Origin of the sequence: Moorella mulderi DSM 14980, from assembly GCF_001594015.1 — a bacterium.
GTDB lineage: Bacteria > Bacillota > DSM-521 > Neomoorellales > Neomoorellaceae > Neomoorella > Neomoorella mulderi.
This window is the reverse complement of the sequence record NZ_LTBC01000005.1, coordinates 1-57671: the sequence shown is the minus strand read 5'-3', so window position 1 is coordinate 57671 and position 57671 is coordinate 1. Positions and strand designations below refer to the sequence as shown.

Below are 57671 nucleotides of genomic sequence, written 5' to 3'. Positions count from 1 at the left end.
GGGATACCGGCAATAACGTCGGCATCCATGAGACCCATTTTCCGGGCCACGACACCAATCCGGTACATAATGCGGTTATCGGCATTGAGCATCCCCGCCATTTTGGCGGCCGATCCCAGGGCTATCCCCAGGTCCATTAACCGCCAGGCGCAGATTGGCCCGGCAAACTCTGGACCATCATGCACCTGTTCCAGGTCGGCACAGCGGGGAACACCGCAGGCACCACAGTCCAGGCCACCTTTAGCAGCATTTTTCAGCCCTACCAGGAGAACGGCATCAGAGCGGCGGACATTATCACCATCGCGATCAAAATTTTTCTTCCCGCTTTCCTGGCCATAGCGGGCCATTGCCGCGGCCAGCTGCTCCAGGGTTTCCCCCTGGAGGATCTTTAACTCAATAAAGTCTTTCCCGCCTACCTTGGGCGCCGTCCGGGCAGCAATGGCCATTAGTTCGGCAATTAAACCCATGGCTTGAAATTCAGGCATGCAGGTTCGCCTCCTTTTATGGTTGGGCAGGCATATCCTGGCCTTACACCAGCTAACATGCCCTGCCTTAAATAAATTTATAACTAACCAACCTGTTCTGGCTGCTAAATAACAGCCAGCCGCTTTTTTGTATAAGTCCGGTAGCCAACTCTTATTTACTATATTACCGTATTGCCTGTTTCTCCTCCCCCCAGTCCAGGCTGCGGTACTGGATAGCCTCGGCCAGGTGGGCGGCAGTTATTAACTCCGACCCCTCCAGGTCGGCAATGGTCCGGGCCACCTTCAGCAAGCGGTCATGGGCGCGCATGGAGAGGCCCAGTTTGTTAAAGGCATCGCACAAAAGGCTGCGCGCCTGGGGGACCAGGCGGCAAAACTGGTGTACCTGGCGGGAAGACATGGCTGCATTGCAGGTAACCCCTGTCCCCTTAAACCTCTCCAGCTGCCTCTGGCGGGCGGCCCTGACCCGCTCCCTCACAGTGGCCGAATTTTCCAGCGTGGCCCCGGCCTCGACTTCGTTATAGGTCAGGCGAGGAACTTCCAGGTGCAGGTCTATCCGGTCCAGTAAAGGCCCGGATAACCTTTTCCGGTACTGGGCGACCTGGTGGGGGGTACACAGGCATTCCTTGACCGGATCGCCATAGTAGCCGCAGGGACAGGGATTCATGCTGCCTATTAAAAGGAAATCCGCGGGATAGGTAATGGCTGCCGCCACCCGGGAAACGGTGACGACCCGGTCTTCCAAAGGCTGGCGCAGGGCCTCCAGGACGTCACGGCGGTATTCGGCCATCTCATCCAGGAAAAGAACGCCGTGGGTGGCCAGGCTTACCTCTCCGGGTTTGGGGATGCGGCCGCCCCCGATAATACTGGCCGTCGAGGCCGTATGGTGGGGTGTCCGGAAAGGGCGTTCCGTTACCAGTCCCTGGCCAGGAGCCAGCAACCCGGCGGCGCTGTAAATCTTGGTTACGGTAAGGGCTTCTTCATAGGTTAGGGGTGGCAAGATTGATGGTAGGCTCCGGGCCAGCATGGTTTTCCCCGCCCCGGGACTGCCAATGAGCAGGATATTATGGCCGCCGGCGGCTGCTATTTCCAGCCCCCTCTTAGCGGCCGCCTGGCCCTTGATGTCGGCCAGGTCCACCCCATTAAAAACCGGGGTTGGGCTGTCCCCTGTTGCCGGTTTAACTTCCGGCAACTCGCCTTCCCCGCGCCAGTAAGCTACCACCTGGGCCAGGCTTTCTGCCGCCAGCACCTTTAACCTGGAGGCCAGGGCGGCTTCATTGGCATTGGCCGCCGGGACAATAAAAGTTGCTCCGGGCTGGAACTCCTGCAAGGCCAGGGCCATTGGCAAAACCCCGGGTATAGGCCGCAGGCTACCCTCCAGGGAAAGCTCGCCCACAGCATAGATGACCGCCTCTGGCCCGCTACCAAGTTCTTCCGCAGCCATCAGGATACCCAGGGCAATAGGTAGGTCATAGATGGGACCTTCTTTTTTGATATCACCAGGGGCCAGGTTAACGATTATCCGGCGTAAAGGAAAGTCAAAGCCCGAGTTTTTAATTGCCGCCCGCACCCGTTCCCGGGCCTCTTTCACGGAGGGGTCCGGGAGACCCACTATATCACAAACAGGCAAACCATTGCTAATATCCACCTCTACCCGTACACTCTGGCCCTCCAGGCCCACGAGGACGACGGAATTGACAATGGCCAGCATTTTGAACCCCCAGGTGGTTTTATGTCCAATATTTGCTATTCGCCACCAGAACGAGAGTTCCTGCTAAGGTGGTTAAAAAAGAAAAGACCCCGTTTGGAGGTCTTCCGTTATCCCCTTTCTGGCTACGGCTATAGAGACAGCTCCGTTTAAAAGAAAAACGCCGGGCGTGGATATAAGCACCTTATTAAAAAACAAAAACTAAACTGAAAGCAAACGCGCGCTCGCCTCTTCCCTTCCCCTTAAGGAGAAGGGGAGAGATAACCGCATTATTAAAAGTAAAAATTTTACCACCGTCCAGACCCGATTATTGCTAAAATTGCACAATGTGGCATCTATATTCAAAGAGTTATTATTTCCGTTATCCCAGGTATCTTTTCATAATGCCTTTTGTTATTAGTCAATATCGTAAGGTTGTAATATATTGCTGTACAACCTATTAATAAGTCAAAATCGCTGATTGTTAACCCCTGTTTATGCAATTCCGCTCTTCGTTGACCGAAGAGGCGTGCTATAGGCGGGGAAACATTTATTATGGAAATGCCCTTCAGAAAATCGCGCAATGAACTTTCTTTTTCCTCTGGCTTCGCACTTCTAAAAACCCCTTCATACAATTCAGCGATGGTAATTACACTTATGGCCAGTCCTTTTTGCCTGTACTCTTTTAAAGTCGTTACGAAGGGTTCCTTGCCCCAGAGATAAAAAACCGCCCAATCTGTATCGACCAGGTATTTTGCCATCACCATTCCGAACCTGTCCTGCCAGCGCTATTACGGCGATGGTAAATTTCTTCTATGAATCCGTCAGCATCGAAGTCGGTCCAGGAACCAGCTGCTCTTTCAAATGCTTTCGTGTTTTCATTGTTAGAATCCTCGTTATCTAGTAGATGGCGTAATTTTTCCCTTTCCGCGGGAGGGAGCCTTTTAATGGCGTTATAAATTTTTTCTATAGCCATAACTTACCACCCTATTCTTCATACTTTTATCATCTCTATTATAACCTAAATTTCTATTTATAATGGTGATCATCAATGAGATTTCCGTTATTACTTTCTTTAAAAGCCCTGCAGTTCTTTTCCGCTTCTATATTAAATCATTAATACTGGGCGGTACTTATATGGCCATGAACCCGGTGGATCTCCTTCTCTGACTCGCCGAAGGGTGCATACTAATCAGACAACAAAATGTTCGCTATCAACTTCAATAAGTTTTGGTTCCTCGTTAAAACAAATTAACATAAATCTGGAAAGCAATGGGAACCTTTTAGTAATTACCGCCGTCTAAATAAATAAAGCCCGTAAAGTTAGAGCAAACGGGTTAACAGGGAGGCGCGGCCAATGACTTCTTTCCGGCGAAAACTATGGTTTTTTCCAATGCTGCTGGCACTATTCTTAATCCTGATCCCGGTGGTGGTGGCCACGGCGGCCATACCGGACCCCGCCTTCAAGGCTGCCGACGGTACTGCCGTTGACATCCAGTTTCTCCTGGATCACGGCCTGACCATGGCCCAGATAAAAGCCCTGGACTACTACGCGCCTGTCGTGGAGATGCTCCTGAAGACAGGCCAGATCAATAAAGACCAGGTCCGTACTCTGGTCGAGGGACTCCTGGCCCACCGCCCGGCCGAAGCAGAACCTCTAAAGGAAGGCCCTGCGCCCTTCCCGCCGCCTTCTCCCCGGTCCGCTGCTGGCGAACCCTCTACCGGCCCGCTAAAATTTGTCATCAACAACTCGCTGCTTGAGCCCGACGTAACACCCCGGATCATCGACGGCCGGGTCATGGTGCCGGCCCGCTGGCTGGCCGAAGCCCTGGGAGCCAGGGTGGAGTGGGAGGAAGCCACTCGGACCATTAAAATCGACGACCCGGAAAGTGACTCCCTGCGCCGCCAGCTAACCCTCCTGGAAAAGGCTCTGACTCCCAAGAGCCCCGGGGAAGCTGTGCAGAGTTGGGCCGCAGGGGTCAAGAACCGCAACGGCGCCTGGCAATACGCCCTTTTAGCACCGGCCTTGAAAGAAAAGTGCCGTCCCAATTATGAAAGGATGGGGTGGGTGACGGGTGTATCCAGCCCCTGGGTAGAAAAATATACCATTCTTGAGCAGAAAGAAGAACCGGAAGGAAGCTGGCGCTTTACCGTCCAGTTCGACCTGATGACCTCCACCGGGCCGGCTGGATCTTATATAAACCATGTTACGGTGCAGCACCAGGATGGAAGCTGGTATATTACCGGCATTGACAGCACCTGGGACCAGTGGCAGCTCAAAGTCCAGCTCCAGAAACAGGTGGAAGATCTGATAGCCAGGCAGTACCAGCATTACCGCGTGCTGGACACAAAGATTGACCTGCAATCCTTTTACCAGTCCGGCTTCCAGGCGGAAGCCGTATACCTGGTCCGGGTCAGCCACCTGCTGGGCGTAGACACCCCGGCGGAATGGCCGCCGCAGAAGGGCCGTCTCCACTACCTGGAAGAAAACCGCGCCCGCCTCACCCCGGAAGCGCTGCGAAAGATAGAAAGGCAAATTGCTTTCTGGCAGCAAGAATTGCAGGAGTATATTACTGAGCCCCAGGAAGCCAATGAATTCTTAAAGGTGACGGCCCGGTTCGACAGCCGGGGCCGGCTGCAAAAGGATTCCGTGCAATTTTTTATTGAAGACGCCGTTGGGCAGTATATCCCCCTGGATATGAACCTGCCTTACTTTAAGTCAGAAGCGGAGTTGATCAAGCAGGGGTATGAGGAGATGCGGCAGCTGGCAGCAGGCGCCGGGTAGTCCTGGCCTTCAGGGACAAAGTGAGCTATAGTTAAGCTCGCTTAGTTTTAAAGGGGGAAACAAGATGCTTCCTGCTCGCCTGAAGGGTATCCTGGCGCCCATGGTGATGCTCCTGCTCATCGCCCTTAGTGGGTGTGGGGGCGGGTTAGCAAGTGATGTAAAAGTCCTCGAAGAAGCTGTTGCCAGCCAGGACTGGGATACTGTTTCCGGTTTAAGTAAAAAAATGGTGCAGGAACACCCTGAACGACCGGAAGGCTATTACTTCCAGGGCGTCTACTATTACCACCAGAAGGCGTGGCAACAGGCCATCGATAACCTGAAAAAAGCCACCGAACTCGCTCCTGCTTACGCCGGCAAAGGTGGAGACATGCTTGCCGACAGCTACATACAGCTGGGAATAAAGTTATTTGATCAAGATTACCAACAAAGCCTGGAGCTTTTTAAGAATGCCTCGGAAGCCTCCAGGGATAAAAGCACAGGCCGGAGAATAGCCGGGATCATCATGGACCAGGTAAATAAAAAAACAGCGGGGAAAAACTTTTATGACCTCAAGGATTACCTGCCCCTGCTGCAAGCCGCCCTGCAATATGACGCCGCCAACGAAAGGGTCTTATTTTATACCGGCGTGGCCTACAGGTTAAGAAATGAAAACGAAGAAGCCATTAAATACTTCGATCAACTGGCACCCAGGCCGACACCCGGCAGCCTTCCGGACAGGCTCTTTCATTTTCCCAGCGACGCTTATTTTGTTGCCGGCAGAAATATGGAGTATCAGTTCTTACAGGCGGGGCGAAATGATTTCCAACCTGTTATCGATCTCTACCGGAAATCCCTGGCATGGAATGACAAAAATGACTTTACCCTACAGCGGATGACCTGGTTGATGGTAACCCTGGACCGGAAGGATGAAGCCCGGGAGTATTTCCGCCGCTGGCAGGCAGTTACCCAAATGCCTTTAAGTACCGCCGAATTCGAGCAGGTACTTGCTTCCAGGGAAAGTCTCCCGGCGAAACAACTGAAAATTAAACCTGGTAAAGAACTGGTGAGAAAAAATGAGAGGCCGCAATATGACTACGAGCTCGTGTGGACCGGTGATGGCCGTAACCTGTTGCTGGTGGAGTGGGACGAAAAAAATATTAAAATCTCCCGGTTAAACCCGGAAAAGGAAGGGCATGAAACTATCTACACCGGGGAATGGACGGGAGAACGCCCCGCCATGCAATCTATTGACGGTAAAATAGTTTTGCGCAACGGTAAAGAACTGGTCTTTTTCGATGCCAATGACTTCAAGGTGTTACGGACAATGAAATTACCGGTATTTGACCGCTGGCTGGAGGTTTCCCCCGATGGTAGCCGTATGGTTTATGTGCAACAAGGCCTCTGGTTAGCCGACCTCAACAATTCCCGCCGCCTTCTCCTGGCCGAGGCTGATAAAGAAAGGCTGCTGCCTTCCCAGCCCCAGTGGTCCCCCGCAGGAGATAAGGTTTTATACATAGATATGTATTACGAAGGCTCGGGTGGTATCTGGGTAATTGACCTCAATTCGGGCGAAAAAAAGAAAATAGTCGACCTGGATGGTTGCTTTGGCGCCCGGTGGACCAATGACGGCCAGGCCATCACTTTTGGCACCTGTGGTTACGGGCAGGAAGAGCCCCCCGCCATGTACATTTATAACCTTGGGACGGGCAATACCAGGAGAATACCCTCCGGGCAAAATTACGCTGCTATTTCTTTCAGTCCCGATGGCCAGCGCCTGTTGCTCCAGTGGATGGAGGAAACCCTGTGGGTTAAAGATATCACGGAGGACACGCCCCGCTTGATTACTAAAAAGCCGGGGTTTTTCCGGGCCTGCTGGTCACCTGACGGCCGGTATCTCGTTTATGGCCACCAGTTCCGGCGCGACCTGCCCCCATCATTCTGGCTGGTGGACCTGGCCCGGGATAATAACTGACCGTGGCTTTATTCACCGACAATCTCCCTGGCAAGCCTTCCCGACCTTCCGGCCAGCTGCTGCAGGTAGCCACGCCGTTCGCGCAGGTAGTGTTCCAATTGTTCCAGTGCCCTGGTAAAGCTTGCCCGGTAGACGGCCCGCAGGCGCCGGACGGCCGCCGGGTATACGGGTTCAGGAGTCGCAGTGGTTCTCCTTTGCTCCCGCTTTTTTCAGGGTGGCGACCAGTTCTTCCAGGGCTTCCGGGTCATTTCAAGGTAACTAAGGCGGCAAAAATTATTACTTAGGTTTCCATCTCGTTTACCATATTTCCCGCCCAACCTGAGGCCCGGTGTCTATTTCACTATGAATATTTTCAGGTTTAACACGGGCTAACATTTGTTCCAGGCTGTAATGTTTGCGGCGGATAATTATCGCGTGCTCATCTACCTGTAAATCAACCGGTGTGCCTTCTCTAAGGCCGATTTTTTGGGCCAGCGACAAAGGGATACGTATCCCTAAACTATTGCCCCACTTTTGCACATGAGGTTGCATAACGATTTTCACTCCTTCTTTGTTTATACATAGTATATACTTTTAATGCTTTGGATACAAGTAAAAAATAAGGGGGACGTAAATACTAGCGTCACGTCTCCTACCTATTTTTTAGACTTTTCTCTGTACAATTTTACCAACACTTTCACAAACCGGCAGGCCGTTGCTAATATCGAGGATACATTTGCAAGTTATACCCGATCGCTTTAACCAGGTTAGCGATTACCTCTCGTAGTACCAGCGGCGGCCTAAACATGGCTGTTTCATGGACACCGGCGCCGGAAACCTCTATACCTAGCCGGCGAGCTTCGGTTATGGCCCGTAAAAGGTGAAAATCATGGGTGACGATAACGGCACTTTTCCAACCGTGTTTGCGCATAATGTTGAGGGCCCCAACCAGGTTTTCCCTGGTGTTGCTCGAAGTGACTTCCTCATAAATTACATTGGCAGGTATACCATGGGAAATAAGAACCTGCCGGGCGGCGCTTCCTTCCGGGGTAGGATTAAATCTCCCAATGCCGCCTGTCGTAATTAGCGCCGCCGCATATCCCTGTTGATAAAGAGTTTCGGCCAGTGTAATACGTTCCATTAAAGCCGGGCTTGGACCATTCGCCCAAACAGCAGCACCTAACACTATAATAACATCAGCTCGCTTGGGAGCCGTATTCCACCCAAACCATTCGATATACCAGTACGTACTACCTAATATCAAGGTAACTAAGGCGGCAAAAATTATTGCTACGGATATGTTTTTTTTCATGGCAAGTCTAGAGTATCTCCCCCACCTTCAAAAAAACTTTACTTATTCCTTTTTCTCAGTCCTGATAAGGCAATCTTATTTCAACTATTCCCAATTCGGGGATTACTTGAGGAAGCTTTATCCAAATTTTCCTGGGAGCCCATGGGGTTTAGCGCAACCTGTGGGCCTACAATCTATCCAGATAAGATAAGCAAATCTTCCAGGGCCCCTGCTAACTCGGGATAGCGAAACTGGTAACCCTCCTGCAAACCCAACTTCACCTCTTTCATTGGTAATGCTATTGTACCAGATCTTTTCCAGGTGAACGGCGGTATTGGCTTCGGGCACTGGTATTTCTATGTTAAGGGGTGTGACCAGCCCCAACTCCTGAGCCCTCGTTAAACCCGGGGTCATCGCTGCCAGGTATTGGTCAACCTCTGCCTGCGAGCGGGCTTGCTTAACCACGGTATTATTCACCCCGCAACCGGTTGTCATTAGCACCAGCAAAAACAACAGCACTACCCGATAGGTTTTACCTACCATTTTATTAATCCCCCTTAAGTATGACGCTTCTATATGCTAAAAGGTTCCTGGTCACGGGCGGGTATAATTTGTCGCAGCCCCGATGTCCAAGATAGCCTACACCAGGGGCACCCTCAGGCTCCCCCGGTTATCATAACGGCAACCCCAGGCATCCCGATAGCTTCCGAACCCCGGCTTCTCCACCGGCGCCGCCGGAGTAACGGCCAGGAGGTACATCCCCAGGATTTCCTGGCCGGCACCTCCACCGTTATTTGATTTCAACTTGCCAGGATCTACTATTTTCGTTAATATGGTACGCGCATAACGCTTTTTGATGGTCACGCCACGAAAATAAAAAAATCCCGCGTAAACCGGGATTAACTTATGGCTACGTCTGCCCAGATTATTATTTCTTATACACCTCACCTCTCGGTAAAATAGCGCCTATTTAGGTTATGCTTCCATTTTACCCCAGCATTACCATTTAATCAATATTGCCCGTCATCCCTCCCTGATTTTTACCTTCCTTCTGCTATTATAAATCCCCTTCACTATGGCTGCCTTCATCGCCCGGTCTTTAGAAAACTGGGGGCAGCGCGAGGGGGCTGTAATCCCGTCCAATTCATTAATTATCATCTAGTTTTTTGGCTATTTCTTTTAAAGCTCGGTCTATAGAGGCGACCTTTATGAGTATAAAAATAAAACCTCCGATAAATAAAGCCATTATAGCAAAATTAAATAACATAATTATGCTTGAAAAACTTAACCACCATGGTGGTTGCATATAAATTTCCTCCTTTTTGGTATATGCGGGTCTGTGAAGCACTTTGAAAGAGTGCAAGTGGCCTGGTCAGAGGCCGACCCGACCGGGTGCCCCGAGGAGAATTTGAGCTGGAACTGGGATTTGTGGCGGCCCCCCTGGGTCCGAAGGGACCCAGGGGGTTTGCTAGAAAATACTTTCTACCCGGACTTCCAATCCAGCTATCACCTGTGACTTGACTGTCCCCTGTTGCTCCACTTCCTGGTCCAGGGTAAATTTACCTTCCTGCAAGCAAAAAACCTGTACCGATTTTTGCTGGGGATCGACTATCCAGTATTCCCTAACACCACTCTTTTCGTAAACCTTATACTTGCTGCGCAGGTCGTAATAACCGGTAGCGGGGGAGAGAATCTCCACCACCAGGTCCGGGGCGCCTTTAATGCGCTTCTCTTCGATAATTGCCAGCCTTGCGTTGGAAATAAAAATGATGTCCGGCTGGTAGGTTTCTTCTTCATCCAGATAGACATCAACCGGGGCGTATAAAACAATACCCAGCCCTTTCTCCAGGACAAAGCCCGCCATCTGTAATTCCAATTTCATGGATACCATCTGGTGATAGGGTGTAGGCGACGGTGTCATTACCAGTTTCCCCCCGATCAGCTGATAGGGCGACCCTTCCGGCAGGCGGCAATAATCCTCATAAGTGTACCGTTCCCGTCCTGCCGCCAGTTCTGCCGGGTCAATACTCATTTCCCTGCACCTCCATTCCTCTGGTATCGATTTTATTTCTGGTAGCTTTTTCTTAATTTTAACCTGAGGGTTGCCGGTTGAGCAAGGGAGTAATACCTGGAGCCGCCAGAATGAAGTTACCGCTAAAAAAGAGGATATCATTCCAGTCCTATAACCATCAAAGCCCCTGCCTTGCCCACCGCTGGCGGGGCGACTAATCCGGGTAATTTAAGTCCATAGCCTTACTTAGTCGCCGCTACTGCGTCGCATTTATTAACTGGCTTCACGGGCAAGCTCAACTATTCGCCGGCGCAGTTCGGCGATCATAGACGGAACATCGATGCTTACCGGACAGCGCTCCACGCACCGGCCGCAGCGGAGACAGGTGTAAATTAGCGGTGCGGCATTATCCATGCCACCGGCCACGAAAGCCGTCCAGATGGCTCCTATGCCCCCCAGATAACGATAACCGAAATACCCGGCGGTCAGTTGAAAGACTGGGCATTCGTACATGCAGCCCCCGCATCTTAAGCAATACAAACCCTGTCTGAAGAGAGGATCGGCAGCCATTTCGCTACGGCCGTTATCCACAAAGATAACGTGTAGTTCCCTAGGGCCGTGAGCGCCATAGGCGGTTACCTTTTCGATGTCTCCCGTCTTGCTGGGCCCGCTGATAATATTTACATAGCCGGGGACGGGATAGTTGGCATAGCGCCAGGTAACTTCGGCCACTTTCATGGCCTCCTGGAAAGTGGGCACCACTTTTTCGATCCCCACCAGAGCGATATGCACCGGCGGGACGGCGGTACATATACGGGCGTTGCCTTCATTTTCAATAATAACCATTGCTCCGCAGTCCGCCGCCACTACGTTGGCACCGCTCATGCCGAAATGGGCGCTGAAATACTTTTCCCTCATGAATTCCCTAACGGCCCCGACTTCGGCGGCAATATCCGGAGGAATTTCCCGGCCGAAAAACTCGGTAAACAATTCCGCCACCTGCTCCCGGGGTACATGAATGGAAGGTGAAACGATGTGCATGGGCCTTTCATGCCGCAGTTGTAACAAAAACTCCCCCAGGTCTGTTTCCCAGACTTCGTTGCCTTTTTCGATGAGGTAGTCCCTTATTTCCAGCTCTTCGCCCAAAATGCTCTTGCCTTTAACCACTATCTTCCCTGTGCCAATAATGTCCGCCGCCAATTTCAAGGCGTCTTCACGCGATTCAGCCAAGTAGGTCTTGCCGTGGTTGGCTTCGATGGCTTGCCTGGCTTGAGTCACCAACTCATCCATGCGTTCGATGGCAGTTTCCTTTATAGCGCGCACTTCCTCGGCCAACTTGGTCGTATGGGGGAATCGTTTGAGGGCAGCTTCGGTATTATCTCGATAAGATTTAACGGCCCGGGAAAGAGCTAACTGAATATTGGGGTCATCGGAGGCTTTATTAAGCTCCGCCGTATACTTTTGAAACAAGCGTTCCAGCACCGAACTCATTTGGCAATCCCCCTGTAAAGAAACTCAATAAAGTCCTCAAGTTGGATATTCTTTTGCCCCTCACGCCGACCCTTATCGAGAGCCGCTAGGCAATAAGGGCAAAAGGTGATAACTAGATCGGCATTGGTGGCCACGAGTTCGCCAACCCGGCGGGCAGCGATCTTCCCGGACAATTCAGGGAAAAGGACCTTGCCGGGCCCGCCGCAGCAGGTCGTCCAGCGCCGGTTGAGCTCCGGTTCTATTAAAGTAACTCCCTCCATTTTGCTCAGGATATCCCTGATCTCTTCCGTAATACCCAGTTCCCTGGCCATGCGACAGGAATCGTGGACCGTTACGTTTCCCGAAAAACCGGTAGGCAGACGCCCGGGGGCATCCTTAACCAGATCGTAGACCGCTTCCAGGAAAGTTTTAACTTCGTAATTAAAATTTTCCACCAGCTGAGGATAAATCAGCTTAAAAATTTCCGCCGAATGGGGCGATAGGCAGATGATGGTTCTGGCGCCGGTAGAATTAATTAACTCGGCAACCTTGCGGGCGTGCTGACGCAAGTCGCCCACGAAACCGTATTCATAAAGAAGAGCCCCGCTGTAGATCTCTTCTTCGCCCAGATAACAGATTTTCAGGCCCATCTCCTGCAGGACCAGGGCGGCCTTGCGGCTGACATCCCGGTAGCGCTCCCGATCCCTGGAGCGCACGCCGGCAACAATCTTTTCGGGGTTGATCCCCACCCTGTCGATCAGGTTGCGGACGCCCATCATCAAGGAAAATCCTACGCTGCCCTGGTTCATCCTGGTGAGCATATCTACCAGGCTATCAATGTAGGGGACCAGTTGATACTCGCCGCCGGTATATAAAAGCACATCCCCCTGCCGCGGCAGGTTGAGATCTCTGGCCCACCCAGCAACCTCATTTCCCTTAAGGCCCAGGGGATTGCCGTATTTGACAATATTCCCCCGGATCACTTCGAGAGTTTGCGGCAAACGATAATCCCTTGATTCCGCTTTCAGCTCCAGAGCCATTTCCGTCACCTCAACAGAATATCATATAAATGCCGTTTACCGTTCATACTAGATTAAATTAATCATAAATAAAGCGTATCTTCAAGGTTTTTTAAGCATGTATTCAGAATACCTGTTAAAGAAGCCATCCCCACTTCCCTGGGTAGCAACCCCTCTTTTACATAGGCGCGGCTAACTTCACTTATAACCGCCGCATGTTTCCCCCTTGAAAGCCCATTCGGCTTCATCCCAGGCTTCCCACGCCTTTTCCATCTTGGTCCGGGCAAACAATTAAATCAAACATGCTTCAACAGGGTACATACCATGAAGCTCAGCATGGGATAATAGACTTAGAAAGGAGGAATAGCATGTTCAAGCACGATAAGAACCTGCTAGAAATGGTGCGTGTGGAACGGCCGAACCCGAACTACGCGGCGCTTTTGCAGGAGCAAATCGGGGGCCCGCACGGTGAGCTGAAAGCCGGGTTGCAATACCTGGCCCAAAGTTTTCGCATTCAAGACCCGGCCATCAAGGATATTTTCCTTGACATCGCCGCGGAGGAACTCAGTCACCTGGAAATGGTATGTACGGCAGTCAACCTCTTGAACGGCCATGAACCTCAGGCCATGAATGCCACCATCGGCAATGTTCAGGCGCATGTAACGACCGGACTCAATCCCTTTTACAGCAACGTCTCCGGCCAGGTGTGGACCGCGTCTTACATTGAAGCCACCGGTGACCTGCCCGCGGACCTGCTTTCCAACATCGCTGCCGAACAACGTGCCAAGGTTGTTTATGAATATCTGCACCGGCAAATCGCCGACCGGTATGTGCGGCAGATGATCGATTTCCTGTTGAACAGGGAAGAGGCGCACAACACCATGTTCCGGGAATGCTTCCAGAAGGTCCAGGGCACCGGCTCCACCCAGGACTGGGGTGTGGACAAGGATGCCCGGCTCTTTTTCAACCTGTCCACACCCGGCAACTATGTGGGTTCCTCCCTGCATGACCCGCAACCACCGTCCTTTTCCGAGCCGCAAATCCCGCCCCAGTAAAATAGAACAGGGAAGCAGCATCGCCTCCCTGTTCTATTTCATATCTATAGGACTGCCTGTCCGCCTCCGGGCTCTTACACCAGCCATACGATCAGCACCACTATCCCTACCACAATTATAACTCTATCTCTACCCTCAGTAACCAATTTAAATAATAAGAATAAGATAATCCAGAGTTTTAACTGGAGGTTGGGACAATATGGATATTAGTAGAAAGCAGCCAGTAATATCCAGGCGCAGTCCCACCAGTCAAACCGGCATTTTTCGACTCACAATAAATGTCTTGCAAGCCGGCACAGGGATACGTATAACGAATTTCCAATTCATCGTCAACCAGGACAACGTGGGGGATCCTTTCGACCCCGATCCGGCTAACTGGCCTTCATTAAAGCCCGGCGCCAGCCACAGTGCGGTCGTGGCCACGGGGGACTCCAGGCAACCCACCGTCTCCCTGCCGTCCGGCAAATACCTCGTCTCCGTCCTGGCTCCCGGCTACAAGCTCGGGGGTAACTGGATCAACCTGAAGCGTGACAGCACGCTGACCGTTGAGTTGCAGCCCCACCCCCTGCCGCTTGCCAAAATCCGCGTCCACGTTTTCGAAGACATCCACCCGGTCAACGGCGAGGATGACTTCCCCCTCGAACACGGCCTGCCGGGGTTCCGCATCGTGCTTGCAGATGTCACCGGCGAGGTTACGGTCGACTATTTCGGCAACCCCCTCGGAACGGTTTACAAGCGGGACGCCGGCGGCAACCTGATTATCGGTCCGGACGGGAAACCAGTCCCGGTGCCGAACACCGGTGGCATAATCTGGACGGATGAAAACGGCGACGCCGTCATTGAAAACCTGCCGCCGGGCAAGTACGGGGTGCAGGCGATCCCGCCCGACGGCAGCGACTGGATCCAGACCACAACCATCGAGGGTACCCACGTCATTGACGCCTGGATTGAAGAAGGCAACGACGGGTATAGCCCGCGCGAGGGTTTCAAGGCACCCCTGGTCTGGTTCGGTTTTGTCAGGCCGAAGGAGTTCGCCCCCGGAGCGGGAACGGGCACCATCACCGGCCGCGTCCGTACGATCATCGAGTTCACACCGCCAGTCAGGCCCCTGACCCTCGGCGGACCCGTCGACCGGCCCTGGATCGCTCTTACCGATATCGGCCGCACCGACGAGCAGGTCTATACCGGCCGGGGCAACCCTGACGGAACCTTTACCATCACCAACGTTCCTGCGGGCATCTACCAGATGGCCTTCTGGGATGAACCCCTCGACCACATTATCTCCTTCCGTACTGTCCAGATCGCCGCGGGTGAAACGATTGCTATGGGCGATATCGGCATCCCGCGCTGGTTCGGCTGGATCAGCGGCATGGTCTTCCGGGACGAGAACGGCAACGGCGTACGCGATACGGATGCTGCCGGGAACTATATCGAGGAAGGTATCCCCAATGTCCCCGTGGGCACGCGCTTCAAAGACGGCAGTGGGCAGTATGCCACCGTAACCGATCTCGACGGTCGCTACTCTTTCAACGAAGTTTTCGAACTCGAGCGGTTCGCCGTGGCGGAACTGGGCTTCGACCGGTTCGGGCGCACGGCCGCGACCGCTACCCCCGATTACGGGATCACCCCGCCGCGGCCCACTACGACCCATCCCCGCGCCCTTACCCTGGCGGTCCTGACGTGGGCGGCGAAAACGAACCGCATCGATTGGGGGATGCGGGAATACCCGCTACCGGGACCGGACGGGCTCGTGGGAACACCTGACGACGAACTCCACGGGGGCATCTCGGGAATCGTTTATTACGCGACGATGCGCAACGAACTCAACCCCCGCTACGCGGTGGCCGAGGACTACGAACCGGGCATCCCCAACGTAACCGTCAACCTCTACCGGCTGAATGACGACGGCAGCACCACGCTGATTAACTCCGTGCAGACCGACGCCTGGCAACATCCAGCCGGCTGCGTGCGGCCCGACGGCAGCGTTGACCCGGGCTGTATCGAAGTACCCAACGCCTCCAACCAGATCAAAGACGGCGTCTTTGACGGCGGTTACTCCTTCGCGACTTACTTCGATCCCTACTTCGGGGCCCCCGGCGCCGTGGAAAAGCCGCTCCCACCAGGAACCTACCTTGTGCAGGTGGTCCCGCCCACCGACCCGTATAACCTTTTGCCAGATGGTTCCCCGAAACCGCTGTACAAGGTGCTCGACCCCGGAGCGGTGAACACCGGCCAGGGCGACCGGTTTGTCGCTCTTTCGACGACCACCCGGGACCAACCCGCCAGCGCTACTGATGCGGCTCTGTTCCGCCTGCCCCCGCCCCCTTACTATGGCGACAAATACGATACTAAAATAGTTACCGTCAGTCCAGGGCAAAACGCGGTGGCAGACTTCTTCCTGTATACCGATGTTCCGGTGCCGGGGCGCATCGTCGGCTTCCTCCTCGACGACGTGAATATCGAAACCGACCCGAATTTTATCTACTACGGCGAAAAGCGCGGTATTCCTTATACACCGGTCGGCATCCGGGACTATACGGGGCGGTTGATCACCACCGTTCATTCGGACGCCAACGGCATCTTTGAGGTGCTCTTACCGTCCACTTATACCCGCAACGTACCTATTCCCTCCGGCGTGGCCCCGGGGATGTACCTGGTTGTCGGCAACGACCCCGGCGACCCCGGCCGGCCCAATACAAGATATAATCCCAATTACCAGACCTTGACCATGGTCTTCGATGTCTGGCCGGGGAAAACCACCTATGCCGACGTCGCCCTTTTCCCCATTACCGCCTTCGTGGGAAGACCGGGGGCGCAATTCTCGCGGCCGCCGCTCTGCCAGGCAACGGGCGCCCCGGAGATCGGGAGCGTTAATCCTGTCTACGTGACTTTGACCGGTAACCGCCTGATCTTCATCAGGGGGCGTAACTTCGGTGCCCATCCAGGAACAGTGACGCTTAACGGCAGAGCCATCCGTGTCCTGGCCTGGCGTGATAACTTTATCCTGGCATACGTGCCGCCAAGCTTCGCTGCCGGCCCGGCCCAGATGGTGATAACCTCGAGTGCCGGTATCCCCAGTACATTGGGAATCACCATCCACGTCCTGGTCCCCGGGACCTACGATCCCCCGATCGTAAACGTCACCCCCCGTACGACCATCCAGGCGGCCATCGACCGCGCCGCGCCGGGGTCACTGGTGATTATCAATCCCGGCGTTTACTACGAGAGCCCGGTTATCTACAAGAATGTTAAACTGCAGGGCATGGGGGCCTGGGTTACCAGGCTGGACGGGCGCTTCTTCGCCAGCTACCGGCAGCAATGGGAAACAAAGCTCGCCGCCATTACCTTTGACGGGCCTCAGGAGATACCGCGCGGCCAGGTCATCACGGTAGTAGCCAAGGATGGCACCTTCGGCCCCGCGTTTACGACGCAAATTGACGGGCTGACGATCACCGGTGTGCGGGGCGAAGAAGGCGGGGGCGTTGTGGCCAACGCTTACTGTCGCTACCTCGAGATCAGCAACAACGTCATCATGAGCAACGGCGGCGGCTTCGGGGGCGCGATCACCATCGGCAGGCCCTACGCCGGTGACAACCACAATGACGGCGTGCACATCCACCACAACCGCATCCTGAATAACGGCGGCATCAGCCTGGCCGGCGGCGTGGGGATCTTCACCGGCGCCGACGGGTATGAATTCGACCACAACGAGGTCTGCGGCAACTACTCCGCCGAATACGGCGGCGGTCTCTCGCATTTCGGGCTGAGCCACGGCGGGCGCATCCACCACAACAAGTTCCTTTTCAACGCTTCCTTTGACGAGGGTGCGGGCATCTTTATAGGCGGCGAACAGCCAATCCCGCCGGCAACCCTTTCGCCCGGCTCCGGGGCGGTGGACATTTACAACAACCTCGTCCAGGGCAACCTGGCCAACGACGACGGCGGCGGGATCCGCCTGCTCCGGGCAGGCACTCACCGCATCAACATCTATAACAACATCATCACTAACAACGTCTCCACCGACCTCGGCGGGGGGATTGCCCTCGACGATGCGTCCAACGTGGTAATCGTCAACAACACCGTGGCGAAGAACATCACCACTGCCACCGCCGAAGACAGCGACGGCCGGCCGCACGGGGCGGGCCTTGTCAGCGAGGCGAACAGCGCCGCCTTCCAGGCCAGCCTGCCGCCGGGCGCCCCGACCTTCAGCAACCCGGTCCTCTTCAACAACATCTTCTGGGATAACCGGGCCGGCTGGTACGATCCGACCCTGAACGACGGCCGCGGCGGTATCGCCGGCATCGGGGCGCCGGCCGACCCGAACCCGGTCAACGTAATTGATCTCGAGGTCTTCGGTACCCCGGCGCCCGAGGTGCTGAGCCCGCGCTACTGCAGCCTGTCGCAACCGTACGGCGTACCCGTTCCTACCAACATTATTGGCGTTAACCCCTCTTTCGTGGCGCCTTATGATACCGCCGTCACGGCCGTAGCCTTCAATATGGAGCCGGACTTCAAGACCGTTAAAATTATAACAGTCGAACCGCAACTGCAGGGCGATTACCACCTGAAACCGAATTCACCGGTCATCGACCGGGGCACCACTACCCTCGTCGTGAACGGCGATATCTATAACGCGCCGCAAACCGATTTCGACGACCAGCCGCGACCCCGGGGGGCCGGGGTGGATATCGGCGCCGACGAGGCCCGCTAAATTTTTTCACCAGGGAGGAGTTCACGTGACGTTCGTCCAGGTGCATTACGGGGCAACCGACAGTTTCATCACCATGCCCGACGGCTCGGTCCACTATATCTTCGGTTTCGTGGACCTGACCGGGGTCCCCGAAAACGAGATCTTCGCGCGCCGGGGGAAGGCAACGTTACCCGCGCCGCTCCTGGATGTCAGAGCCGGCGACCGGGTTGAACTGACCCTTACCAACCTGGGGATGCCGCAACGGCCCGACCTCGACGACTCCCACACGATCCACTGGCACGGCTTCCCCAACCAGATATCTTTGTGGGACGGCGTTCCCGAGACGTCAATTGCGGTACCGGTAGGGCGCGATTTCATATATTATTACGAACCCAAGGATCCCGGCACCTATATGTACCACTGCCACTTTGAACCGGTAGAACACATTCAGATGGGCATGGTCGGGCCGTTGATCGCCCGTCCCGCCGACTACAACCCTGCGAATCCGCTATTTAAAACTGCGTACGGCGCGGGTACGGGAACCGAATTCGACCGGGAGTACTTTTTACTGATATCGGAACTCGACCCGGTAGCCCACGACCAGGTGCACAGGGTCCAGGCGTTCGACTGGAGCGAATACCGCCCGGCCTACTGGTTGATCAACGGCCGCGCCTACCCCGACACGCTGCATACGGCGCCGGATGGCGACCTCAGCCAGCAACCCTCTCATTCCCTGATCCAGGCCAACGCCGGGGAAAAGGTGCTCCTGCGCTTCATAAACCTCGGTTTTGAAGAGCATGCCGTCACCATTCTCGGGCTGCCACTGCGGATCATTGGCCGGGATGCCCAACTGTTGCGCGGGCTGCACGGGGAGGACCTTTCCCACTGGCGGGACGTTCTCTATTTCGGCGCCGGGCAGACAGTCGACGTCATCATCGAACCTCAACAACCGGGACTTTACCCGCTCTTCAACAGGGGCTACCATAAAAACACCAATGCGGGAGCTACCCCCGGCGGGATGATGACCCACGTTGTTGTATACCCTGCCGGAACCCTGCCGCCCCAGCCGGGCCCGGCTTTTAAGCGAGGGGCCGGCCAGGGCTCCCCCAACCAACTTCCAGGAGGGAGGATGCATGCCAACACAAGCTACAGCCAACGGATCGCCGGCCATCCACCTGCGCGCTGTTGACGGATATATCATCACCCCCGACGGGGCGAGTATTTACATCTGGGGCTACCGGGATGAAACGGGGCGGGCTGCCCAGTTGCCCGGGCCGACCATTATTGTTAACCAGGGCGATACCGTCACCATTAAACTGACCAACGAACTGCCCGAGATAGTTTCCCTAATGTTCCCCGGCCAGAACGGGGTGTTCAGGCTGACCAACAGTGGCGCGGTACCGGTCGGGCCCATATACGAAAACGGGCGCCTCGTTTCCCTCACCGATTACGCACCCCCGCGGGGGACGGTCATTTACCAGTTCGTAGCCAGCCGGCCGGGCACCTATATCTACCACAGCGGTACGGAGATTAACAAACAGGTGCCGATGGGGCTCTACGGGGCTATTATCGTTCGCCCGGCCGGCTTCGACCCGCTCGACCCGGCCACCTGGTCCGCCTACGGCCCGGAAACCGGCACCGAATTCGACCGCGAATACCTGCTGGTGGTCGCGGAGATAGACCCGGTGCTCCACGAAGCCGTCCGCTTGGGCAAACCTTACCGGCCCGGCACTTACAGGCCTCGCTACTGGACGATTAACGGGCGCTGCGCCCCCGATACGATGTTGCCCGATAGAGCGACCTATCTTCCCCGGCAGCCATACGGCTCAATGATTATGGCGGAACCGGGCGAGCGGGTCCTTATACGCTATATAGGCGCCGGCTGCGATGCCCACCCGCTACACCCCCACGGGAACCATACCCGGGTGGTCGCGCTGGACGGGCGGCTGCTAAGAAACGGCACCCAGGACCTATCGCACAAACACTTCACGGTGTTAGTGGGTCCCGGCCAGACCTACGACCAGATCTTCCAGTGGGACGGCCCGGTATATGACCCGGTGACCACCCCGATCCCCACCCCGATCCCCAACCTCCGGAACCAGGCGATTGGTGACGCCGGGTGGACCATGTGGAGTGGCAGCCCGTACTTAGGGCAAAAGGGTGACATACCCATAGGAGTAACTTCTCTAAACGTGACCGGCGAGTACTACTTTATGCTCCACTCCCACTCCGAACCGCAGATCACCAACTGGGGCGAATTCCCCGGGGGGATGATGACGATGATCGGCATCTTTCCAGCCGGTACTCTCGGGCCGGAGGTCGGCAGGCTGCAGAGAGACAGCCGTGCAAATAGTACTCGCGAAAGGAGATGAAGGTATGCTGGTAAGCATAGAACTCTGGGCACGTCCGGGCATTGTTTCGCTGCCCGGTGGTTTCCCCGCCGTTATCTGGGGCCTGGCTGCCAGTCCGACCGCCGCGCCTCAAGTGCCGGGACCTGTAATTGAAGCCACGGTCGGCGATATGGTAGAAATAACGCTCCATAACATGCTGAACGAACCTGTATCTCTTACTTTTCCGGGGCAGGAGATTGCCCCGGAACCGGTCCTCGACGCCGGCGGCCGGCTGGTTTCGCTCACTCGCTTCGCCGCGCCAGGAAGGAGTGTGGTCTATAGTTTTCCCGCCTACCGCCCGGGTACCTTTCGCTATGAAAGCGGCACCAGTCCCGAGCGTCAGGTCCAGATGGGCCTGTACGGCGCGCTCATCGTAAGGCCGGCCGGCTGGGACGACCCGGCCAGCTCCAACTATTATACCGCCTACGGGGCAGATACCGGGAGTGGTTACGACGTTGAGGCTGTTATCCTGCTCAGCGAATTCGACCGCGCGGCGCACGAAGTTATCGCCACCGGCGCCGTATACAACCCGTTGAACTACGCCCCGCAGTACTGGCTGGTAAACGGGCGCCCCTTCCCGGACTGTGTGGCCCCACCCGATAGGTCCGCGCAACCCCTCACCTCCCGCGTCCCCGTCCTTGCCGGCCAGCGGGTACTGCTCCGCTTAATTAATGCTGGCTTCCTTGCCCACACCCTGGCCTTCCAGGAAGGGCCGGCGCGCGTTGTGGCCGAGGACGGCCGGCCCCGCCGCAGTCCTTTGCTTGACGCTACTTACGATAAGAACGCGATAACCTTAGGCGCCGGGCAGAGCGCCGACCTGGTCTTCACGCCCCCGGAAGGGGAGCATTATCTATACGACCGGGATCTTTTGCACCTGGTCAATACCGACGATTACCCCGGCGGGATGATGGCCCTTGTTGATGTTCGCCCGGTCTTTCCTGTAACTCCTCCGCAGGCCCCGTCAAATTTGACGGCCACGGCGGCTTTACCAGGGCAGGTTGAACTTACCTGGATAAACAACGCTGCCGATGAAGACGGGTTCGTTTTGGAGCGCCGGACGGGAGCCGGGCCGTTTTTGCGGGTCACCACCCTGATGGTGGGAGCAACGGCCTATACCGATACCCACGTCGAGGCCAACACCACCTACACCTACCGGGTACTGGCCTTCAATCTAGCGGGAACATCAGCATATTCAAACGAGGCTGTCGTCACCACCTTGCCTTAGTCAAGATGAAACGGCCTTGACAACCAGGAATAAACCAAGGTATTACGGTCGAAGAACTTGTCCTCCTTTATTATGCTGGGTCGGGCCCCTCTTTTTTTGTTACCGTACGATCGAGTTACAAAAAGGGAAGTTTCTCACTTCCCCTACATAGGGCACATAATCAAGGCTTGATGTAGGCATACCCTTCAGCCTGTTTCGTGGCGATTTCTGTTATGCCGGCTGGTACAACTATCAGAAAGTTGGGGAGGCTGTCCTCGTCGATAGACTGGCCTTTGAGAGCGTTCCGACACGCAACAAAGTTTACTCCCATCTCCGATAACTTCTTCATCTGCTCCACCAGCGATCCATTAGCTGTCCCGCAGCTTGCCCCCTGACCGTCACCTCCGGCAAGGAGACACCTGTTCCCGAAAATAGAAACCGCCTCACCGTTGGCCACTACTTCGATATCAGCATTTCCTTGCCCAACATCATTCAAAAAATTACTGATGTTCACGAGAACCCTTTGCCATCTGCCAGATTCGTTAACATGGAAAAGGACTTTCAACCTATTCATCTCAACACCCCTTCTCTGTTAAACTCAAAAAGAATGTAACATAGAAAAGATTGTACGTCCAATCAGTTTATCTTATACACGATATAAAGTTTTGCTGTGGCGAAAACTGGTTCAGGACACGACCTACTAGTGTTTTAGGCAAGCTTATGGAAAAATTATAAAGAACTATTATAGCGGGAAACCGGAATGGTAAAGGTAAACCTGGTACCCTGGCCAGGCTGGCTTTCGACCCAGATTCTACCCCCATGGGCTTCAACGAAACCTTTGGCAATGGCAAGGCCCAGCCCCGCTCCCCCCTGGGCCCTGCTCCGGGACTTATCGGGCCGGTAAAACCTTTCAAAGACATAGGGGAGATCGGCAGCTGCGATCCCCGGGCCGGTATCAGCCACGGAAACGCTAACTTCGCCAGGGTTCTCCTTGATGGTTACCCCTACCTGGCCCTGGGGGGGCGTATAACGTAGGGCATTGCCCAGGAGGTTAATTAAGACCTGGGTAAGGCGGTCCCTGTCCCCTTTTACCTGTATTTCCTGTCCCTCAGTATTGAGGGTTAGAGTAACATTTTTACTTTCAGCTTCAACCTGGAAGAAATTCAACACCTTCTGCACTGCCTCGACCAGGTTGAAAGTTTCCTGGTGCAGGGGTAGTTTTTTCGCTTCGGCCAGGCTCAGTTCCTGTAAATCATGAACCAGCCGGGAGAGGCGCAGGATCTCATCATGCAAGGACATTATTACTTCCGGCTTGGCCTCCAGGGCTCCTGCCTGGAGGGATTCCAGTTGACCCCGCAGGACGGTCAGGGGTGTGCGCAGTTCATGGGCCACATCAGCAACCAGGTTGCGGCGCATGGCCTCATATTTTTCCAGCCGGGCGGCCATGTCGTTAAAGGCTGTCACCAGCTGGACGATCTCTTCATCGCCGGTTAGGACCAGGCGCTGTTCCCAGCCGCCGGCAGCCAGCCTATGTACTGCCTTTGTAAGTTTGCTCAAGGGCCCGGCTATCCGCCGGGCCAGGAAAAAGCCTGCCAGGCCGGCCAGGATTAATACCGCTATACCTGCCAGGATGATCGCTACAGTAACGGAGCGGGTAAAAAGGTCTTCCTGGGACAGGACACCCGGTGGGGTTGTAGTAGTCAACCACAGGGTGCCCACCCTCTGGCCATTAACGATAATCGCCGTCCCCTGCGCCAATTCCTGTTCGGACAGTCTTTCACCTAACCTGAGCCCATAAGTATCAGCAACAACAAGGTTACTGCTGTCGGCCAGGATCACCCTTTCTAAACCGGTCCGACCCCAGCCCAACCCTTGGCCCCGCCCCATACCCTGCCCCCGGACCATACCCTGGCCCCGGCCACCTTGCCATGGTGTATTAAAAAGCTCCTGGACCCCGGTCCAGTCCCCTCTGTCGCGGTAATAAGCGGTAAAAAAATCGGCCCACACCTGCTGGCGTTTCCAGGCTACCTCATCCAGGTACCCATGAAAGAAAGTCCTGGTGGCCCAGCCTACGGCAACCGTTAGGGTCGCTACCGCCAGGAGAACTACCATGATAAAGGCCAGGGTTAACCTGGTCCTGAGTTTCAACCCGCTCACCCTTTTCTGCCCGGAATCTATCCTTCGCCAAATTTATACCCCACACCGTAAACGGTGAGAATGTAGCGCGGATTGGCCGGATCGTCTTCGATTTTACGGCGCAGGTTGCTGATATGGGTGTCAATGGACCTTTCATATCCCTGGTATGCTTCGCCCAGGGCCGCATCCAAGAGCTGCAGCCGGCTGTACACCCGGCCCGGATGCCGGAACAAAACAGATAAAAGATTAAATTCAGTCGGAGTAAGGTTCAGGGGCTGTCCCTTTTTGTATACCTGGAGGCCACTAAAATCTATGGTCAAATCGCCCCTGGTCTGCACCGTATTTTTGGGCTGTTCCTGGCCACCGGAACGGCGCAAGACGGCCCGGATACGCGCCGCCAGCTCGGCTAAACTGAAGGGCTTGGTGATGTAATCGTCGGCTCCCAGCTCCAGTCCTAAAAGTTTGTCTATTTCCTCAGCTTTAGCCGTAAGCATGATGATAGGGACCTGGCTTTCCTTCCTGATTTCCCGACAGACATCGAGACCGCTCAATCCCGGCAGCATTAAATCTAAAATAATCAGGTCGGGCTTTTCCTGGCGCGCTTTTTTTAGCCCCATGACTCCATCAGCAGCTATTAAGACTGCAAACTGTTCCTTAAGTAAATATTGCTGAATCATAGTGGCTATTTTTTCTTCATCTTCGATGATTAAGATCTTCTTTTTATCCATCCTTTTCATCCCCGGGAAGGCTATGTTATTAACTGTTTCGCTACCGGCAGTGTTTTTCCTTTATTTCTCCTGGTTTAAGAATACCCAGGGGGTAATCCCCCTGGGTAGACACAATGATGGTTAAAACTACCCGTACAGGTTACTGTTGACTGCTAGCCTGGCCGCGGCCAAAGCCTGCACCCTGGCCGGCCCGCCCCCTTGGCCCTGCCTGCATCCCCTGGCGGGCTCCGGTATTGTCCGGTGCACCGGCCTTCCAGCCGCCACGGCCCTGGCCATTGGGACCAACTGTCGTCCGTTCAAGGTTCTGCCCAATCCTCTCCTTCATGTTTTCCAGGCAGTAACTGGCCTGCTCCGGGGTTATCTGGCCGGCGGCCACCTTTTCATCCAGGAGCTTTTGCCGTTCAGCCGTTATCGTGTCTACCAGCTGGTCTTTACTAATCCCGTGTTCAGCGGCAATCCCGGCTATGGATTTACCCGCCTGGCGCTCGGCCCTTAGGTCTGCCAGGTCCAGGCCCAGGATTTTGCTGAGTATACCGAGCATCCCTCCCTGGGCTCGCCCCAACCCCAAGCCTAAACCTGGACCATAAGTAGTCTGGGTGGACTGAACTGGGGTACCTTCGGCTGCCAGGGAAGACCCGGGCTGGGTTGCCACCAGGAATCCTCCCAGCACCAGGGGGGCTGCCACAGCAGCCAGTATCTTTTTGCCCTTCGTCACCTTACATCATCCCTTTCTTTTTTTCTCGAAACAACCAGGCCTGTTGTTTCTTGGTTTAGGAATAGCATACCCTAGGAGTCTCAGGATATTATCGAGAAAATGTTAAGAAGTTCTTAAGATAATAAAGACTTTCCGCAACGATAAAGGCCTTAGAAGCCTACAAGAAATCCGGCTGGGGCGGGACTCTAATTATGATCTGACTGGATTAGATGAACTGGTTACAGTTTACACCGGGCGGGAAAAGCTTGCAAGGGTTTATAAGCCCCATGGAGAAGTCAGTATTGACTTAGAAATCTACTGGAAATAAAAAAGCCCTGCCTACTACTAGCAGGCGGGGCGTTTTTGCATGTCTAAGGGGACAGCGGTTGCGCCCAGAATAGCGCGGTTTATTACTGATACTGCCTTATCTGGCCTGTACTGGCTGGGCTGTAAGTATTAATCATGGTGCTTGTCGTTACGTCCTTCATGGTCGGTACTTGGTAATAGCCTTTTTGATTCATGTACTGCCATACTTCATAAGCCTGCTCGGCGCAGTTAATGGCCCCCTGCTGGATCATGCGCCGTAGTTCCAGGTCGGCACATTCTAAGGAAGCCATCATTCTAAAGGCTGCTGAAGCCTTATGGCATCCCAGCATGCCGCTGGCTACATCCCGGTCATCCATGTCGTGAATAGAGGTATTCGGCGTTTGGGTATCCGGGTTATTTAAGCCGTAAACCGGGGTAGCCGTTCGGGGTACGCGGTAAGGCACCGCCTGGGTGATACCGCGCTGGTTAATGGCTTGAACCATGTTATTGTACTCCTGGGTCATAAATTGCAGCTGTTTGTCCAGGATAGAACGGAGCTGGTGGTCTTTGACGTGGGGGCGGTACAACTGGAATTGATTGATCCCATCGATAGTGTCGCTCAAAATTTCATGGATTTCCATTACTTCATGGGCGCCGTAGTGGGCCGCCATAAAAAATCTCCTCCTGAAAAAGATAGTTTGGCTCGAAAGTTATTGTATCCAGCTTTCAGGTAAATTATTTAACCGGTCTCGCAGGAAATCCCTTCTCCTCCAGGGAGTATGCTCTGTCAACGTGCTTTCCCTTTCCGTTATACATTCTGTCACCCTAAGGCTTCCTTTTTATATCCCAAAGGATTAAAATACAGGTAGTGTGTCAACAATGCAAAATAAAAAGGAAGCGCAAAAGTGGCAGAACGAGGGAAAATGGGACTGGCCCGCTCGGTAGCTATCATGAGCCTGGCTGCCGGCGTATCACGGATTCTTGGTTTTTTACGCAACACAGCTATTTCCGCCCTGTTTGGCCAGAACCAGCTGACGGATATGCTCAATACCTCCTTTGTTATCCCGGATACCATATATTTAATCCTGGTGGGCGGCGGGGTTAGCTCGGCCTTTATCCCGGTACTGACCAGTTACCTGGCGGAAGAGAATGAAGATGCCGTCTGGCAGACAGTAAGCATTGCCTTTAATCTAGTCCTGACCCTGGTAGGAGTAGCCGTAATCCTGGGGATGATCTGGGCTCCCTGGCTGGTGCACCTGATAGCCCCGGGCTTTGATGCTGATCAAGTGGCTTATACAGCCTATCTGACCCGGATTGTCCTCCTGGCCATCCTTTTTCACTGCCTGAATGGGGTCTTAATGGGGACAGAGTACGCCTACCAGTCCTTTATAGGCACGGCCATTGGCCCCCTGGTATATAACGCTGCCATTATAGTTTTTGGCCTCGCCCTGGCCGGTAAATACAGCATCGCCGCCTTTGCCATTTCTACCCTGATTGGCGCGGCCCTTAATTTCCTGGTGCAGGTCTGGGGGGTATGGCACCTTAAGCCCCGTTACCGGCTGGTCCTGGACCTTAAGAATCCAGGCATCCGTAGGATTTTTAAACTAATGCTGCCGGTAACCATTGGCCTTTCCATTGCCCAGTTAAACCTTTTCTTTAACCAGACTTTCATTGCCTCCTACCTGCCCCGGGGTTCCATTAATGCCCTGACTATCTCCAGCCGGGTGGTGCTGGTGCCCATCCTCTTTGCCTCATCCATGGGAATTGCCCTTCTACCGGCCCTGACCCGTATTGCCATGGAGCGGGATTATAGTTCCTTTACCCGTTACCTGTCGGGCTCTTTAAGGGCCGTGGTTTTCATCTCCATCCCGGCCACGGTGGGTCTAATTGCCCTGGGGCAACCGGTGGTCAGGGTCCTCTTCCAGCATGGCCGCTTTACCAGTGCCGACACCCTGGCCACTACCGAAGCCCTGGTCTTTTACTCCCTGGGGATAACAGCCTATGGTGCCTATGAGATTTTGAGCCGGGCCTTCTATGCCACCCAGGATACGGTAACTCCCCTGAAGATCGGCCTGGTTACCCTGGCAGCAGGTACCGCCTTGAACTTTACCCTGGGACCGGCCTTCGGCATCCGCGGCCTGGCCCTGGCCTACTCCCTGGCCGGCTGCGTCAACGTCGCCCTGTTGCTCTATTACCTGCGGTGCAAGGTGCAAACCTCCCTGGAAGGTCGCCGGTTGCTGCAAACTGCTATGAAAAGTCTCCTGGCAGCGCTGCTCATGGGCCTTCTCCTGACCCTGGCGGCCGGCCATCTTTTGCTCCCGGTAACCTGGCCCCGCCTGGTACGGGAAGGACTGGAACTGGCCCTGCTGATTACCCTGGGGATTTTAAGTTACGGCGGCCTGACGTGGTTGTTGCGCATGGAGGAGCTGGCCATGTTTCTAAATGTCCTCAGCCGCCGCCTGCACCGTTCCCGGGCCGCAACGGGTTAAGTGGGGTGAAAATATGCTCCGAGCTTTCCTGGCCATTTGGATTGGCCGCCTGGTGGCCCTCCTATTTCGCTGGTTAAAAAGGGGAGGTACCTCCCTGCCGGGCTATCTAGCCTTGAAGATTGACCCGCAGTTAATGGGCCGTTTGACATCCAGGTATGAAAAAGTTATTATCGTTACCGGGACCAACGGCAAAACGACGACCACCAACCTCCTGGCCAGCATTTTACGGGCCGCCGGGTTAAAGGTGGTTCACAACAGCGAGGGGGCCAATATGCCGGCCGGCGTGGCCACGGCCCTCCTTGCCCGGCGGGGGGAAGTTGCTGTCCTGGAAGTAGATGAAGGCACCCTGGGCCTGGTTACCCGGCAGGTCAAGGCCGATATGGTGATTATTACGAATCTATTGCGGGATCAGCTGGACCGCTACCATGAGCTGGAACAACTGGCAGCGGCCATCAGCCGCGCCCTGGCAGCCATCCCGGCGGCTACCCTGGTGCTCAACGCCGATGATTCCCTGGTAACCTCTTTAAGCCAGGTAAGGGAGAATGTCCATTATTTTGGCCTGGCCCGGACCCCCTGGAGCCAGGCGACAACCAGTGAAGTCCTGGAGGGCCATATCTGTCCCCGCTGCCGCCGGCCCCTCCAGTTTAATTTCTACCATTACAGCCACCTGGGGAATTATTACTGCCCCCAGTGTTCCTACAGCCGCCCCCCGGCCGATTATGAAGCCCGGGAATTAGAGCTAAGTTCCGCGGGCGCCCGGTTTGACCTGGTTTACCCGGCCGGAAAACTGGCCCTCCGGACCCCCATGCCGGGGATTTATAATGTCTATAATGTCCTGGCCGCTGCCAGTGCCGCCCTGCTATTAAAGATTGACCCGGCAACCATTGCCCGGGTCGTGGCGACCTTCCTCCCGGGCCAGGGCCGGGCTGAAACCTTTAGCCTCAGGGATAAACGATTGACCCTGATGTTAGTAAAAAATCCTACCGGCTTGAGCGTGGCCTTAAAAACCCTGACTGCCGGCCGCGGGAAAGCGACCTATCTCCTGGCCATCAATGACCTGGCCGCCGACGGCCGCGACGTCTCCTGGCTCTGGGATGCCGATATCAGTCCCTTGTTACAGGCTCCTTACCACCGGATTATCTGTGCCGGCCTGCGGGCCGGTGATATGGCCCTTTGTCTCAAATACCAGGGGGTAAAAGAGGCGGACCTGAAGGTTATCCCCGGCCAGGAAGAAAGCGTCGACTTTTTACTGGGAGAACCAGTCGACGAAGGCCTGATTCTCTGTACCTATACCAACCTGGCCCTTTACCGCCGCATCCTGAAAGCAAGGGGGGCTGTCAGTGAAGTTACGCCTCTGCCATCTCTATCCGGAACTCCTTAATCTCTACGGCGACCGGGGTAATGTCTTAATCCTTCGCCGCCGGGCCGAGTGGCGGGGTATTGAAGTGGAAGTGACCCCGATCTCCCTGGGGGATAAGCTGGACCCGAAGGCCTATGACCTTTTCTTCCTCGGTGGCGGCCCCGACCAGGAGCAGGGGGTGGCCAGTGCCGATTTAGTTGCTAAAGGTCCCTGGCTCAAAGAGGCGGTAGAAGCAGGCGCCGCCCTGCTGGCCATCTGCGGCGGCTACCAGCTCCTCGGCGAGTATTACCGCACCAGTACAGGGGAAACATTACCCGGCGTAGGCCTTTTTGCTGTCTATACCGAAGCCGGGAACAAGCGCTTGAAGGGTAATATTGCCATCCAGGTGGAGGAGTTAGGTACGGACCGGCCGGTGATTGGCTTTGAAAACCACGGCGGCCGCACTTTCCTGAAGGGAGCCCGGCCCCTGGGCCGGGTAATTTATGGCGATGGCAACAACGGCACCGACCAGACGGAAGGTGCCCGCTACCGGAACGCCATCGGCACCTACCTCCACGGCCCTTTATTGAGTAAAAACCCGCACCTGGCCGATTACCTCCTCCGGCTGGCCCTGCAGCGCCGTTATGGCGAAGTAGAACTGCCACCTCTGGACGATACTTTGGAGCTGGCTGTCAATGAAGCGGTCTACCGGCGCTTTTTGCCCACAAAAGGTAAGTGGTAATAGCAAAGGCCCCCCAAAGAAGGTCCTGTAGTCTAAGCCGAAAATAGCTGCAGGGGCCGTGTTTCCCGGCGGTAAGGGTGCAACAAACCCAGGGCCGGAACTACCAGGTCCTGCAATTTATCGCCGGGTACCAGGCCATATTCCAGCAGCGACTGGTAGAGGATGAAATTAACAAACTGGCTGTATCTTAAACCGGAAGCCATGGCCATGGTCGTCAGGGAGGCCGTACTGTTGCAGTAAAAACCGGACGGCGGCAGCACCACTACCATCATACAGGGTATGGGGCTCGTCCAGAAAACCTTCGGCCAGGACAAAGGCCAAGTGGGGAGCCGGCAGGCGGGAAAGGGATATCTCCAGCTGGTGACGGCTGCGGACATTAACAGGGTAAACCTCGTTGCCGCCTTCCAGTAACGCCCGGTAAATCTGGCGTACGGTCTCCCAGGAGAGACAATCACTGTAGGCTCCCTGGCGCTCCCGGGCGGGGACAGCGTTGAAAAGAAAGAGTATGCGCAGCAAAAAGTTCCTCCTCCCTGCTTTAACTGGTAACCTGTTCTTGATAAAACCACCATATTATACCATATATATAGGGGCCATTTAAATATATTTTTAAAAACAAAGACGCCCGGAGTAATCTTCCCGGGCGCAATCTTTGATCTTTGAAGGCATATCTTTCATGTACGAGTTAATCTTGAAGTCCGTCAACCTGGAGCACTTTACTTCTCGCTAAACTCCAGGGTCAGGCCAGCGGGTAAATAACCTTCTTTCATTGCTGCAAAGCTATAGCTCCCGGCCACGTTGGCCGTAAACCGGATTTTACCTGCAGCATCCGTCTCGCCTAAGTTGCGGCTGCCTTCCTGGACAATAACATACTCCCCCGCTACATAGCCTTCCCGGCCGTCCTGGAGGCGCACCTGCAGCCAGCCGTTTTCCAGCCTGGCCAGGATAGCCAGCCGGTAACCTTTCGGTACCAGGGTGATGGCTTTATACCCTGTTCCCGGACCTGTCCTTACATAGAGGGCTCGAGCCGTTACCTGGCCTAACGTCGCTGCCGGCTGGATTTGCTGGACTACCGCTCCAGCTACCGGCGCACCGTTGTGGCGGACGACCAGGGTTACCTCCTGCCCGGCTAAGGGCCGGCCATCTAGAGCCAGCTCCAGGGCGGGGTTGATTGCGGCTACAGCTTCCTGATCACCCAGCCTGACCTTGACCCAGGCATTACGCGCCGGCCCGGCCAGTGACAGCTGCCCTTTTTCCGGGTCAAACCGGCCCAGCCCTTCGCTGACCGTCCACCGGTACAAAGAGCTGTCGACATAGATTTCGTTGCCTTCGGCATCAAAGGCCGTTACTGTAAACTGCTGGACAGCACCGGGTTGCAGGGTGGCAATGGCCGGCGTAATTTTCAGCCTGTATACCTTATCGACGACAGTAACCCTCGAGGTAGCTTTTACCATCCCTGTCCGGGCGGTAATCTCACCCTGGCCGGGGTTATCAGCCTGGAACAGGCCGGGGGAGATAAAGCGGCCCACATTTCCCGCCACGCTCCAGGTCACACCGGCAGGTACCTGGGCAGGGTTATAATAATTATCCTGGGCCTTGAGGCTGAATTGCACTTTACTGCCTTTATACACCTTGATTACGTCAGGAACCAGGTATAAATGGCTGAGTTGACCCCGGGGGGCAGTAGAAAAAACCACCAGGCCATTGGTAACCGGCCTTTCCTGCCCGTCGGAGGGTTTGTTTAAAATCGATAGCTCATACTCGCCGGCATTACGGGCCGCCAGCACTGATGAACCGCCACCATCAAGGTTCAGGGCCGCGACTATCCCCCTGGCTTGCATAAATGCGGCCAGTTCGTAAAGGGTCATACCGTCACTGTAGCCGGGCTGGCGGCCATCGGCTACCACGATCTCGAGGCGACCTTCCTTCGTGATGCCGACTGCCGTCCGGGGGTGGCGGGACCGCACCAGGGGGTCCGTGCTGTTCGCGGGCAGGACGACCTGCCCGTTTTGCAGGATAATCTCATGGCCGCCCACGGCCTGGATAACATCATGCCAGCGGGTATCGGTAAATCTGATGGTGAAATTAACCTTGTCGCCAGCATGAAGCTGTTTTAAAAACTCCTGGGCCTTCCCGTGGCCGGAGAGTACTACCCCGTCCGGCGGGATGGGGTTATTACCCTTGGCGTCAATCCTGGCGGCCACGGTGCCGGTATATGTACGGCCTGCTTTAACGGGCAGGTCAACACCTTTTAGAATTATTTCCATGCCGTAGTCATTGGTACCGGTGCGGGCCGCAAAGGCCGGGGTATAGAGGACCAGCATGTCGGCCCCCCTTTCCCGGTTGACGTGGGCGATGGGGTAAGTGTAAACCACCCGGGCCACGCTTCCCCCTTTCCCCGGTATTTCCCTGGTCACCGTCAGGTAGGCGGCCATGACAGGAGTACCGATAATGACTTCTTTGTTCCCGGTCAACCCCAAAGCCGGAAACCCCTGAGGGCTGATTAACAGCTCGCCGTTGCTTATTTGCAGGCCGATGGGCAAGTAAGGTACCCGGGTGCTGTAGAAATCACCATTTGTTGCCGCTACTGCGGCCTTGCCTTCCCTGGCCAGCCTGGCGGCCATAGCCGTGGGTCTTTCCTGGTCAAGGGCCAGGTTGCCGTGGGATACGGCTGTCTCCATAACCGTAAACCTGTCCCGGGGATCGATAGTTAAGACCTTCAGCGCCTCCTTATAGCCGGGAGCAGTAATCTGGTAGGCCGAATACTGTACTCCTGTGGCCAGGGGGATTTTCTCTACCTCGGGTACTACCTGCCAGGCAGCGGCTGCCAGGGAGAGCATGGGATTGGCCAGTAAGCAGGCAACCAGGAAAATAGCCAGAAAGACTGGTAAAACCCTTTTCCGTATGTAGCTCATAATTTTCCTCCAAACTTGAGACCTTCCATTATCTATAGACGTCCTTTAGGACCGTAAGGTTCCCAAAACTCAGCGACCTGTCCACATAATATGGACAGGTCACCATTTTAACAGGATACCAGGACCGGGGTAAAATTTACATAATCGGCAGCCACCAGGTGGAAGTTAATGCCCCATTCTTTCCCTACCAGGGCCTTTTCCTGGTCGGCGCCGTGGAGGTGCCCGTAATAACAGTGACTTACGCCATAGCTCTGCATTAACGTTATAAAATCGGTCGCTTCACCCCCGCAGGCCGGGGGAAAATGCATCATCACGGCCAGGGGCTCTTCCCGGCGCAACTTCTGCACACCATTCAGGGCCATCTCCAGGCGCAAGACTTCTCGCCGGTAAACTTTCCCATCCGTTTCTTCATTATAAAGGGGGTGCTGGGGGACCAGCCAGCCCCGGGTGCCGCAGAAGGCCACTCCAGCAATGATCTCCGGCTTTAAAAGGGAGAGATCCGCATCAAGGATGGCCGCCGCCATTTTTCGCTCCGTCTGCCACCAGTAGTCGTGGTTCCCCTTCAGGATGCGCTTGGACCCCGGCAGGGACTTGAGGAACTGCAGGTCGGGCAGGGCATCCTCGAGGCGCATGCCCCAGCTGATATCTCCCAGGATTAAAACTGTATCCCCGGGGTTCACCACCCTCTGCCAGCGGGCGGCGAGTTTCTCCCGGTGGTTTTCCCATACCGGCCCAAACATGGCCATATCGCGACCCAGGTGCAGATCGGCGATGGCAAATAACGCCACTCTTACCCCTCCGCCAGGTGGCTACGCCTTCTCCAGCTGCCTTACTATGGCGTCGGCCATTTCGCTGGTACCGGCATTGCCTCCCAGGTCGTAGGTTAAGTATTTTCCTTCGGCCAGGACAGCCAGGATGGCCTTTTGAATCCTGCCGGCAGCTTCTTTTTCGCCTAAATGCTCCAGCATCATCACTCCGGAGAGGATGGTTGCCAGGGGGTTAACCTTGTTCTGGCCGGCATATTTGGGCGCACTGCCATGGATGGGTTCAAAAACAGCCGCCCGGTCGCCGATATTCGCCCCCGGCGCCACCCCCAGGCCGCCTACCAGGCCGGCGCAGAGGTCGGAGAGGATATCGCCGTAGAGGTTGGGCAGGACCAGGACATCATATTGTTCCGGTTTCTGGACCAGCTGCATGCTCAGGTTGTCCACAATGCGGTCGTCGGCAGTTAGATCGGGGTAATCTTGAGCCACTTCATAAAAAGTCCGCAAGAAAAGGCCGTCGCTGAATTTCATGATATTGGCTTTGTGCCCGGCCGTCACCCTTTTCCGCCCATTCCGGCGAGCATATTCAAAGGCCGCCCGGGCAATCCGCTCTGAACCTTTGCGGGTGATGATTTTAATGCTTTCCGCCGCTTCTTCCCCTACCATATGTTCTATGCCGGCATAGAGATCCTCGGTGTTTTCCCGGAAGATGACCAGGTCAACGCCTTCATAACGGGAGGGTACATTGGGCAGGTTACGGGCGGGACGGATATTGGCATAGAGGTCCAGCTCTTTCCGCAAGGCCACATTAACGCTGCGGAAACCGGTGCCCACCGGGGTGGTTATGGGCCCTTTGAGGGCCACGCCGTTTTTACGGATGGAAGCCAGGGTTTCCTCCGGTAATACGCTGCCGTACTTCTCCTGGGCCGTCTCCCCGGCCGCCATTACTTCCCACTCCAGTCCGGCCCCGCTGGCATCCAGGACCCGCCGGGCCGCAGCAATCAGTTCCGGGCCAGTACCATCACCCGGTATCAGGGTAACCACATGCTTCAACAAAAGCCACCTCCAGAAAATATCATTACCCCATTATTATACGGTTTTGTCCGCCTGCAGGACAAGTAAAAAATCGCCCTCCCGGGCGATTACAATTACAATCTACAATCTGGTTTTCCAGCGTTTGAGGATAACTATGGGCGTCTGCTCGTCTTCATTGCCAAAGGGGTTATCCTTTAAAGCCTCAATTACTGCTTGCCGGTAACTTTTATCAGTGATGCCCAGGATGTCAACACACTTTTTATCATTGACATCGGCAATCACGGCTTCTGCCCCGGTAGCCTTTTTAATAGCTTGCACCAGTTGGCCCGGGTTTTTAGGTCCCATGACGATATGCCGCTCATAGGGGTACATGGTCCCGGCTATATCGTCGATCAGGGCCAACTCGCGCCCGGCCACAATGTAGAAGAGGCCTTTTTTCTTGATTAACCGGCCCAGGGCGGCGGCGGCACAGCCGGCCAGGATGCGCGCCGGGCCTGCTTCTTCGATGGCCAGCTGCATGGCCGGCGGGGTGGCCAGGCTCCCGTCTTTACCGGGAAAACGGCTTAAAAAACGGGCCAGCCACCCGGGACGCACCGCTTCCGGTAAAATGGCCCGTCCCTGGGTAATGGCGACGACGCTTTCCGCCAGGCAGATGACATCGCCGGGCGCGGCAATACCGGCGCTATATTTTTGGGCCAGGTCAACTATATCATCGTTTTCAGTGACGATATGGGTACGGATGGGTATTTTATAGAAAAAAATTTTTTTATCCTTCCTGGCCATAAGCTTATTTCCCCCGCTGGAAATGTTGTTTAATAGCCACGGCGGTAGCCAGGGCTACCTTTTGGTGGAAATAGGGGTTACGTAACAAACCTTCGTCAACCCAGTTGGTAATGGCTACCGGTTCCAGCTTTATGCCGGGTATCTCCCCCAGCCGGGCCAGTTCCTCGTCAGCTTTGACTCCCCGTGCCGGCGTGTTAACCCTGGCCACGATTCTCTCTAAAACCTTAGCCGCCAGTTCCTCATTACCCGGCACTACAGGATTATAAAGGACTGCCGTCCCCCGCTGGCTTGTGTCCGCCGCACCGTGTTCGTGGACGCTGATAAAGCAAAAGGTATCCGGAGTTACTTTACGCAAACGTTCCTGCCAGGAGGGGTTTTCCTCCGCCTGGCGGGTCCAGATCACCCGGGCTTTAAACCCCTCCAGGACCCGAACTAGTTCCTGGGCAGTCTTCCAGGCCATATCGCGCTCCCAGAGATTAACCGGTCCCCGCCAACCGCCATCGGTCCCCCCGTGGCCCGGGTCAATGATAATTACCCTGTCCCGGTAAAATTCCTGCAGGGGCCGGCGGCTGAAGCGTAACACAATCCGGTAGGGAATCCCTTCTACGCCAGTCAGCATCGCCCGGACGTCTTCATCCAGGGTAATGTGAAAAGTAACTTGCCCTTCACCCGGTTCAACCGTTACTTCCCGGAGAATACCGTCCTGGATATAAAGGGGGCCAGGGTACATATTCAGGAGGGCCCGGAGGGTCACCCGGCAGGAACCCGGTTCAGGGTAGTCGATTATTACAGGAGGCGGGGCAGTGGCTTCAATGGTAACGGTGCTGAACTGTTCTTCCCCCTCCAGGGTTACCTTGCTATAGAAATTGGTCAGCCGGGCAGTGATGGGCAACTTCTTCACCTCACTAACAGGCAGGATGTTACCCGCCCGCTATCAATCATATGCCGGCAACCTTACCTCAAGACCGCCTGGTGGTACCTGGCAAGATTTACTTTTTCCCTTTTTAGCGTCAAACTATGTCTGAATCCCCCGGTAATTATGGTTGCAACCGGAGGTCCAAGGGTCTAAAATAAACCTGGAGGCGAGGCAAATGTTTGTAGGTCTGGATATGGGTGGTACCCATACCGATGCCGTGCTCATTGCTGGGGGCCGCATTCAGCGCCACTATAAAACTAATACCGACCAGGCAGACTACTTCGGCACCGTTACCCGGGCCCTGGAAGCTATCCTGGCCGGTATCAATCCCTCCTCAATCAAGCGCCTCAATTTAAGCACAACCATCTGTACCAACGCCATCGTTACCGGCCGCACCAGCCCCGTAGGTTTACTCCTGGAGCCGGGGCCGGGCTTAAATCCCGCTATACTCGCCTGCGGCCAGAAAAACTTTATCCTCTCGGGGTCCATCGACCACCGCGGCCGCCCTGCTAGCCCCCTGGTAGAGGCGGAGATTAAGGCTGCCGACAGGGAGTTGCAGCAGGCCGGCATCCGCCACCTGGCCATTGTCGGCAAGTTCTCAACCCGTAACCCGGAGCACGAACTTGGCATAAAGGAGGCCCTGTCCCCTGGCTACGACTTTATTACCACCGGCCACCGCCTGTCAGGCCGGTTAAACTTCCCCCGCCGGGTCTTTACCGCCTATTTGAATAGCGCCGTCGCTGCTACCTATAGTTCCTTTGCGGCCGCCATTAAAACTTTTACTGCCAAAAAGAAATTACCCTTTGCTCCCGATATTTTAAAGGCCGATGGTGGCACCCTGTCCCTGGAGGCCTCCCTGTCCTTACCCGTAGAGACCATCCTTTCCGGCCCTGCGGCCAGCATCATGGGCGCCCTGGCCCTGGTGCCTACTTCGCAAGATGCTATCATCCTGGATATAGGCGGGACAACCACTGATATTGCCTTCCTGGCCGGCGGTGTGCCCCTCTATGAACCCCAGGGCATCAATCTGGGTGGCTACCCTACCCTGGTGCGGGCGCTGTTCAGCTACTCCCTGGGCCTGGGTGGCGACAGCTGCCTGCGGGTTAAGGAAGGCCGTTTAACCATTGGCCCCGACCGCCAGGGGCCGGCCCGGGCCCTGGGCGGCCCGGCCGCCACCCCTACCGATGCCCTCATTACCCTGGGCCGCCTGGACCTGGGGGATAAGGCCGCCGCCCGCCAGGGCATAGCCGAATTGGGCGATAAACTGGGACTTAGTACACTGAATATGGCCGCAGCGACTTTGCAACAAATGGTGGGGGAAATTGCCCGGCAAAGTCGTGCCCTGCTGGATAAAATCAACAGCCGGCCGGTCTACACCGTCCGCGAAGTGCTGGCAGGTAAACAATTGCACCCCGTCCAGGTGATTGTCATTGGTGCCCCGGCGCCCGTACTGGCGGACGAGCTGGAAGCTGCTTTCGGCCTCCCGGTCACCGTCCCCAACCTGGCCGGGGTGGCCAATGCCATCGGGGCAGCTTTAAGCCAGCCCACTACGGAATTAACCCTCCTGGCCGATACCGAACAGGGATTGCTAACTGTTCCCGAAGAGGGCATCCGGGAAAAGATCCCCGCCGGTTATAACCTGGACCGGGCCCGTAACCGCGCCCTGGAGCTTTTACGAGAGCGTCTCGTACGCCTGGCCCCGGAAGTGGCCGGCTCCGAACTGGAAGTAGTGGAAGAACAATCCTTTAACATGGTTTCTGGTTTTTATACTACCGGTAAAAATATCCGGGTAAAAGTTCAGGTTAAACCCCGGGTCACCCCCCTGAAGGGAGATGCGGATGATGTATAAAGCCGCCCGTCGCCTGGGCCTGGTCTTCTTCCCGGCCTTTGACTGGGCCATCAGCCCTACCCACCCGGAACGGGAAGAGCGGCTCCTCTATACCCAGGACCAGGTCCTGGAAGAAGGCATCCTCGATATTGACGGTATCTATGAATACCGCCCCCGCCTGGCTGCAATAGCCGATGTGGAAAGGGTGCACGTCTGTGTCCCTGACGTCATGTCCCGGGTCACCGAATCCCACCTGATAGCCGCCGGCGGTGCTATCGTGGCTGCCGAAGCCGTCCTCAAAGGTGAGGTGGATAAAGCCTTTGCCATCGTCCGGCCGCCGGGACACCATGCCATGCGCATCGTCCACGGTGCCCGCGGTTTCTGCAATATTAATATAGAAGCCATTATGATCGAATATATCCGCCGTCATTATGGTAAAAAGCGCATCGCCATTGTGGATACCGACTGCCACCACGGCGACGGCAGCCAGGACATCTACTGGCATGATCAAGACACCCTTTATATTTCTTTACACCAGGACGGCCGTACCCTGTATCCCGGTACCGGTTTCCTGAATGAATTCGGGGGCCCGAACGCCTATGGCTATAATTTAAACCTGCCCCTGCCTCCTGAAACGGGCGAGGAAGGTTTCCTCTACGCCCTGGAACATTTCATCCTGCCCGTCCTGGCCGATTTTAAACCCGATCTGGTCATCAATTCCGCCGGCCAGGATAACCATTATACCGATCCTATCACCAACATGCGTTTTTCGGCCCAGGGGTACGCCCGCCTGAATGACCGCCTGCAACCGGATATCGCCGTCTTAGAGGGTGGCTACTCCATCGAAGGTGCCTTGCCCTATGTCAATGTGGGGATCATCCTGGCCCTGGCCGGCCTGGATTACTCCGGCATCCGGGAACCCGACTACAGCCCGGCCAGGGTGGCCCAGTCACCCCGGGTCAGCGATTATATAGCCCGCCTGTGCGATGAAACTTACCAGGCCTGGCAGCAGCGGGAAACACTACGGGCTGAATATGTCCGGGATAAAAAAGAAATCAGCCGCCGGCGCCATATCTATTACGACACCGAGGGGCTGATGGAAACCCAGGAAGAAACAACGTTAGTATGTGATACTTGCGGCGGGCTGACCTGGATCGACTCACGGACCGACCGGGGTCGCCATATCCTGGCCATCTTTATCCCCCGGAATGCCTGCCCCCGCTGCCAGGAAGAGGGCCACGCCCTCTTTGAACGCGCCTCTGCCGGGGCTTATAGGGACGGTATTTACCTCCAGGACCGGGTGGCGGACCAGCTGTTAAAGAAATAATTTTGGAAAAGCCTAAAAAGCTCCCTTGATAACTTCAATCTCCGTCACTCTCTCCTGCCGGTCCAGCCATACGGCCACCACATCAAAACGGCAGGGACGGTTGCTCAAACCGTGCCTGCTAAGGTAATAATTAGCCAGGCGGCGCAGGCGCAACTGTTTGCGGACGTCAACCGACTCCTGGGGTGTACCGAAGGTGCCTGAAGAGCGGGTGCGTACCTCGACAAAAACAACTTCCTCGCCGTCGGCCGCAATGATGTCTATTTCCCCCAGGGGGCAGCGGTAATTGCGCGCCAGCAGCCGGTAGCCATAGCGTTCTAAATAAGCAGCGGCGGCCGCCTCGCCTCGCTGGCCGCGCCGCCGCCGCGCCATAGTCATGGCTATGCACCTCTTCTCAAGGTATCTTCTCAAGGCATAAAGAAGGACATTGCCGAGTTCATGGCATAATCGGTCAATGGGGTCGGGTAAATCCCCAGGATGAAGAGGACCAGCAGGGATACCACCATGGCTACCTGGAGGCCGGGAGCTACCCGCACCGGCCGGCTCCCCTCCGGCGGATTACCCAGGTACATGGCCTTGGCCACCAGCAGGTAGTAGTAGACAGAGACCATGCTCATGAGGATACCGAGGATGGCCAGCCAGATATAACCCCGGGAGATAATGGACATGAACAGGTAAAACTTACCTACAAACCCGGCCATGGGCGGTATCCCGGCCAGGGACAGGAGGGAAAAAAGCATTACCGCCGCCACCAGGGGCGAACGCCTGGCCAGGCCGGCATAATCCTTGATCTCATCGCTCCCCTCGGTGTTGTAGAAAGCCGTGGCCGCCATAAAGGCGCCCATGTTACCGAAGACGTAGAGCATAGCGTAGTACATGATGGCCCCGATGCCTAAGACCGAGAAGGAAACAACGCCCAGGAGCAGGTAGCCGGCCTGGGAGATGCTGGAATAGGCCAGCAGCCGCTTGATATTGGTCTGGGGGATGGCCACCAGGTTCCCCAGGACCATGGTCAGCACTGCCAGGGCGATAAAGAGCTGCACCCAGAAGTTGTGCAGGTCCGGCAGGGCCCCGAAAAACACTCGCACCAGGGCGGCAAAGCCGGCGGCCTTGGAAGCCACCGACAGGAAACCCGTTACCGGCGTCGGTGCCCCCTCATAAACATCGGGAGACCACATGTGAAAGGGTACGGCCGTTACCTTAAAGGCAAAGCCGGCGAGGAGAAAGATAGTTCCCAGGAGGAGGGCCGGGCTGGCACCACTGGCCGCTACCGTCTGGCCAATCTGCTTGATTACCGTACTGCCGCTGGCCCCATAGACCAGGCTCAAGCCGTACAGGAGAATGGCCGAGGACATGGCCCCCAGCAGGACGTACTTGATACCGGCTTCGGCCGATTTGGCATCATTCAGGTGATAGGCGGCCAGGATACAGAAGGTAATAGTCATCAGTTCCAGGCCCAGGTACAGGCTAATCAGTTCGCCGGAAGAAGCCAGGACCATCATCCCCAGGGTCGCCAGCACCAGCAAAGCATAATATTCTCCCTGGTTAAAGCCCATCTTTTCCACATAATCAAAGGAACAAACAGCAGTCAGGAGGGCCGCGGCCAGGAATAAAATTTTAAAATAGGTGCCGAAGGGGTCGATAACATAACCGCCCAGGACTACCCCGCTGGCATCCCGCATGCTGAAGGCAGCCACCATCAGGCCGGCCAGGCCGGCGGCAGCTACATAGCCAATACCCCGGCGATCGCTTTTAGGTACCAGGAGGCCTAAAGCCAGCAAGCCCAAACCCAACGCTGCCGTTAAGATTTCCACCGTTAGTAGATAAAGATTTGCCATTAGAAAATACCCCCTATCGCCTTCGCAGCTTCTATCTTAGCTACGAGCGGGGCTATACCGCTATTAATCATGTCAATCTGGAGGGAGGGCAACAAGCCAAAGAGGATCAGGGTGGCCACTAAAACGACAATGGGCACCATCTCAACGCCATGGGCATCCTCAAGGTGATCCCATTCGGTTTTCCGCGGGCCAAAGAAGGTATTCTTGACCACCCTTAAAACATAGGTGGCCGTTATGACAATACCTGATATGGCCATGATTGAAAGGATCCGGTAGGATAGGAGTCCGCCCAGTAAAGACTGTTCCCGGGTAAAGGAACCCATGAAAATAAGAAACTCGGCCACAAAGTTATTGAGTCCCGGCAGTCCCAGGGATGCCAGGCCGCCAATGAGGAAGCCGGCCGCTACCCGCGGCATCTGGTGGGCCAGGCCGCCAAAGCGGGCAATTTCCCTGGTATGGGCCTTATGGTAAACATTGCCTACCAGGGCAAAGAAGAGGGCCGTCATGATGCCGTGGGCAAACATCTGGGCTACGGCTCCGTTCAGGCTCAAGGTATTGAGGGCGGCTATCCCCAGCAGGACGTACCCCATATGGCTGACGCTGCTGTAACCGATAACAAACTTGAGGTCTTTCTGGACCATGGCAATCATGGCCCCGTAGACGACATTAACTATACAGAGTACGGCAATGAGGGGCGCCCAGTATTTGGCTCCTTCCGGGAAGAGGAAAACGCCCACCCGGATAAGACCGTAGGCCCCCAGCTTCATTAAGACACCGGCATGAAGCATACTGACAGCCGTCGGTGCGGCCACGTGGCCGTCCGGTGACCACAGGTGCAGGGGCCAGATGGGCACCAGCACCCCAAAGCCGATTAACATCAAGAAGAAAACAAATTTCTGGAAGCCCAGGTCATACTTGACCGTGGCCAGGGTCTGGATGTCAAAGGTGGCATGGCCTAACTGTTGCGCACCGTACAGGAAGGTGGCAATAATACCAATCAGGGCGAAGGCGCTGCCGACCAGGAGGTACAGGGTCAGCTTCATGGCCGCATATTCTTTCCTGGTACTGCCCCAAATACCTATTAAAAGGTACATGGGGATCACCGCTACCTCGAAGAAGAGGTAGAAGAAAAAGAGATCGCGGCTGATAAAGACGCCGAAAACCCCCGTCACCAGCATTAACAGGAAAATAAAGAATTCCTTCACCCGTTTGGTCATATCCCAGGAAGCAAAGACGCCGGTAAAGATAACTATGGCCGTCAGCAGTACCATCGGCATGCTCATCCCGTCGACACCGACGGAATAATTAATACCAAAGGCCGGTACCCAGGTAATATCCTGGAGGAATTGCAGGCCCCCCCGGCCGTGATCAAAGAGCACATAGGCCAGGATGGCCAGCACCAGGGATACAAAGGTGGCCACAGCGGCGGTAATCTTAATGGTTAGCTCTTCTCTTTCCGGGATTAGCAGGATCAAGAGGAGCCCCACCACCGGGGCCAGCATAATGGCCGTCAAGATGGGAAAATTCACTGGATCACCCCTCCTAACACCGGTGCCGCCATCCAGAGGGCAATAATCACGACGGCGGTGAAGATCACCAAGGCATAGGTCTGCAGGTTCCCCGTCTGGAGGAAGCGCAGTTTCTGGCCCGAGATACGAGTCAAATCGCCGACACCGTCAAAGATGCCGTCAACCACATGGCGGTCGTGCCAGTTAAAGGCTTCAGACAGTCCCAGGACAACACGGCGGAAAAGCCACATATAGATTTCGTCGATATAAAACTTGTTCACTAATAACGTATAGATGCTGCGATAACGGGTCGCCAGTTTTTCCGGAACGTCGCTGGGACGGCCATAGAGCAACCAGGCCAGGCCAATACCCGCCAAGGCTACCAGCGTCGAAAGCAACATGACGGCATAGTTTGGTTCCACATGATGGGGTTCACCATAATAAACAAAGGTGCTGAACCCGTGGCTGGCAAATGGTGTCCCCACGAAACCTGCCACCACCGAAAGTACGGCCAGGATAAGTAAAGGTATGGTCATGGTCAAGGGGGACTCATGGCCATGGAGGCCGGCGCGCCTGTTGCCAAAAAAGGCCACGAAGATCAGGCGGAACATATAAAAGGCCGTCAGGAAGGCTACCAGGGTGCCCAAGATATAAAGGCCGGTAAAGCCATGGTCAAAGGCAGCGGCCAGAATTTCATCCTTGCTCCAGAATCCGGCCAGGGGCGGGAGCCCGGCCAGGGCTAAAGCAGCAATAATAAAGGTGCTGGCAGTAACCTTCATATCCTTGTACAAGCCACCCATGCGGAAAATGTCCTGTTCTTCCAGGGCATGGATCACGCTGCCTGCCCCCAGAAAAAGGAGGGCTTTAAAGAAGGCATGGGTCATGAGATGGAACATGCCGGCCGTCATGCTGCCTACGCCCATGGCCATGACCATGTAGCCCAGCTGGCTCATGGTCGAGTAGGCCAGGATCCGCTTGATGTCCCGCTGGGCAACGGCAATGGTGGCCGAAAATAAAGCCGTAAAGCCGCCCACATAGGCAACTAGCAGCATGATGCCGGGCAGGCTGGCAAAGAGGACAAAGGCCCGCGCCAGTAAATAGACACCGGCAGCCACCATGGTCGCGGCGTGAATCAGGGCACTCACCGGCGTGGGGCCTTCCATGGCATCAGGCAGCCAGACGTGCAGGGGAAACTGGGCCGACTTGCCGATGGGGCCGATAAATACCAGGGCTGCCGCCAGGGCTAAAAAGCCAGTATTTTGATAGCCGGGAATGGCCTCGGCCAGTTCCCGGAAATTAAAGGTACCAAACATGGCAAAGAGGAAGAAAAATCCCAGCATAAAACCGAAGTCGGCCACCCGGTTGGTGACAAAGGCCTTCAACCCGGCCCGGGCTGCCGAGTGTTTATGATAGTAAAAGCCAATAAGAAGGTAAGAGCAAAGTCCTACCAGTTCCCAGAAGAAAAAGATCATAAAGTAGTTATTGGCCAGGACCAGGCCCAGCATGGAGGCGCTGAAAAGGGACAGGTAACTGAAGAAGGAAGAAAAGCCCGGGTCGCCGTGCATATAGCCTACCGAGTAAATTTCCACCAGCAGGGCCACCAGGGTAACTACCAGGAGCATTACTGCGGCCAGGGGGTCAATCAAGATCCCGGCCTCAATCTTTAAAAGTCCCGGGATCTGGAGCCACGGGGCAGCATACTCCACCGGTTTTTCCATAGTTACACCGAGGAGAAAAACTTCCCGTAATACCCCTACGGCCATGACAAAGCTGGCAGCAATTGCAGCAATAGCCACCAGGGCGCTTAAAAGGCGCACTTTCCGCGTCAGGAAGATAATGATGGGAAAGGCAACGGCGGGAAAAACCGGTATCAACCAGGCATACTTGATCACGGGATATCACCTGCCTTATTGACAAATTACCATCTCAACCAGTCAAGGTCATCAACGTTGCTATCCAGGCGCCGGCGGTAGATATTTAAGACCAAGGCCAGGCCAACGGCTACTTCGGCTGCGGCCACGACAATGACAAAAATGGCAAAGACCTGGCCTGTCACCCGGGCCGGTTCTAGGAAATGGTTAAAGGCTACCAGGTTAATATTAACGGCATTAAGCATTAACTCGATTCCCATTAAAACGGCGACGGCATTTCTCTTGGCCAGGGCACCAAAGAGACCGATGCAGAAAAGCAGGCCGCCCAGGGCCAGGTAGTGATTTAAGGTAATCACTGGTCCTGTTTCCCTCCCCTCGCCAGGAGTATAGCCCCCACCATGGCCACCAGCAAGAGTACGGCCGCTATTTCAAAGGGGATGGCAAAATGGCCCAGGAAAGCATCGGCAATGGCCCCCACATTACCTGCCGGAGCCTGACCGGGAGTAGCCGTCCAGGCCATGCGGCCCGTGGCCAGGGTGATCACGATAAACAGGGCCAGGGAAACAACCGCAGCCGCCAGGTAATTGACATTAAACAGGTTGCTGGCCCGGATGTCCCCCCGCCGGGTGAGCATGACGGCAAAGACAATAAGAATGGCAACGGCGCCGGCATAGACCAGCAACTGTACGGCTGCCAGGAACTCGGCATTGAGGAGGATATAGAGCCCGGCAACGCCGACAAAGGTCAAGACCAGGTACAGGGCGCTGTGCACGATATTTTTTAAGAGGACGACCGCCAGGGCGGAGGCGATGATGATAGCCGCCAGCAGCCAGAAGAAAAGGGCACTCATATCAGGCACCTTTTTTCACCTCCGCTGCCGGGCCGGCCAGCAGATCCTGCTCGGTATCCTCATAGCGATAGCAGGCCAGCTCAAAGTCAGGCTGCCAGTGCAGGGCATCCTGGGGACAACTTTCCACACACAGGCCACAGAAGAGGCACTGGCCAAATTTCACCCGGTAACCGGTAAGCCGGCGCTTCTTCTGCTCGTCGCGCTCGCTCTCGATAATAATGACATGATTGGGACAGGCACTGGCGCACAGGCCACAGGCAATGCATTTCTCCCTGTCCAGGCGCAAGGAACCGTGGGAAGCCGGGGGCAGGTTGGGCCGCCGTTCTGGATACTGTTCCGTTACTGCCTTGCCAAAACAAAAGTGCCAGGTAATGCTTAAACCCTTCAGCAAACCTTGCCCGAACATCCTACCACCTCCCCAGGGTTAGCAGCTGGTAAATCTTAATGCCCACACCGGTCACCAGGATGTTGGCCAGGGACAGGGGTAACAATACCTTCCAGTTAAAGCTCAACAGGTGGTCGATGCGGATCCGGGGAAAGGTCCAGCGCACCCACATGAAGATGAAGATCATAATATAGACTTTAATGAGGAACCATAACCACGAGGGCAACCACGGCCCGTGCCAGCCCCCCAGGAAAAGGGTTACCGCCAGGGCCGAAACGCTGACCAGGTTGGCATACTCTGAGAGATAAAAGAGGGCGTAGCGCATCCCGGTATATTCCGTATAGGGACCGGCGATAATCTCCTGCTCCCCCTCGACCAGGTCAAAGGGGGCGCGGTTCACTTCCGCCGTGGCCGCAATAAAGTAAATAAGAAAGGCCACCGGCTGGAGCAGGATATACCAGACCTTTTCCTGAGCAGCAACAATCTGGGAAGTCTGCAAGGAGCCGGCCAGCATAATCACCCCCAGCAAAGAAAAGGTCAGGGGGATTTCATAACTTACCATCTGGGCCACCGAGCGCATACTCCCCAGCAGGGCGTATTTATTGTTGGCCCCCCAGCCGCCCATTAAAATGGCTATGGTCGTGGTCGAGGCCACTGCCAGGAAATAAAAGACGCCAATATTTAAATCAACAGGTATCATCCCTTTGCCAAAGGGAATGATGGCATAGACCATGACCGCCGGGATAAAGATTATTACCGGCGCAATGATAAAAATCCATTTATCGGCCCCGCGAGGTATAATATCCTCCTTGCCCAGGAGCTTTACGGCATCGGCTACCGGCTGGAGGAGACCATGGGGACCCAGGCGATTGGGCCCGAGCCGCTGCTGCATATAAGCGCTTACTTTCCGTTCCAGGTAAATCAAATAAATGGCATTAAGAAAGATAAAGGCTAAGACACCCACCAGGTACATAAGTCCCATCCCCAGGGTCTGGACCCACGGCGGTGCCCCGGCAAGTAGCCCCTTTATATAGGCGGCTATGCCAGTAAAAATATTTTCCATAGCCATCTATCCTCTCCCTTTAATCAAAACTCCCGTTCACCGGTCAACCTCACCCAGAACAATATCAATAGAGGCGATGTTGACAACAAAATCCTGGATATTACCGCCTTCGGCTATTCTGGGCAAAGCACCTAAATTAACAAAGGAGGGGCTGTGAATGTGCAGGCGGTAGGGCTTATTGCCGCCGTCGCTTACCAGGTAAAAGCCCAAAATTCCTTTAGCGCCCTCGATCTGGTGGTAAACTTCTCCCTTGGGCGGTTTAATCACCCGGGGCACTTTGGCCATTACCGGCCCGCCGGGGAGTCCTGCCATGGCCTGGCGGATAATGCGGGCGCTCTGTTCCATCTCCAAAAGGCGAATAACAAAGCGGTCGTAGCTATCCCCGTTGTTTAAAGTGGGGATATCGAATTCGAAGCGGTCATAAATACCATACGGCCGCGCTTTACGCAAATCAAAGGGCAGCCCGCAGGCGCGAAGATTAGGCCCCGTGATGCCATAGGCCAGGGCCGTCTCCAGGTCAATCTTGCCCACGCCCTGGCAACGGGCCTTGAAGATTTCATTACCGGTAATCAGGCCGTTCATTTCCGCGATCATCTGGGGCAGGTCGTCTAAAAAAGCTTCCAGGGCCGGTAAGAAGCCCGGCGGGATGTCGGCAGCCACGCCGCCAATACGCATATAGCTCACCGTCAGGCGTGAGCCGCAGGTCATCTCAAAGAGATCTAATATCCGCTCCCTTTCCCGGAAAGGGGGAAACCATGCCGTCCAGCCGGACACATCCAGGGCCATGGAAGCCACCATGATCATGTGGCTGGCTATCCTGGACAGCTCGGCCATGATTATGCGCAGGTACTCAGCCCGCTCCGGCACTTCAATATCCATCAGTTTTTCTACCGTCTGGACATAACCCAGGTTGTTCAGCATCCCTGCCAGGTAATCGAGGCGGTCGGTGTAAGGGATGACCTGGGTGTAGGTGCGGTCTTCAGCCAGCTTTTCTATGCCCCGGTGCAAATAACCAATAATATTTTCGACCTTGACTACTTTTTCACCATCCAGGGTTAGAAGGGCCCGGTAAACGCCATGGGTACTGGGGTGCTGGGGGCCCATATTAAGCTCGATTTCCTGGGTCAGCAAATCTTCCCTGGCAACGGCCATGACCTATTCCCTCCCTTCTTCCGCATTTAACTGGAAATCCTTCCGCAAAGGATGGCCGGTAAAATCATCGGGACAGAGGATGCGTTTCAGGTTGGGGTGCCCTTGAAAAATGACCCCCATGAGATCATAGACTTCCCGTTCCTGGACATCGGCTGCCGGCCAGATAGCAGTTAGCGAAGAAACTTCCGGGTGCTGGCGGTTGAGGTTCACCTTAACCCTTAGCTCCCTGGCTTCCGGCACGGCCAGCAAATGGTATACCATTTCTATCCGTTTTTCATCGCGGAAATCTACAGCTGTAAGGTCGGCTAAAAAATTAAAATCATGCCTCTCCTTTAACTCCTTCATTACCGCCAGCAACTGGTCGGCCGGTACAACCAGGGCCGGCATGTCACCGCCTTCCTCCCCTTGAATACCAGGGAAGAGGCGTTGCAATTCTTCAATTAAACCGTTCATTTCACTTCACCAGCACTGCTTTAGGATTGATTACTTTTTTCTTTAGCTGCAGGAGGCCGTTAATCAAAGCCTCCGGCCGTGGGGCACACCCGGGAACATAGACATCCACCGGCACAATAGTATCTACTCCGGGCACAACGTTATAAGAATCCACAAATGGGCCGCCGCTGATGGCACAGCTCCCCATGGCGATAACCCACTTTGGCGCCGGCATCTGCTCGTAGAGGCGCCGTAAAAGGGGTGCCATTTTTTTCGTTACCGTTCCCGCCACAATCATCAAATCAGCCTGGCGCGGCGAAGGCCGGAAAACTTCGTAACCAAAACGGGCAATATCATAACGGGCGCCGCCGGCAGCCATCATTTCAATGGCGCAACAGGCCAGGCCGAAGGTTAGCGGCCAGAAGGAATGGGCCCGGCAGAAATTTAGCATATAATCCACTGTTGACAGGATAACATTATCAGGTACTTCAGGCTCTGGCGGTTTTAATCTGGCTACAGCCACTTTAACGCACCCTCCTTCCAGGCATACCAGAGGCCAATTACCAGGATGCCGATAAAAATAATCATTTCAATAAAAGCGAATAGCCCCAGAACTTGAAAACGTACCGCCCAGGGGTATAAAAAAACAGTTTCGACGTCAAATAATAAAAAGACCAGAGCATAAAGGAAGTAACTGATTTTAAACTGGACCCACGTTGGTCCCTGGGTTTCCAGGCCGCATTCATAGGTGGCCACCTTGTCCCCCACCGCTCTTTCCTTGGGGCGGAGGAGCCAGTTGGTTGCCAGAGCGGCGATGGCCGTAGCTGCCCCGCCAACCAGGAAAATGGCTATTATCCCATACTGCTGCAACATCCTTGGCACCTCCTTTCCATAATGGGCCCCCATAACCTTTGGCAATACTCTAATACTTATTCGCCATATTTATGGAAATCCCTGCTTTTCACCACCAAAGCGTTTTTAAAACTTAAGCGGTGCAGTGAAGTGGGGCCTAGATAGGCCAGGGCACGCCGGTGTTCTGGCGTTGGGTAACCCTTATTTTCAGCCAGGCCATAGCCTGGAAAAACAGCGTCGTAGGCCACCATCAGTTCATCCCGGGCCACCTTGGCCAGGATCGAGGCGGCCGCAATGGAGGCGCTTAACGCGTCGCCGCCTACCAGTGACGTTTGGGGTACAGGCAGACCCGGTAGTTTCAAGCCATCAACTAAAACGTGGTCCGGCTTAATGGGTAAAGCCATGAGGGCCCGCCACATGGCCCACCGGGAGGCCACCAGGATATTCAGGCAATCAATCTCTTTAACCGAAGCCCAGCCAACGGCCCAGGCCAGGCTGGCTTTTTTAATTGTCCCCGCCAGTTCCTGCCGTTTGCGGGGTGGTACTTTTTTCGAATCATTGAGGCCGGCGATAAACAACCCCGGTGGTAAAATAACGGCAGCAGCAGTTACCGGCCCGGCCAGGGGACCACGGCCGGCTTCATCCAGGCCGGCTATATATACGGCACCCTGGCGCTGTAAGCGCCGCTCCCAGGCGTAAAGGGCATCTACCCGTTCCTGCTCCTCCAGGCTTACACCCTGCACTTCGACCACCTGTTTTACCACCTATATAAGATTACCACCACTTAAGCCATGTTTCAAGGCATAAAGGGCCGCCTGGGTACGATCGCTAACGCCAATTTTATGAAAGATATTCGTTAAATGGTTTTTTACCGTTTTTTCACTAATATATAAGTCCCGGGCGATCTCGCGGTTTGACTTCCCCAGGCTGACGTGAACTAAAATTTCCCGTTCCCTTGGCGTTAAAGGTAGCCCTGCATCAGATAAAGTAACAGGCAGGTCCTTCTTCTGGATATAATCAATTACCTTGGGGGCAATGCCGGGGTGAATTACCTGGTACCCCTGGGCTACCTGGAAAATAGCTTTGACCAGCTCTTCCGCGCCGATGTCCTTAAGGACATAGCCGGAGACCCCGGCCCTTAGCAATTCAATAACATATTCCTCGTCATCATGAATGGTCAGGGCCAGGATGCCGGTTTGGGGCAGTTCCCGGCGGATCACTTTGGTGGCTTTGATACCATTTAAACCCGGCATGTTAATATCAATTAAAATTACGTCCGGACGATGGCGCCGGGCCATGGCAATGGCTTCCTGCCCGTCCCTGGCCTCGGCAACCACCTGGATACCCGGCTCTAATTCCAGGATCTTGCGGATGCCTTCCCGTACCAATGGGTGGTCATCAGCAATGACAATGGTAATCTTGCTGGCTGGCACAACTTCCACCCCCTCCCTGCTGTTGCGGTATAACGGTGGCAACTGCCTCGTAAAAATAATGACGCTCTTCAGCCAGTTTGCACCGCAGCCTGGCTTCTTCCACGCGGGCCGCCGCGGCGATGCTGTAGAGGTAGTAGTGCATAATCACGGTAGCTCCAGGGTAAAGCGCCCTAAATATCCTGCCCGGAAATCATTAACCAGGGCCAGGGCCGTCTTTTCCTGGTCAACTATACCGCCGGGCAGGAGATAACCACGCCGGCGACCGATGGCCTCGAGTAAATTAGCACCCTCTGCCTCCTGCCTGGTGATACCGTATCTTGTCACCAGTACTTCCGGGGCTTTACCGAGTAAAAATTCACCCACCAGATTAGCTATCTCGGTAACGGGCAGGATACCTTCCGGGGCACAACCAATGGCTCCCAACCACAGGGCCGTCCCCGGTTCCTGCCAGTGGGACCAGAGGACACCCGGGGTATCTAAGAGTTCCATATTACCCTCAATACGGATCCACTGGGGCCCGCGGGTAATCCCGGGCCGGTCACCGGTACGGGCCGCTCCCCGTCCCGCCAGGCGATTTAACAGTGAAGATTTACCGACATTGGGTATCCCGAGGGCCATCACCCTTAATGGCCGCGCCCGCAGTCCCTTTTGAGCCAGTTTTCCCCTTTTTTCCTTCGCTGTACCGGCCATTTGCTGGCGTAAAGCCCGCACGCCCTCCCCTGTCCGGGCATTGACGGCTACGGCAGGCGTACCCCCCGCCTGGAAGACTTCCAGCCAGCGCGCCGTGGCCACGGGGTCAGCCAGGTCGGCCCTGGTTAAAACCAGAATCCGCGTCCTGTTGCCAAGAATTGTCCCCAGGTCAGGGTAACGGCTGGCAGCAGGCAGCCGGGCATCGGCTACTTCCAACACAATGTCAACAAACTTCAGGTACTGGCGCAAGGACTTTATTCCTGCCGGCATACTGCCACCCACCCTGAAAATGGAGGTCTGAGCCTGGTAGTTACGCCTCAGGCGTCATGGGTGTCTACCTGATAAGTCCGATATGGTTTAAGGGCCAGAAAACCAAAACCGCTTTGCCGATAATGAGCTTCCTGTCCAGGGTCCCCCATACCCGGCTGTCGGCACTGTTATTGCGGTTATCTCCCATCATAAAGTAGTTGTTGGGCGGTACTTTTACAGGGCCAAAGTCACTGTAAACTACTCCCGGCGGTAAATAGCTTGCCCGTGGCTGGGGCTGGCCATTGATATAGAGGACATTGTTCCGCGCCTCAACGGTATCCCCCCCCACGGCTACTACCCGTTTGATATAATCACGGCTGGGATCAAGGGGGTAACGAAAAACCACCACATCACCGCGCTGGGGTTCCCCCAGGCGGTAGGCCAGGCGGTTAACAATAATCCGGTCCCCGGGGTAAAGGGTGGGTTCCATAGACGGTGAAGGAATATAAAAAGGTGTAAAAAGAAAGCTCCGGATGACTAGAGCTAAAACAGCGGCGATTACCAGGGACTGGAGTAAATCCCACCACCAGGACGAACCCTTACTTTCCCCCGCCATACTCTTACTTTCCTCCAATGGTTGACGCCCCCTATTAGTCAAACACGGGACTGATTTGAGCACCAGTCCCGTTGTTCGACTATGTTACCTCTCTTCTTTAATCCGGGCAGCTTTACCAGTCCGCTCGCGCAGGTAGTAGAGCTTCGCCCTCCTGACCCGGCCATGCCGTACCACTTCAATCCGGTCAATGCGCGGTGAATGGACGGGGAAAATCCTCTCTACCGCCACACCATAGGAAACCCTCCGGACGGTGAAGGTTTCATTTATACCCCGCCCCCGGCGGCCAATGACTGTACCTTCAAAAACCTGGATGCGCTCCCGGTTGCCTTCAATCACCTTGACATGTACCCGTACTGTATCCCCGGGTTTAAAGTCGGGTATATCTGAACGCATTTGTTCTTTTTCCAGGGCTTCAATGATATTCAACTTAACCCCTCCTTTCCCTGCCAGTAACACCAGCGATTATTATACCACAGGTTTTAACCAGGAAACAACTTTAAGAGTGGACCACGGGCCAAAGAGCAGCCAGGCCTCCAACCAGTGCCGAAATAAGTTTATTCTCCCTGCAGCTCTTCATTCTCAGCACGGCGGATAATATCCACCAGGAGGCGCCGGTCTTCCGGGCTTAACTCTAACTTCGCCAGCAAATCCGGCCGCCGCCGCCAGGTACGTTCCAGGGCCTGCTGCCGCCGCCAGAGTCTTATCTGTTCATGATTTCCCGATAGCAAGACTTCCGGTACCTCCAGGCCGCGAAAGGAACGAGGCCGGGTATACTGGGGATATTCCAGCAGGCCCATGGCAAAGGAATCCTCCGTGGCCCCTGCCGGGTCTCCCAGCACCCCGGGCAACAGGCGGGTAACGGCGTCGATAATGACCATCGCCGGTAACTCGCCGCCCGTCAGGACATAATCACCAATTGATACTTCCCGGTTTACCAGGAACTGCCTGACCCTTTCATCGACTCCTTCATAATGGCCGCAAATGAGGATCAGGCGTTCCTGCCGGGCCAGTTCACTGGCCAAGGCCTGGTTAAAGACTTCGCCCTGGGGCGACAAGAGGATGATGGGTGGCCTGACCGCGCCTGCCCCGGGTAACAAAGCCTCCACAGCCAGGAAGATGGGTTCGGCCTGCATGACCATCCCCGGCCCGCCGCCAAAGGGATAGTCGTCGACACTGCGGTGTTTATTCCTGGCGTAGTCCCGGATATCAACCAGGTTAACGGTTAAATGGCCCTGTTCCCGTGCCCGCTTGATGATACTGGTATTTAAAAACCCGGTGAACATTTCGGGGAAAATGGTCAGCACATCAACCCGCAAGGGTCAGGCCTCCTAATCTAGCAAACCCGGTGGCAGGGCGACGCTAATTTCCCTCCTGGCCAGGTCAATTTTACGCACGACCTCTTTTAAAGCCGGTATCAGTATTTCCTTCTTCCCGGCGCCCTTGACGACATAGACATCGTTGGCGCCGGTGGTTAACACATCAGTTAAAGTTCCCAGGAAATCGCCGCCGGTAGTATAAACCCGGCTACCCACTAACTGGAATATATAATAATGCCCTTCCGGGAGGGGTTCCACTTCCCAGGGTTCTACCTTGAGAAGCGCCCCGCGTAAAGCTCCGGCCTGGTCGGCATCATTAATTTCCGCCAGCTTTAGGATCAGGTGCCGGCCGTGAGGGCGGGCCCTGGCAACTGTCACCGGCCTTATCTCTTCTCCCCGCTGGAGGATCAGCCTGGTCCCGGGCCGGAAGCGGCCAAGAAAGTCCGTCCAGGGTTCAACTTTTACTTCCCCCCGGACACCATGGGTAGCCACAATTTTACCGACGCCAATCCTGTCAAGGCCCATCTCTACTGGATAATCTCCACCACCACGCGCTTGCCCTGGTGGGCAGCGGCGGCTTTGACCAGGGTACGGATGGCCCGGGCGATACGCCCCTGCTTGCCAATGACCTTACCCATGTCCTCCTGGGCCACCCTGAGCTCCAGGATAACTGATTTTTCTCCTTCTACCTGGTTAACGCTGACCTGATCGGGGTGATCTACCAGGGCCTGGGCCAGGGTCAATAACAATTCCTTCATTAAACTTTCCCCCCTACTTAGCTTCCCTGGCAGCAACAAATTTCTGCCAGACACCAGCTTTTTTCAACAGGGCACGCACTGTTTCTGAAGGTTGCGCTCCCGTGCTCAGCCAGCGCAGGGCTTTTTCCTCATCCACATTGATTTCAGCGGGTTGTTTGACGGGGTTGTAGTAACCTATCTCTTCAATTACCCGGCCATCGCGGGGTGAGCGGGAATCGGCTACTACCACCCGGTAAAAGGGTGCTTTTTTAGCCCCCATGCGCTTTAAGCGGATCTTAGTTGCCATGTTCAGTCACCTCCTTTTAAAAGGGGAAAGGGAAGCGGCCTTTCATTTTTTTCTTACTACCGCCTTCGGTGAAAAGGTGCATCAGCTTTTTAGCTTCATCAAACTGGCGCAGCAGGCGGTTTACGTCCTGGACCCGGGTACCGCTGCCGGCGGCAATGCGCTTTTTGCGGCTGCCGTTAATGATGGCCGGGTTGCGCCTCTCCTCCGGGGTCATGGACTGGATAATGGCTTCGGTATGGATCATTTCTTTTGGGTCAATCTGGAGATCTTTTAGCTGCTTCATTTTCCCGGCGCCGGGTAACATGCTTATAATTTCATCCAGGGGACCCATCTTCTTCATTTGTTTCATCTGCTCCAGGAAATCTTCCAGGGTAAACTCCTGCTGGCGGATCTTCCTCTGGAGTTCTTTCGCCCTCTCTACATCAAGATTGGCCTGGGCCTTTTCAATGAGGCTCAGGACATCCCCCATCCCCAGGATGCGGGAAGCCAGGCGATCCGGGTGGAAGGTCTCCAGGGCCTCGGTTTTTTCCCCCATGCCGGTAAATTTTATGGGGCAACCGGTCACAGCCCGGACGGACAGGGCGGCACCGCCGCGGGTATCGCCGTCCAGTTTGGTGAGTATTACCCCTGTCAGGCCCAGCTGCTGGTGAAAGGTAGAAGCCACCTGGACGGCATCCTGGCCGGTCATAGCATCTACTACCAGGAGAATCTCCTGGGGTTTAACCGCCTCTTTAATGGCGGCCAGTTCAGCCATCATGGCTTCATTAATATGCAGCCGGCCGGCAGTATCCAGGATCACAGGGTTACTGCCAACCTTACGGGCGTGCTCTACCGCGGCCCGGGCAATATCTACTGGATTGCTCCCTTCCCCCATGCTGAATACCGGTACCTTTAACTGCTCCCCCAGGACCTGGAGCTGCTTGATGGCCGCGGGACGGTAAACATCGGCAGCCACCAGCAGGGGCCGCCGGCCCTGGTTTTGCACCAGGCGGGCCAGTTTGGCAGCAGTAGTTGTCTTACCGGCGCCCTGCAAGCCCACCAGCATTATAACCGTCGGCGGCTGGCTGGCCCAGTTGATTTTACTCTCGCTGCCGCCCATGAGGGCCGTCAGCTCCTCATGGACAATCTTAACCACCTGCTGGCCGGGGGTCAGGCTCTGCATGACTTCCTGGCCGACGGCCCGCTCCTTGACCCGGCTGATAAAATCTTTGACCACCTTGAAGTTGACGTCGGCTTCCAGTAAAGCCAGGCGGATTTCCCGCATGGCCGCGCTGACGTCGGCTTCAGTGAGCTTTCCTTTACCGCGCAGTTTCTTGAAAGTTTCCTGTAGTTTGTCGGCCAGGGAAGCAAAGACGGCCACCTGTTCCACCCCCTTGGTTACTGATTTTCCGGGTCACGAGTTATCCAAGTTAAATGTTACTTAACCGGTCACCCCGGCCCCTCTCCCTACCATCACCGCTCCATCTCCGTTTTATGGACGATAGTACGTTTATGCCTCGCGATCGGTAACCTGCGCCTTGTTTAATTTTTTCCCATACTGCCCTCAGGCAGATCCAGGAGCTGCTGCAGGATCCGGCCAGCCTCAACCAGCTCTCCCTCACCACCACCCAGGCGGTAGTTATCCAGGTGCCTGATAGCTGCTGCCAGCTGCTCCCGCAGGGCCAGATCCCGCTGCAGGTACCCCAGGCGGGCTTCGTAATCCTCCAGGGCTTTGACGGCTCGCTGCAGGCCGTCATAAACGGCCTGGCGGCTGATCCCCTCTTCATCGGCTATTTCCCCCAGGGAAAGGTCGTGGTGGTAGTGGAGTTCCAGCCAGTGCCTCTGCTTGGGGGTGAGGAGAGGGCCGTAAAAATCATAGAGGCGCGCCACCCGGGCCAGTTCGTCGAGCATGAGCACCACCGAAAAGAATTATAGGGCACATTCCTGGAGGTGTCAAGGGCAGGGCTTTGACAGGCAGGAAAGATAGAAAAATACCGCCTAATATACGGCAGCAGTCTTTTAAAATATTTTTTGTCTCAAGCGCTCGTATTCTTCAGTTTCGATTTTGATATCACGTAATATCTTGCGGATTAAACCTCTCCCCAAATCTTCAATTTTTCGCTTTCGCGATACTTCATTCCACTTGCTTCCAGGCATAATCTAATAGCTTCACTGATACGAGTTTCCAGGTCATTCAAGTTGTCAGCCTATGACAACCGGGCAACGCGGGGACTGAAGCGTAAGCGTCAAATACAGCCCACCTTGGCACCAATCGCAAGTATAGGGGATAATCCTCTTCAGAACACAAGCTGAGGAGGATTTTTTGTTATGACCAAAGCCGAACGGCAAGCACTATGGGAAACCCGGATAGCCGAATACAAGA

At 55.3% G+C, this 57671-nt stretch carries 60 protein-coding genes (1 of these 60 running past the window's edge); 12 read left to right on the top strand and 48 right to left on the bottom strand.

The window, feature by feature from the left end; translation table 11 throughout:
- The 4 genes from MOMUL_RS08335 to MOMUL_RS08320 form a co-directional block, all read right to left on the bottom strand.
- Positions 1-485, bottom strand: partial view of a ferredoxin domain-containing protein gene (locus tag MOMUL_RS08335; protein WP_062283953.1) — the 5' portion only. It extends 40 nt beyond the left edge of the window; only the first 485 of its 525 coding nucleotides appear in the window; the start codon lies at positions 483-485; the stop codon falls past the left edge of the window.
- 163 nt (positions 486-648) lie between these two features.
- Positions 649-2193, bottom strand: coding sequence for a YifB family Mg chelatase-like AAA ATPase (locus tag MOMUL_RS08330; RefSeq protein WP_062283950.1), 1545 nt, complete (start codon positions 2191-2193; stop codon positions 649-651).
- Between the two features lie 338 nt (positions 2194-2531).
- Entirely contained in the window at positions 2532-2930 is a 399-nt protein-coding gene (locus MOMUL_RS08325) for a type II toxin-antitoxin system VapC family toxin (RefSeq protein WP_064774372.1), read from the bottom strand.
- On the bottom strand, positions 2930-3145 hold the full coding sequence (locus MOMUL_RS08320; RefSeq protein WP_062283947.1) for a hypothetical protein: 216 nt from the start codon (positions 3143-3145) through the stop codon (positions 2930-2932). Before MOMUL_RS08320 ends, MOMUL_RS08325 begins: the two co-directional genes overlap by 1 nt.
- Before the next feature lie 381 nt (positions 3146-3526).
- Here MOMUL_RS08320 and MOMUL_RS08315 point away from each other — a divergent pair, with 381 nt between their 5' ends.
- Both MOMUL_RS08315 and MOMUL_RS08310 read left to right on the top strand, forming a co-directional pair.
- Positions 3527-4954: a copper amine oxidase N-terminal domain-containing protein gene (locus MOMUL_RS08315; RefSeq protein ID WP_062283945.1), complete on the top strand. Its 1428-nt coding sequence runs from the start codon at positions 3527-3529 to the stop codon at positions 4952-4954.
- Positions 4955-5018: 64 nt separating this feature from the next.
- Positions 5019-6905, top strand: coding sequence for a tetratricopeptide repeat protein (locus MOMUL_RS08310; RefSeq protein WP_062283942.1), 1887 nt, complete (start codon positions 5019-5021; stop codon positions 6903-6905).
- 297 nt (positions 6906-7202) lie between these two features.
- On the opposite strand, the gene MOMUL_RS08305 is transcribed toward MOMUL_RS08310, so the two are convergent.
- The 8 genes from MOMUL_RS08305 to MOMUL_RS08275 all read right to left on the bottom strand — a co-directional run bounded on the left by MOMUL_RS08305 (position 7203) and on the right by MOMUL_RS08275 (position 12696).
- On the bottom strand, positions 7203-7436 hold the full coding sequence (locus MOMUL_RS08305; RefSeq protein WP_062283941.1) for an AbrB/MazE/SpoVT family DNA-binding domain-containing protein: 234 nt from the start codon (positions 7434-7436) through the stop codon (positions 7203-7205).
- A 166-nt stretch (positions 7437-7602) separates the two neighbouring features.
- Positions 7603-8196, bottom strand: a complete 594-nt coding sequence (locus MOMUL_RS08300) for a YdcF family protein (protein WP_062283938.1) — start codon at positions 8194-8196, stop codon at positions 7603-7605.
- Positions 8197-8369: 173 nt separating this feature from the next.
- On the bottom strand, positions 8370-8465 hold the full coding sequence (locus MOMUL_RS15760) for a DUF1731 domain-containing protein (protein ID WP_084785552.1): 96 nt from the start codon (positions 8463-8465) through the stop codon (positions 8370-8372).
- A gap of 349 nt (positions 8466-8814) precedes the next feature.
- Entirely contained in the window at positions 8815-9039 is a 225-nt protein-coding gene (locus MOMUL_RS08290; RefSeq protein ID WP_153018322.1) for a hypothetical protein, read from the bottom strand.
- Between the two features lie 283 nt (positions 9040-9322).
- A complete protein-coding gene (locus tag MOMUL_RS16595) occupies positions 9323-9481 on the bottom strand; it encodes a hypothetical protein (protein ID WP_157049474.1) in 159 nt (52 codons plus the stop codon).
- A 162-nt stretch (positions 9482-9643) separates the two neighbouring features.
- Complete coding sequence (locus MOMUL_RS08285) at positions 9644-10207, bottom strand: Uma2 family endonuclease (protein WP_062283931.1); 564 nt, start codon at positions 10205-10207, stop codon at positions 9644-9646.
- 252 nt (positions 10208-10459) lie between these two features.
- Entirely contained in the window at positions 10460-11677 is a 1218-nt protein-coding gene (locus tag MOMUL_RS08280) for an LUD domain-containing protein (protein ID WP_062283927.1), read from the bottom strand.
- Positions 11674-12696 carry a (Fe-S)-binding protein gene (locus tag MOMUL_RS08275; protein WP_062283924.1) on the bottom strand — a complete coding sequence of 341 codons (1023 nt, stop codon included), beginning with the start codon at positions 12694-12696 and terminating at the stop codon, positions 11674-11676. The genes MOMUL_RS08280 and MOMUL_RS08275 overlap by 4 nt, the downstream gene beginning before the upstream one ends.
- 347 nt (positions 12697-13043) lie before the next feature.
- On the opposite strand from MOMUL_RS08275, the gene MOMUL_RS08270 reads away from it, so the two are divergent.
- From MOMUL_RS08270 to MOMUL_RS08250, 5 genes are all read left to right on the top strand, one after another.
- Complete coding sequence (locus tag MOMUL_RS08270; protein ID WP_062283923.1) at positions 13044-13730, top strand: manganese catalase family protein; 687 nt, start codon at positions 13044-13046, stop codon at positions 13728-13730.
- A 283-nt stretch (positions 13731-14013) separates the two neighbouring features.
- Positions 14014-18441 (top strand): choice-of-anchor Q domain-containing protein, encoded by a 4428-nt coding sequence (locus MOMUL_RS08265; protein ID WP_236713047.1) that lies wholly within the window; start codon positions 14014-14016, stop codon positions 18439-18441.
- Positions 18442-18466: 25 nt separating this feature from the next.
- Entirely contained in the window at positions 18467-19609 is a 1143-nt protein-coding gene (locus MOMUL_RS08260; protein ID WP_064774366.1) for a multicopper oxidase domain-containing protein, read from the top strand.
- Entirely contained in the window at positions 19554-20792 is a 1239-nt protein-coding gene (locus MOMUL_RS08255; RefSeq protein WP_062283921.1) for a multicopper oxidase domain-containing protein, read from the top strand. Before MOMUL_RS08260 ends, MOMUL_RS08255 begins: the two co-directional genes overlap by 56 nt.
- Before the next feature lie 4 nt (positions 20793-20796).
- The gene (locus MOMUL_RS08250) at positions 20797-22035 is read left to right on the top strand and encodes a multicopper oxidase domain-containing protein (protein WP_062283919.1); all 1239 of its coding nucleotides are present in this window, start codon (positions 20797-20799) and stop codon (positions 22033-22035) included.
- Between the two features lie 160 nt (positions 22036-22195).
- Here MOMUL_RS08250 and MOMUL_RS08245 read toward each other — a convergent pair whose 3' ends face one another.
- The 5 genes from MOMUL_RS08245 to MOMUL_RS08225 all read right to left on the bottom strand — a co-directional run bounded on the left by MOMUL_RS08245 (position 22196) and on the right by MOMUL_RS08225 (position 26549).
- Positions 22196-22588, bottom strand: a complete 393-nt coding sequence (locus MOMUL_RS08245; RefSeq protein WP_062283916.1) for a DsrE family protein — start codon at positions 22586-22588, stop codon at positions 22196-22198.
- 155 nt (positions 22589-22743) lie between these two features.
- The gene (locus MOMUL_RS08240) at positions 22744-24171 is read right to left on the bottom strand and encodes a sensor histidine kinase (protein ID WP_161484984.1); all 1428 of its coding nucleotides are present in this window, start codon (positions 24169-24171) and stop codon (positions 22744-22746) included.
- 17 nt (positions 24172-24188) lie between these two features.
- On the bottom strand, positions 24189-24878 hold the full coding sequence (locus MOMUL_RS08235; RefSeq protein WP_062283911.1) for a response regulator transcription factor: 690 nt from the start codon (positions 24876-24878) through the stop codon (positions 24189-24191).
- Positions 24879-25017: 139 nt separating this feature from the next.
- Positions 25018-25593, bottom strand: a complete 576-nt coding sequence (locus MOMUL_RS08230) for a hypothetical protein (protein ID WP_062283908.1) — start codon at positions 25591-25593, stop codon at positions 25018-25020.
- A gap of 389 nt (positions 25594-25982) precedes the next feature.
- Positions 25983-26549: a spore coat protein gene (locus MOMUL_RS08225; RefSeq protein WP_062283905.1), complete on the bottom strand. Its 567-nt coding sequence runs from the start codon at positions 26547-26549 to the stop codon at positions 25983-25985.
- 234 nt (positions 26550-26783) lie between these two features.
- Here MOMUL_RS08225 and murJ point away from each other — a divergent pair, with 234 nt between their 5' ends.
- From murJ to MOMUL_RS08210, 3 genes are read left to right on the top strand one after another with little or no spacing between them, the layout of a single operon-like run.
- Positions 26784-28367 (top strand): murein biosynthesis integral membrane protein MurJ, encoded by a 1584-nt coding sequence (gene murJ / locus MOMUL_RS08220; protein ID WP_062283902.1) that lies wholly within the window; start codon positions 26784-26786, stop codon positions 28365-28367.
- Positions 28368-28380: 13 nt separating this feature from the next.
- On the top strand, positions 28381-29748 hold the full coding sequence (locus tag MOMUL_RS08215; RefSeq protein WP_064774371.1) for a Mur ligase family protein: 1368 nt from the start codon (positions 28381-28383) through the stop codon (positions 29746-29748).
- Positions 29708-30448 carry a type 1 glutamine amidotransferase gene (locus MOMUL_RS08210; protein ID WP_062283897.1) on the top strand — a complete coding sequence of 247 codons (741 nt, stop codon included), beginning with the start codon at positions 29708-29710 and terminating at the stop codon, positions 30446-30448. The genes MOMUL_RS08215 and MOMUL_RS08210 overlap by 41 nt, the downstream gene beginning before the upstream one ends.
- A gap of 32 nt (positions 30449-30480) precedes the next feature.
- Here MOMUL_RS08210 and MOMUL_RS16590 read toward each other — a convergent pair whose 3' ends face one another.
- From MOMUL_RS16590 to MOMUL_RS08180, 7 genes are all read right to left on the bottom strand, one after another.
- Entirely contained in the window at positions 30481-30651 is a 171-nt protein-coding gene (locus MOMUL_RS16590) for a hypothetical protein (protein WP_161484983.1), read from the bottom strand.
- The gene (locus MOMUL_RS08205) at positions 30617-30964 is read right to left on the bottom strand and encodes a hypothetical protein (protein ID WP_062283894.1); all 348 of its coding nucleotides are present in this window, start codon (positions 30962-30964) and stop codon (positions 30617-30619) included. The genes MOMUL_RS16590 and MOMUL_RS08205 overlap by 35 nt, the downstream gene beginning before the upstream one ends.
- Positions 30965-31161: 197 nt before the next feature.
- Positions 31162-33360: a phosphodiester glycosidase family protein gene (locus MOMUL_RS08200; protein WP_062283892.1), complete on the bottom strand. Its 2199-nt coding sequence runs from the start codon at positions 33358-33360 to the stop codon at positions 31162-31164.
- Between the two features lie 107 nt (positions 33361-33467).
- Positions 33468-34148 (bottom strand): metallophosphoesterase, encoded by a 681-nt coding sequence (locus MOMUL_RS08195; protein ID WP_062283890.1) that lies wholly within the window; start codon positions 34146-34148, stop codon positions 33468-33470.
- Between the two features lie 21 nt (positions 34149-34169).
- Positions 34170-35177, bottom strand: coding sequence for an isocitrate/isopropylmalate dehydrogenase family protein (locus MOMUL_RS08190; protein ID WP_062283888.1), 1008 nt, complete (start codon positions 35175-35177; stop codon positions 34170-34172).
- A gap of 102 nt (positions 35178-35279) precedes the next feature.
- Positions 35280-35942 carry a coenzyme F420-0:L-glutamate ligase gene (locus MOMUL_RS08185; RefSeq protein ID WP_084785550.1) on the bottom strand — a complete coding sequence of 221 codons (663 nt, stop codon included), beginning with the start codon at positions 35940-35942 and terminating at the stop codon, positions 35280-35282.
- A 4-nt stretch (positions 35943-35946) separates the two neighbouring features.
- Complete coding sequence (locus MOMUL_RS08180) at positions 35947-36843, bottom strand: N-acetylmuramoyl-L-alanine amidase (protein WP_169802185.1); 897 nt, start codon at positions 36841-36843, stop codon at positions 35947-35949.
- Positions 36844-37033: 190 nt separating this feature from the next.
- Between MOMUL_RS08180 and MOMUL_RS08175 the strand changes: the two genes are divergently transcribed.
- Together MOMUL_RS08175 and MOMUL_RS08170 are read left to right on the top strand one after the other, a co-directional pair.
- Positions 37034-38707: a hydantoinase/oxoprolinase family protein gene (locus tag MOMUL_RS08175; protein WP_062283883.1), complete on the top strand. Its 1674-nt coding sequence runs from the start codon at positions 37034-37036 to the stop codon at positions 38705-38707.
- Positions 38700-40013, top strand: coding sequence for a histone deacetylase family protein (locus tag MOMUL_RS08170; RefSeq protein ID WP_062283880.1), 1314 nt, complete (start codon positions 38700-38702; stop codon positions 40011-40013). Before MOMUL_RS08175 ends, MOMUL_RS08170 begins: the two co-directional genes overlap by 8 nt.
- A gap of 12 nt (positions 40014-40025) precedes the next feature.
- Here the strand turns inward: MOMUL_RS08170 and MOMUL_RS08165 are convergent, their stop codons facing one another.
- The 24 genes from MOMUL_RS08165 to ylxM form a co-directional block, all read right to left on the bottom strand.
- Entirely contained in the window at positions 40026-40388 is a 363-nt protein-coding gene (locus MOMUL_RS08165; protein ID WP_062283876.1) for a YraN family protein, read from the bottom strand.
- A gap of 29 nt (positions 40389-40417) precedes the next feature.
- Entirely contained in the window at positions 40418-41848 is a 1431-nt protein-coding gene (locus MOMUL_RS08160) for an NADH-quinone oxidoreductase subunit N (RefSeq protein WP_062283875.1), read from the bottom strand.
- Positions 41848-43377, bottom strand: a complete 1530-nt coding sequence (locus MOMUL_RS08155) for a complex I subunit 4 family protein (RefSeq protein ID WP_062283872.1) — start codon at positions 43375-43377, stop codon at positions 41848-41850. Before MOMUL_RS08155 ends, MOMUL_RS08160 begins: the two co-directional genes overlap by 1 nt.
- A complete protein-coding gene (gene nuoL, locus MOMUL_RS08150) occupies positions 43374-45248 on the bottom strand; it encodes an NADH-quinone oxidoreductase subunit L (protein WP_062283869.1) in 1875 nt (624 codons plus the stop codon). The genes MOMUL_RS08155 and nuoL overlap by 4 nt, the downstream gene beginning before the upstream one ends.
- Before the next feature lie 26 nt (positions 45249-45274).
- The gene (gene nuoK / locus MOMUL_RS08145) at positions 45275-45583 is read right to left on the bottom strand and encodes an NADH-quinone oxidoreductase subunit NuoK (RefSeq protein ID WP_054937381.1); all 309 of its coding nucleotides are present in this window, start codon (positions 45581-45583) and stop codon (positions 45275-45277) included.
- Positions 45580-46077 (bottom strand): NADH-quinone oxidoreductase subunit J family protein, encoded by a 498-nt coding sequence (locus MOMUL_RS08140; RefSeq protein WP_062284186.1) that lies wholly within the window; start codon positions 46075-46077, stop codon positions 45580-45582. Before MOMUL_RS08140 ends, nuoK begins: the two co-directional genes overlap by 4 nt.
- 1 nt (position 46078) lies before the next feature.
- Entirely contained in the window at positions 46079-46483 is a 405-nt protein-coding gene (locus tag MOMUL_RS08135; RefSeq protein ID WP_062283867.1) for a NuoI/complex I 23 kDa subunit family protein, read from the bottom strand.
- A 1-nt stretch (position 46484) separates the two neighbouring features.
- Positions 46485-47525, bottom strand: coding sequence for an NADH-quinone oxidoreductase subunit NuoH (nuoH, locus tag MOMUL_RS08130; RefSeq protein ID WP_062284184.1), 1041 nt, complete (start codon positions 47523-47525; stop codon positions 46485-46487).
- 36 nt (positions 47526-47561) lie between these two features.
- Positions 47562-48677: an NADH-quinone oxidoreductase subunit D gene (locus MOMUL_RS08125; RefSeq protein ID WP_062283864.1), complete on the bottom strand. Its 1116-nt coding sequence runs from the start codon at positions 48675-48677 to the stop codon at positions 47562-47564.
- 3 nt (positions 48678-48680) lie between these two features.
- On the bottom strand, positions 48681-49130 hold the full coding sequence (locus MOMUL_RS08120) for an NADH-quinone oxidoreductase subunit C (protein ID WP_062283861.1): 450 nt from the start codon (positions 49128-49130) through the stop codon (positions 48681-48683).
- Between the two features lies 1 nt (position 49131).
- The gene (locus tag MOMUL_RS08115; protein ID WP_153018318.1) at positions 49132-49632 is read right to left on the bottom strand and encodes an NADH-quinone oxidoreductase subunit B; all 501 of its coding nucleotides are present in this window, start codon (positions 49630-49632) and stop codon (positions 49132-49134) included.
- Positions 49623-49982 (bottom strand): NADH-quinone oxidoreductase subunit A, encoded by a 360-nt coding sequence (locus MOMUL_RS08110; RefSeq protein WP_062283856.1) that lies wholly within the window; start codon positions 49980-49982, stop codon positions 49623-49625. The genes MOMUL_RS08115 and MOMUL_RS08110 overlap by 10 nt, the downstream gene beginning before the upstream one ends.
- A 56-nt stretch (positions 49983-50038) precedes the next feature.
- Positions 50039-50713, bottom strand: a complete 675-nt coding sequence (gene rnhB / locus MOMUL_RS08105) for a ribonuclease HII (RefSeq protein ID WP_236713046.1) — start codon at positions 50711-50713, stop codon at positions 50039-50041.
- Between the two features lie 12 nt (positions 50714-50725).
- Entirely contained in the window at positions 50726-51394 is a 669-nt protein-coding gene (locus tag MOMUL_RS08100) for a response regulator (protein WP_062283852.1), read from the bottom strand.
- Entirely contained in the window at positions 51360-51542 is a 183-nt protein-coding gene (locus MOMUL_RS16585) for a hypothetical protein (RefSeq protein ID WP_161484982.1), read from the bottom strand. The genes MOMUL_RS08100 and MOMUL_RS16585 overlap by 35 nt, the downstream gene beginning before the upstream one ends.
- On the bottom strand, positions 51539-52354 hold the full coding sequence (gene ylqF, locus MOMUL_RS08095; protein WP_062283848.1) for a ribosome biogenesis GTPase YlqF: 816 nt from the start codon (positions 52352-52354) through the stop codon (positions 51539-51541). The genes MOMUL_RS16585 and ylqF overlap by 4 nt, the downstream gene beginning before the upstream one ends.
- A gap of 64 nt (positions 52355-52418) precedes the next feature.
- Positions 52419-52949: a signal peptidase I gene (lepB, locus tag MOMUL_RS08090; RefSeq protein ID WP_062284178.1), complete on the bottom strand. Its 531-nt coding sequence runs from the start codon at positions 52947-52949 to the stop codon at positions 52419-52421.
- Between the two features lie 84 nt (positions 52950-53033).
- Positions 53034-53375 (bottom strand): 50S ribosomal protein L19, encoded by a 342-nt coding sequence (rplS, locus tag MOMUL_RS08085; RefSeq protein ID WP_054937389.1) that lies wholly within the window; start codon positions 53373-53375, stop codon positions 53034-53036.
- Between the two features lie 128 nt (positions 53376-53503).
- Positions 53504-54265: a tRNA (guanosine(37)-N1)-methyltransferase TrmD gene (trmD, locus tag MOMUL_RS08080; RefSeq protein WP_062283845.1), complete on the bottom strand. Its 762-nt coding sequence runs from the start codon at positions 54263-54265 to the stop codon at positions 53504-53506.
- 12 nt (positions 54266-54277) lie between these two features.
- A complete protein-coding gene (rimM, locus tag MOMUL_RS08075) occupies positions 54278-54790 on the bottom strand; it encodes a ribosome maturation factor RimM (protein WP_062283842.1) in 513 nt (170 codons plus the stop codon).
- Positions 54791-54792: 2 nt separating this feature from the next.
- Positions 54793-55023: a KH domain-containing protein gene (locus tag MOMUL_RS08070; RefSeq protein ID WP_054937392.1), complete on the bottom strand. Its 231-nt coding sequence runs from the start codon at positions 55021-55023 to the stop codon at positions 54793-54795.
- Positions 55024-55036: 13 nt separating this feature from the next.
- Positions 55037-55309 (bottom strand): 30S ribosomal protein S16, encoded by a 273-nt coding sequence (gene rpsP / locus MOMUL_RS08065; protein ID WP_054937393.1) that lies wholly within the window; start codon positions 55307-55309, stop codon positions 55037-55039.
- A 16-nt stretch (positions 55310-55325) separates the two neighbouring features.
- Positions 55326-56669, bottom strand: coding sequence for a signal recognition particle protein (gene ffh / locus MOMUL_RS08060; protein WP_062283840.1), 1344 nt, complete (start codon positions 56667-56669; stop codon positions 55326-55328).
- 161 nt (positions 56670-56830) lie between these two features.
- Positions 56831-57199 (bottom strand): YlxM family DNA-binding protein, encoded by a 369-nt coding sequence (gene ylxM, locus MOMUL_RS08055; protein ID WP_062283837.1) that lies wholly within the window; start codon positions 57197-57199, stop codon positions 56831-56833.
- Between the last annotated feature and the right edge of the window lie 472 nt (positions 57200-57671).

What these genes read in the sequence shown, in the direction of transcription:
- MOMUL_RS08330 (WP_062283950.1), bottom strand. Translation starts at nt 2,193, where the DNA reads ATGCTGGCCATTGTCAATTCCGTCGTCCTCGTGGGCCTGGAGGGCCAG.
- MOMUL_RS08325 (WP_064774372.1), bottom strand. Translation starts at nt 2,930, where the DNA reads ATGGCAAAATACCTGGTCGATACAGATTGGGCGGTTTTTTATCTCTGG.
- MOMUL_RS08320 (WP_062283947.1), bottom strand. Translation starts at nt 3,145, where the DNA reads ATGGCTATAGAAAAAATTTATAACGCCATTAAAAGGCTCCCTCCCGCG.
- MOMUL_RS08315 (WP_062283945.1), top strand. Translation starts at nt 3,527, where the DNA reads ATGACTTCTTTCCGGCGAAAACTATGGTTTTTTCCAATGCTGCTGGCA.
- MOMUL_RS08310 (WP_062283942.1), top strand. Translation starts at nt 5,019, where the DNA reads ATGCTTCCTGCTCGCCTGAAGGGTATCCTGGCGCCCATGGTGATGCTC.
- MOMUL_RS08305 (WP_062283941.1), bottom strand. Translation starts at nt 7,436, where the DNA reads ATGCAACCTCATGTGCAAAAGTGGGGCAATAGTTTAGGGATACGTATC.
- MOMUL_RS08300 (WP_062283938.1), bottom strand. Translation starts at nt 8,196, where the DNA reads ATGAAAAAAAACATATCCGTAGCAATAATTTTTGCCGCCTTAGTTACC.
- MOMUL_RS15760 (WP_084785552.1), bottom strand. Translation starts at nt 8,465, where the DNA reads ATGAAAGAGGTGAAGTTGGGTTTGCAGGAGGGTTACCAGTTTCGCTAT.
- MOMUL_RS16595 (WP_157049474.1), bottom strand. Translation starts at nt 9,481, where the DNA reads ATGCAACCACCATGGTGGTTAAGTTTTTCAAGCATAATTATGTTATTT.
- MOMUL_RS08285 (WP_062283931.1), bottom strand. Translation starts at nt 10,207, where the DNA reads ATGAGTATTGACCCGGCAGAACTGGCGGCAGGACGGGAACGGTACACT.
- MOMUL_RS08280 (WP_062283927.1), bottom strand. Translation starts at nt 11,677, where the DNA reads ATGAGTTCGGTGCTGGAACGCTTGTTTCAAAAGTATACGGCGGAGCTT.
- MOMUL_RS08275 (WP_062283924.1), bottom strand. Translation starts at nt 12,696, where the DNA reads ATGGCTCTGGAGCTGAAAGCGGAATCAAGGGATTATCGTTTGCCGCAA.
- MOMUL_RS08270 (WP_062283923.1), top strand. Translation starts at nt 13,044, where the DNA reads ATGTTCAAGCACGATAAGAACCTGCTAGAAATGGTGCGTGTGGAACGG.
- MOMUL_RS08255 (WP_062283921.1), top strand. Translation starts at nt 19,554, where the DNA reads ATGCCAACACAAGCTACAGCCAACGGATCGCCGGCCATCCACCTGCGC.
- MOMUL_RS08250 (WP_062283919.1), top strand. Translation starts at nt 20,797, where the DNA reads ATGCTGGTAAGCATAGAACTCTGGGCACGTCCGGGCATTGTTTCGCTG.
- MOMUL_RS08245 (WP_062283916.1), bottom strand. Translation starts at nt 22,588, where the DNA reads ATGAATAGGTTGAAAGTCCTTTTCCATGTTAACGAATCTGGCAGATGG.
- MOMUL_RS08235 (WP_062283911.1), bottom strand. Translation starts at nt 24,878, where the DNA reads ATGGATAAAAAGAAGATCTTAATCATCGAAGATGAAGAAAAAATAGCC.
- MOMUL_RS08225 (WP_062283905.1), bottom strand. Translation starts at nt 26,549, where the DNA reads ATGGCGGCCCACTACGGCGCCCATGAAGTAATGGAAATCCATGAAATT.
- MOMUL_RS08215 (WP_064774371.1), top strand. Translation starts at nt 28,381, where the DNA reads ATGCTCCGAGCTTTCCTGGCCATTTGGATTGGCCGCCTGGTGGCCCTC.
- MOMUL_RS16590 (WP_161484983.1), bottom strand. Translation starts at nt 30,651, where the DNA reads ATGGCTTCCGGTTTAAGATACAGCCAGTTTGTTAATTTCATCCTCTAC.
- MOMUL_RS08200 (WP_062283892.1), bottom strand. Translation starts at nt 33,360, where the DNA reads ATGAGCTACATACGGAAAAGGGTTTTACCAGTCTTTCTGGCTATTTTC.
- MOMUL_RS08185 (WP_084785550.1), bottom strand. Translation starts at nt 35,942, where the DNA reads ATGGCCAGGAAGGATAAAAAAATTTTTTTCTATAAAATACCCATCCGT.
- MOMUL_RS08175 (WP_062283883.1), top strand. Translation starts at nt 37,034, where the DNA reads ATGTTTGTAGGTCTGGATATGGGTGGTACCCATACCGATGCCGTGCTC.
- MOMUL_RS08170 (WP_062283880.1), top strand. Translation starts at nt 38,700, where the DNA reads ATGTATAAAGCCGCCCGTCGCCTGGGCCTGGTCTTCTTCCCGGCCTTT.
- MOMUL_RS08165 (WP_062283876.1), bottom strand. Translation starts at nt 40,388, where the DNA reads ATGACTATGGCGCGGCGGCGGCGCGGCCAGCGAGGCGAGGCGGCCGCC.
- MOMUL_RS08160 (WP_062283875.1), bottom strand. Translation starts at nt 41,848, where the DNA reads ATGGCAAATCTTTATCTACTAACGGTGGAAATCTTAACGGCAGCGTTG.
- MOMUL_RS08140 (WP_062284186.1), bottom strand. Translation starts at nt 46,077, where the DNA reads ATGAGTGCCCTTTTCTTCTGGCTGCTGGCGGCTATCATCATCGCCTCC.
- MOMUL_RS08135 (WP_062283867.1), bottom strand. Translation starts at nt 46,483, where the DNA reads ATGTTCGGGCAAGGTTTGCTGAAGGGTTTAAGCATTACCTGGCACTTT.
- nuoH (WP_062284184.1), bottom strand. Translation starts at nt 47,525, where the DNA reads ATGGAAAATATTTTTACTGGCATAGCCGCCTATATAAAGGGGCTACTT.
- MOMUL_RS08125 (WP_062283864.1), bottom strand. Translation starts at nt 48,677, where the DNA reads ATGGCCGTTGCCAGGGAAGATTTGCTGACCCAGGAAATCGAGCTTAAT.
- MOMUL_RS08120 (WP_062283861.1), bottom strand. Translation starts at nt 49,130, where the DNA reads ATGAACGGTTTAATTGAAGAATTGCAACGCCTCTTCCCTGGTATTCAA.
- MOMUL_RS08110 (WP_062283856.1), bottom strand. Translation starts at nt 49,982, where the DNA reads ATGTTGCAGCAGTATGGGATAATAGCCATTTTCCTGGTTGGCGGGGCA.
- ylqF (WP_062283848.1), bottom strand. Translation starts at nt 52,354, where the DNA reads ATGCCGGCAGGAATAAAGTCCTTGCGCCAGTACCTGAAGTTTGTTGAC.
- lepB (WP_062284178.1), bottom strand. Translation starts at nt 52,949, where the DNA reads ATGGCGGGGGAAAGTAAGGGTTCGTCCTGGTGGTGGGATTTACTCCAG.
- rimM (WP_062283842.1), bottom strand. Translation starts at nt 54,790, where the DNA reads ATGGGCCTTGACAGGATTGGCGTCGGTAAAATTGTGGCTACCCATGGT.
- MOMUL_RS08070 (WP_054937392.1), bottom strand. Translation starts at nt 55,023, where the DNA reads ATGAAGGAATTGTTATTGACCCTGGCCCAGGCCCTGGTAGATCACCCC.
- rpsP (WP_054937393.1), bottom strand. Translation starts at nt 55,309, where the DNA reads ATGGCAACTAAGATCCGCTTAAAGCGCATGGGGGCTAAAAAAGCACCC.
- ylxM (WP_062283837.1), bottom strand. Translation starts at nt 57,199, where the DNA reads ATGCTCGACGAACTGGCCCGGGTGGCGCGCCTCTATGATTTTTACGGC.